Here is a 57,671-nt window from a genome sequence, read left to right as displayed (position 1 = left end):
CCTGACAAGTTTAAATTCTATCAGAAATATAAAAGTCTGTAAAGTGTTTTTCCATTACAAGGTTATTTTAGTATATAACCGTCTATAAATCAAGAGTTACATGAAAGGAAAATTAAATCCGCCTTTTCCTTTTTTCCCTTTTTGCATATTGGTCATTTGTTTCATCATTTTTTTCATCTCATTGAATTGCTTGAGTAAACGATTCACTTGTGCAACGGATGTACCTGAACCTTTTGCGATACGCTTACGGCGACTCCCGTTAATAATACTTGGTTCTTGACGTTCTTTTTTTGTCATCGATTGAATAATTGCTTCTACCTGCCCAAGTTGTTTTTCATCAAATTGTGCATTCTTTAATCCTTTCATTTTTCCTGCTCCAGGAATCATGTCCATCAATTCATCCAGTGGACCCATTTGCTTTACTTGTCCCATCTGTTCTAGGAAATCATCAAATGTAAAGGACATGGTACGCATTTTTTCTTCAAGTTCTTTTGCTTGCTTCTCATCCACATTTGTTTGTGCTTTTTCAATTAACGATAATACGTCTCCCATACCTAAAATACGGGAAGCCATTCGTTCAGGGTGGAAAGCTTCTAATTGATCTAGTTTCTCTCCCATACCGGCAAATTTAATTGGTTTATCCGTAACCGACTTAATAGATAGCGCAGCCCCTCCACGAGTATCGCCATCAAGTTTTGTTAACACTACTCCAGTAATATCAAGTTGTTCATTAAAACTTTCAGCTACATTTACTGCATCTTGACCTGTCATCGAGTCGACAACAAGAAATATTTCATCAGGTTTCACATCATTTTTAATCGACTGTAACTCATCCATTAAATTTTCATCTACATGCAATCGTCCAGCTGTATCAATAATCACATAGTCACGATGGTCTTCCTTTGCTTGCTCAATCGCTTTATGTGCAATATCAACAGGATTCACTTCCGTTCCCATTGAGAACACAGGCATATCTAGCTGAGTACCTAATGTTTCTAATTGCTTAATTGCAGCAGGTCGGTAAACATCACACGCGACTAGAAGTGGATTACGATTGTGTTTTTTACGTAGGTGATTTGCAAGCTTTCCAGTTGTTGTTGTTTTACCTGCACCTTGCAAACCAACCATCATGATAACTGTAGGAGAACGATCAGCAACAGCAATTTTACTTTGCTCGCCACCCATTAATTGGGTTAGTTCATCTTTTACTACTTTTATAACTTGTTGGCCAGGAGTTAAACTTTCCATTACCTCTTGTCCAATTGCACGCTCTTTAATTCGTGCTATAAGTTGTTTAACTACCTTAAAGTTTACATCTGCTTCCAATAAAGCTAGACGAACTTCTCTTGTCATTTCTTTTACATCTTGCTCAGATACTTTCCCTTTACCTGTTATCTTCTTAATCGTACTCTGCAGGCGGTCAGCCAATCCTTCAAACGCCATAGAAGGTGTCCCCCTAATCTAAGTCTTTTAGTTTTTGAATATATTCATGTACATGGTTATCTGTTGTCAGTAATTTCAACTTGTCTAACAGCTTAACACGTTGTTCAAACTTTGAATACAAATGAAGTTTTTCTTCATATGATTCAAGCATTGCTTCTGTTCGCTTTATATTATCATAAACCGCTTGTCTTGATACTTGAAACAACTCGGAAATTTCTCCTAAGGAATAGTCCTCTAGATAATACATTTCCATATAATTTCGTTGTTTTGGTGTCAATAGTTCTTGATAAAAATCAAATAAATAATTAATACGTGTCGTTTTATCTAACAATGGAAACACCTCTTGTTAAGTGATTTTCCTTTACGAACATCATAGCGAACAGAATGTTTTATTGTCAAGGAAATAATAGATTAATCTTCTTTTGCTTCAATATCCATATCTGAAAATAGACCATAGACAAATGCTGATGCATCAAATTGTTGCAGATCGTTTATTTTTTCTCCTAACCCTACAAATTTCACTGGTAATTGTAATTCATTTCGAATGGCTAATACAATTCCACCTTTTGCAGTTCCATCTAATTTGGTTAATACAATTCCTGAAACATCTGTAGCTTCAGAGAAGGTACGAGCTTGATTAAGTGCATTTTGACCAGTTGTTGCATCTAATACTAACAATACCTCATGAGGTGCATCTGGAATTTCTCGCTCGATCACACGTTTTACTTTTGACAATTCATTCATTAGATTAACTTTGTTTTGCAATCTACCTGCTGTATCGCAAATCAAGACATCTGCATTACGAGATTTGGCAGCTTGAATCCCATCATAAATTACAGCAGCAGGGTCACTACCTTCGTTTTGTTTAATTACAGGTACATCTGCGCGTTCTCCCCACACTTCTAATTGATCTATTGCACCTGCACGGAATGTGTCTCCTGCAGCTAGCACTACATTCTTACCTTCTTGCTTTAATTGATGAGCCAATTTCCCAATACTTGTTGTTTTACCAGCACCGTTTACTCCAACAACCAATATTACTTTTAAACCATCACCATCTATTTGAAGTTTTTCAATCGATTCATCTTCATCCCCATAATAAATCTCAACAAGTTTCTCAGATATAACGTCTTTCATTTGCTCTGAATCTTTTATATTTTGGCGCTTAACTTCCATCTTCAATTCTTCCACAAGATCCATGACAGTTGTCACACCAACGTCTGCTGTAATAAGCACTTCTTCCAATTCTTCAAAAAAGTCCTCATCTACTTTTCGATAACGAGCAATTAAATTATTGAGTTTTCCAGAGAGAGAGCTACGGGTTTTTTTCATTCCTTCTTGATACTTTTCTGTAACTTCTTTTGTTTCATTATCTTGCTTAAATTTTTGCTTAAACTTATCCATAAATCCCATCAGTACATTCCTCCTATGAACTAATTAATTCCTTTGTATCTTCAAGGCGAACAGAAACTAATCTTGATACTCCCGACTCTTGCATCGTAACCCCGTATAATACATCTGCCTCTTCCATTGTACCTTTACGATGAGTAATAACAATAAATTGGGTTTCTTTACTATATTGTTTTACATATTTAGCAAATCTAGCTACATTTGCTTCGTCTAATGCTGCTTCTACTTCATCTAAAATACAAAATGGTACTGGTCGAACTCTTAATATCGCAAATAGTAAAGCGATTGCTGTTAATGCCCGTTCACCGCCGGATAATAACCCAAGATGTTGTAGTTTCTTTCCAGGTGGTTGAGCTATAATGTCAATTCCGGTCTCTAATAAATTGGCTGGATCAGTTAGCTTTAGTTCTGCATGCCCACCGCCAAATAAATGTACAAATACCGTTGCGAATTCCTCTTTAATATTATTAAATGTTTCTTCAAAACGATTTTTCATTTCTGTATCCATTTCACTAATAACGGAGTATAATGTCTGTTTTCCTTCAACTAGATCATTTTTTTGTTCTGACAAGAAATTATATCGTTCGGAAATACGTTCAAATTCTTCAATCGCACCTAAATTAACAGTGCCAAGTCTTTCAATATCCGCTTTTAACTGGTCTACTTCCACTTGAGTTTGTTGTATATTTTCTACCTTGTCAAATTCTTCACACGCTCTCTCATACGTCGTGGTATAGTCTTTTTCTAATTGACTTAATCGGTTCTCTAATTCTACATCAAGTCGATTGGATTTCACTTCAGACTGCTGTTTTCTTTCATTTATTTCTTCAAGTTGTTGGTTTTCTTTTTTCAATTGTTCATCCAATTGATCTAAATACTGAACTTGCTGCATTCTTTTTTCTCGTTGCTCAGCTATTTTCGTTGAAGCTTCTTGTTTCTTCTTTCGATTTATTGCTATAATTTCGTCTATTTGTTCCTCCGACTCATCGGTGGCATGGATTTCATCTAGATTTATTAATTCAGCAACCTGATCATCTTTTCGCTCTATTGCTTCTGCATATTGATCTTGTAATTCTTTTGTTTTTAACTGTTGATGCTTTAGTCTCTCTTCTTGCTCTGCTAATAATACTTGTAAATGATGATATTCATCTTGAAGTTTTTCTCGATTTTCTTTCCAAAGAGATTCTTCTTTTGTTAACTTATCGATTTCTGATTGTATTTTTATCAACTGCTGTTTAATAGATTCTAACTCATTTGTTAATTTATTTCTCCTAGAAGATAATTGATCCACGTCTTGGGCATATTGTTGTTTATCCATATCATAAATAGATAAATTATCATTAACAGATGTCAATTTTATATCTAATTCATTCATCGTGTTTCTTTGGGATTGTAATCGTTCTTGCAATGAAGACTTGTCTTTGTCCCCTTCTGAAAGTTTGTTATCCAGTTGTTGCACAAGTTCTTTACGTTTCTTTACTGTATGTTCAAATTGTTGGGCTTTTTGTTGATATTCCTCTAATCGCTCAGCAATATCTTGTAAGTCTTTTTCTCTCGTAAATAAAGATTGATTGGATTTTTTTTGTGCTCCACCAGACATCGATCCTCCAGGGTTGACCACATCCCCTTCCAACGTAACAATTCGATAACGGCGTTGCACTTGTTTGGCAATTTCATTCGCGTCTTTTAATGTTTTCGTGATAATTACATGCCCCATTAAATGACTAAGTACTTTTTTATATTTGTCATCGATTTTAATTAATTCTGCAGCAACACCTACAAAACCTTCATGCTTTCTAATCTTCCCTAACCACTCATTTGCAATAAATCTTTCCTGAATAGAAGCTAGAGGAAGAAATGTCGCACGACCATTATTGGTTTGTTTTAACCAGCCAATTGCTTTTCTTGCTGCTTGATCATCCATAACTACAATATGCTGTGCTTGACCACCTAGTACAGTCTCCATTGCAGTCACATACTGTTTTGGGACTTCCATTAATTCGATAACTGCTCCTTCAATTCCTGTAAGTTTCTTGTCTTCTCTTGCTTTCAAAATGGATTTTACACCGTGAAAGAACCCTTGGTAATCTTCTTTCATTTCTTCAAGCATTTCTTTTTTAGATTTTAGTTTTTCGATGTATTGATAACCTTGGTACAATTTAGATTGTGCATCTTCGTAATTTCCTCGCTCTGACTGTAGTTCGAGTTTTAAAGTCATCATTTCTTTTTCTTTTGCTTTTAAATCTGTATCAATGGTTTCTAATACTTTTTCGACTTCTTCTTTCTCCGATTGTAATTGCTCTCTTTTTGCAATTAGATCCTTGAATTTTGATGATTGATGCTCATTTTTTTGTTCAATCTGTTCAGTTTGTTGTGATACGGATTGTAGTTCATTTCTTTTAGCAGCTTGTTGATTTAAAAGCTCAATATATTCGGATTTCAAGTCTTCAATTTGGTCTGCAATTTTTTCTTGACTGGTAGATAACTTTTGCTGAAGTAATTCCACATTGTCTTTGGTTTGTTTTTTAGACTGTTGAATATCCGTTAATTTACTTTGTTCGGTTTTTAAATCGTTAGCAAGTACTACTATTTGTTGTTCGATTTCTTGTAGTTGCTGCGTTAACTTTTCTCGATTTTCACCGAAATGCTTCGACCGTTCATCAAGTAACTGTTTTCTTCCTTCATACTTTTCTAATTGCTCAGTCGATTGTAATAGCGTAGATTGTAATTTCTCTAACGATTCATCAATGGTTGAAGAAACCTGTTTTTGTTCAAATAATCTATTTTCAATTATCTTCACTTGCTGCTGCTGCTTTACTTGATTATCTTTTTCTGACTCTAAATCTTGTAACACTATTTGCCAATCAGAATGAATTCGTTCTATTTCTGTTATTAATAGTGCTACTTCTGTATCTCTTAATTGTTCTTGTAATTGTTGATAGCGTTTTGCGCGATCAGCTTGTTCTTCCATAGGATCTATTTGTTGTTCAATCTCATAGATGATATCTTCCACACGATTTAAGTTTTCCTGTGTTTCTGCAAGTTTATATTCCGCTTTTTTCTTTCGTTGTTTATATTTTAAGACTCCAGCTGCTTCTTCAAATATTGTTCGACGTTCTTCCGCCTTAGAACTTAGTATCTCTTCCACTTTTCCTTGACTAATAATCGAGAAAGCTTCTCTCCCTAAGCCTGAGTCCATAAACAAGTCAATTATATCTTTTAAACGACATGGTTGTTTATTGATATAGAACTCACTTTCTCCAGATCGATAGACTCGTCTTGTTACACTAACTTCTTCATAATCTAGTGGAACACGCTGATCTTGATTATCTAGTACAAGTGTTACTTCAGCTACATTTAATGCTTTTCTCGTATCACTACCTTGAAATATAATATCTTCCATTTTAGAGCCACGTAATGATTTTGCAGATTGCTCGCCTAGCACCCAACGTATTGCATCTGTAATGTTACTCTTTCCACTTCCGTTTGGACCTACTACCGCTGTTACTCCGGAAACAAAATCAACACTTATTCGCTCTGCAAATGATTTAAATCCCTTACTTTCTAAACGTTTTAAATACATTATCATTCTCCTATTTTTAAACCAGCTGTACTCTCTTTAGGTTACCTTTTCAAAAAGGATTAGATTTGATTCTTTTATACTTTGTAATAGAATCAATTGTTTAAACTTTAAGATAACATCTCTGAGTCAGCAAAAATATCTATGTAAACGAGTTATTATATACCCAATTTATACGTTTTTAACTAATTTATTTTACCATATTATCATTATTTCGCATATGGTTGAGACCAATTGGTTCCTATATTTCACTAATTTCGACAGACATATAGAGCTTTTTAATATTTTCTTGAAAAATAGTAGTCTTGAATGGATCAACCTATGTTATGATATAGAACAAAAAGGTAAGTATTTGAAGGAGGAAGATGATGAATCTAGATCAACCTAGCACTGAAAATATGAAATATATATTGGATACACTATCAGAGGAACTTCAAATTGTTAATCGATCTATTATGGAAGTGGAAGATTACAACCTTGATAAATATGAAGATCTAAAGATGATGTATGAAATGGTTAAAAGCAAGGGACAATTAAGCGCATTTGAAAAACAAGCATTTATTCAAGAACTATCAAGTATACGTAAATAATATACATAAAAATCTCAAGGATAACTTTTACCTTGAGATTTTTTATTAACTGTTATTGATAGCATCAAGCGCATTTTTGGCAGCTCGTTGCTCCGCTTCTTTTTTGGTACGACCAGTACCATTTCCAGCAGCTTTTTCTTGAATAACAACTTCCGCAACAAACTCTTTATTATGAGATGGTCCCTTTTCTTCGATGATTCTGTATTCAATTTTTTGATCTTTATGTTGCTGAACAAATTCTTGTAACTGACTTTTATAATCCATCGCATGCGAAAAAGCACCCGTTGTTAATTTAGGAAACACATGAATATTTAAGAAATCTAACACGTTGTCAAAGCCTTGATCTAAATAGAGCGCCCCAAGAAATGCTTCAAAAGCATCTGCTAAAATAGCAGGTCTTTCTCTTCCTCCAGTTTGCTGCTCTCCTTTGCCTAACCGCAGAAATTTACCAAATTCCAACTCTTCTGCAAAGTTTTTTAAGGAAGGCTCACATACAATTGCCGCTCGAAGCTTAGTCATTTCTCCTTCTGGCATATCTTTGTTATTACGATATAAATACTGTGATACTGCTAATTCCAAAACTGCGTCTCCTAAAAATTCTAGACGCTCATTATCCGATAGTCGTTGTTTCCGATGCTCATTCACATACGATGAATGGGTAAAGGCTTCCTTTAACAATGCTTTTTGTTTAAAAGAGATACCTAAGTGCTCCTCTAATGGACGTATATCCATTTAGACACCTCCTAATTAATAAAATAAAACTTACATAAGTGACGAATTTGTTTTCTTCTAGTCGGAAACTTAGAGCTTTAGCTAGGTGGTCCCAAAAACTTTTACATTAAAAGATAAAAGGTTGAGACAACAAGAGAATTTAAATAAAGGTAAACTAAAACATAACTTTTAAAGAATACTTCGCTTTTCTTTAGAGAAGACATGTCCCTCCTCTAAGGATTAACGTATATTTCTTTCGTTATGCTATACGATTGTTCGCCTTTAAACTAAATCTCTTTATTATATCCCAACCTCTGAGTAAACAAATATTCACTTAAGCTTTGCTGTTTATGTAATCTACAGCATCACCTACTGTATTTATTTTTTCAGCATCCTCATCTGCGATTTCCATATCGAATTCATCTTCTAATTCCATAACAAGCTCCACCACATCTAGAGAATCTGCATCTAGATCTTCTTTAAAAGATGCTTCCATGGTTACTTTAGCTTCTTCCACATCAAGGCGATCAATTATAATTTCTTTTACTCGATCAAATACGTCTGCCACTTCCTTCACCCCCTTTCAAAGATTATACATATACCTCATACTATAGCTAAAACTTTAGCTATGTCATTGTATTACATCACCATACCACCGTCAATATGAATGGTTTGACCAGTAATATAATTGGCATCTTCTGTTGCTAAGAAACGAACAACTCTTGCTACATCTTCCGGTTTACCAAAGCGTTCTAATGGCACAAGATTTAAGAGTGAATCTTGTTGTTCTTCACTTAATCGATCAGTCATATCCGTAGAAATAAATCCTGGAGCTACTGCATTCACTAAAATATTTCGAGACGCTAATTCTTTTGCTGTTGTTTTTGTTAATCCAATTACTCCTGCTTTTGCAGCAACATAATTTGCTTGTCCTGGATTTCCACTCACTCCTACTATAGAAGCTACATTTATAATTCTGCCAGACTTTTGTTTCATCATTTGACGCGTTACTGCCTTTGTACATAAAAACGTACCTTTTAAGTTTGTTTGTACTACTTGATCGAATTCATCTTCTTTCATCCGCATCAAAAGATTATCTTTTGTGATTCCAGCATTGTTCACAAGAATATCAATAGAACCCAATTCGTTGGTAACAGACTTCATCATTTCCTTTACTTCTGATTCGTTTGAGATATCTGTCTGAACTTTGAAAGAACGGACACCAAAACTTATTGCTTCTTGAACTACCTCTTCTGCTTTAGCTTCACTTCCTGCATAATTCACCACTACATTTGCACCTTGTTTTGCAAGTTCCAGTGCAATAGATCTACCTATGCCTCGAGAAGCTCCTGTTACAATCGCATTTTTTCCTTGTAGCATTTATGCATCCTCCTCATACCATTCCATAAATTTATCGAGTGATGCCTGATCTTGAATTGCAAATGTAGGCATTCTACGATTAATTTTTTTCACTAAACCCGATAATACTTTCCCTGTCCCAACTTCTACAAAAGCATCTACACCGTTTTCAATCATTTGATTTATTGACTCTTCAAATCTAACTGGTGAATATAGTTGTTTTAACAGTAACCCTTTTAATTCTCCACTACTTGAAGTAGCACTTGCTGATACATTTGCATATACTGGTGGTTTTGCATCACTTATTTCCACTTTATCTAAATAAGTAGCAAATTCATCATTTGCTGCTTTCATTAGCTTAGAATGAAATGGTCCACTTACATTTAAGGGAAGTACTCGTTTTGCCCCTTTATCTTTTAAGAGAATAGTTGCCTGTTCTACACCTTCAATAGATCCAGAAATAACAACTTGTCCAGGACAATTTAAGTTAGCAATATCAACCACTTGATCTGTAATTTCTAATAAAGCAGCTTCAATTGTAGTTGCATCAAGACCTAGTACTGCAGCCATCGTTCCCTGTCCTTTTGGAAATGCTGCTTCCATTAAACGACCTCTAATTTGAACCAATGACAAGGCATCTTGCCAAGTAAATGCCCCTGAAGCAACTAGTGCACTATATTCTCCTAAACTATGCCCAACTGTCATTACAGGAGTTACACCGCGATCCTCAAGTAACTTTTGAATAGCTACACTCGTAAGTAATAGAGCTGGTTGTGCATTTTCTGTCTGAGTTAACTCATTTTCAGGACCTTCAAACATTAATTGTTGAATATCTTTACCTAATATTTGGTTTGCTTCTAAATAAAGTTCTTGGAGCTTTGGATTTGCATCGTATAATTCCTTACCCATCCCGACAGTTTGGGATCCTTGGCCAGGAAACATGAATGCTACTTTTTTCAAATTTATTCCTCCTCTACATTCCCAATAGATTCAATTGTAGTTGCTATCGTTGGTGTTACATTAAATTCCACCATATGTTTTGCTTGCTTAATAGCATTATAGATTGCTCTTGCATTGGAAGAACCATGTGCTTTAATTACCGGAGCAGCAAGTCCAAATAAGCCCGCGCCTCCATATTCAGAGTAATCAAGCTTATCTTTTAGTCCTCCCAAATCCTTCTTCACTAATGCGGCAGCTAATTTTGTTTTGGTAGAAGACATTAACGTTCCTTTTAAGAGGGTGAAAATTGTTTCCGCTGTTCCTTCAATCGTTTTTAGCGCAATATTTCCGCTAAATCCATCGGTTACTACTACATCAGCAACGCCGCTTAAAATATCTCTCGATTCTACATTCCCCACAAAATTAATTGGTGCAGATTGCAATAATTCAAATGCTTTCTTTGTAAGTTCATTACCTTTACCGTCTTCTGTTCCTACATTTAGAAGCCCTACTCTTGGCTGTTGGATCTTTCTTACCTTTTCAGAATAAATGGAGCCCATAATTGCGTATTGCAATAAGTGATCTGGTTTAGCTTCAACATTTGCTCCGACATCAAGCATTAAAAACCCTTTACCGTCAACCGTTGGTAATGTTGGACTAAGAGCTGGTCGATCGATACCAGGAATTCTTCCAACTACAAATAGCCCTGCGCTCATTAAGGCCCCAGTATTCCCAGCAGATATACACGCCTCAGCTTCTTTTTCTTTAACTGCATTTGCCATTAATACTAGCGAAGCATTTTTCTTTCTCCGAACTGCACGGACTGGCTCATCTTCACTCGTAATTACTTCTTCTGTATGTACAATTGTAATATTTTTATCATTTGTTAGATGGGGAGTAATTTGATCTTTATCACCATATAAAGTGATTTCAACATCTAATTCCTTTACAGCATCCATTGCACCAAGAACAATTTCTTTTGGCGCATGGTCTCCGCCCATCGCATCTATCGCTAAGCGCATGTTAAATTTCTCCTTTTTCATTACTAGAATGGAACATAAAAAATTCACCTGTAAATACAAGTTCATTTTCTACGTAGCTATTCACTTCTACAATTGTCCGATCTCGAGTGTCTTTTCCTTTTACGATAGCTTTTGCAATAACACGTTCACCTTCATTTACCTGTCTCGTAAATTTAAGATTTGATTTTGCTGTTAAAGCAAGTTCATCATTGATAACAGCGACTGCAAGTGAATTTGCTTGGGCAAATAAATGATGTCCACGAGCTATTTTATTTCTAGAAAATACTAAATCTGGCGTAATATCCATAATCGATATAGCACGTTCATCTAGCTCTAAATCAATCACTTCTCCAATGACTTCCTCTAAAGGCAAAGCCTTAACTGTTTCATTCCATTGATTGGTGGCCACGTGTTTTATTCTCTCTCTTAGCTCTGGAATAGCTAATTCCATCCGATCCAGACGAATCGTCTGAATGCTTACTTGGAATTCTTTTGCTAATTGCTCATCCGTTACAAAAGGAGTTAATTCTATTTTTTCTTTAAGCATATTCTGACGTTCAACTTTCGATCTTTTCATCTGCATCAACTATCTTTCATTCAAATTTAAGACTTGGTACTAATAGTAATATATAATAGCCAGCTTATTTATGCAAGCTATCTATTAATCCAATTTTTCCATTCGATCTATTTCTTCTTCTAAAAGGGAACGAATATCTTGATAACTTTTCTCCTCTAAAAGGTCATTTTCAATAATTATCGATGCATCCTCCCTCGCCGTCTCTAGCGCTCGATAATCGTGCACCATATCAGCTACTTTAAACTCCGGCATACCACTTTGTTTTTTCCCAAAAAAATCCCCAGGCCCTCGTAACTGTAAATCCTGTTCTGACAACTCGAATCCATCTGTAGTCTCTGTCATAATTCGCATACGTTCTTTTCCAATTTCTCCTTTTGGTTCAGCAATAAGAATACAATAACTTTGTTTCTCTCCACGGCCTACTCTTCCTCTTAATTGGTGTAGTTGCGACAATCCAAAACGCTCTGCATCATAAATAATCATTATTGTCGCATTCGGAACATTCACACCCACTTCGACTACCGTTGTAGAGACAAGTACTTGAGTTTTATTTTCCGCGAATTGACGCATAACTTCTTCTTTTTCATTTGTGGCTAATCGCCCATGCATTAATCCAATTTGAACATCTCCAGAGTAATAAGCTTCGAGCTGATGATATAATTCTACTGCGTTCTGTATATCTAGTTTATCTGATTCTTCAATGAGCGGACTTATTACATATGCTTGCTCGCCTTCATCCACACGCTTTCTCACAAAGTCTAATATACGATCAAAGGTATTGGCTTTAACCCATAACGTTTCTATTTCTTTTCGTCCTGAAGGAAGTTGATCAATTACTGATACATCCATATCACCAAAAGCTGTTATTGCGAGTGTTCTAGGAATTGGCGTGGCTGTCATAAATAAAACATCTGGGTATAAACCTTTGTCGCGTAACACCCGCCTTTGTTCTACACCGAAACGATGCTGCTCATCTACAATTACTAATCCTAAGTTTTTAAAAAAAACATCGTCTTGAATTAATGCATGTGTACCTATAACAATATCTATCTTTTGATTTTCAATTTTTTCAGTCAGTTCTTTTCTCTTTTTTCCTTTTACAGAACCAGTTAATAGAGCAATTTTAGCTCTAACTCCAAACATTTGCTGAAGGGATTGAAAATGTTGCTCTGCTAATATTTCTGTAGGCACCATCAACGCCCCTTGTTGACCAGATGTCACGGATGCGTACAAACAAATTGCAGCAACAGCCGTTTTTCCTGAACCAACATCCCCTTGAAGCAAACGATTCATCCGATATGGATCTTTCATATCATTTAATATTTGCTTAAGCGCTCGATTTTGTGCGTGGGTCAATTCGAACGGAAAGCTCTTTATAAAAGATATCAATTTCTCATGATCAAAATCTTGACGATTACCAGTTGTAGATTCACGCTGTTTCTTACGAAATAGTTGCATTTTTAATTGAAAAAGCAAAAATTCTTCATATATAAATCTCCTTCTGGCATGCTTCAACTCCACACGATTTTTTGGAAAATGCATTGTTTTAACCGCATTCTCACGACTGGGTAATTTGTATTGATCTAAATACTTAGCCGGGAGTATTTCTTTAATTTCTGTTAGAGAATCTTCTAATGTACGATGGATAAGTTTTTGAAGTTTATATGATGTAAAATCACCTTTAACGGAATAAATTGGTTTAATAGAGCTTTTTTCTTCCATTCTTCCTAATTGATAGTTACTGACCGTTATTTGCAGACGGTGCGCATCCCATTTCCCAGTTAAGGTAATCCAACTTTGCTGTGTTATTTGTTTTTTAGCAAATGAACGATTAAACATGACAGCTTTTACAGCTACACCATCAACTTCTACGTTAAAGTAAAGTCTAGATTTTTTTCTACCATAAAAAGTAAGGGAAGGGTCATGGACCACTTTCCCTTCTATCGTTACTTTATCATCATGAATTAACTCATGTAGCGGTTTTTTTTCGAAAATATCGTATCGATACGGAAAATATTCCAACATATCTTTTACAGTAAAAATATTCATCGTCGCTAATTGCTCGGCAACTTTTTCTCCAATTCCTTTTACTTCTGTTACAGGTTTTTGTACCACTTAAATCACACTCTCTTTACACGGATACCCCAAATATTTTCTCTTTTAATAAACGACCAGTTGGTGTATCAGCTAACCCACCTTCTCCCGTTTCACGTAAACTAGATGGCATTTGTTTTCCAATACGGTACATCGCTCCAATAACCTCATCACAAGGAATTCTACTTTCTACACCTGCTAAAGCTAAATCAGCAGATACTATTGCTAATGAAGATCCGCCTGCATTACGTTTAACACAAGGAACTTCTACCAGACCTGCTACAGGGTCGCAAACTAATCCCAGCATGTTTTTTAATGTCATTGCAAATGCATGTGAAGATTGTTCTGGTGTTCCTCCAGCCATTTCGACTATAGCAGCAGATGCCATCGCACCAGCTGAACCTACTTCTGCTTGACAGCCTCCAGCTGCGCCCGAAATAAATGCATTATTTGCTACAACAAAACCAAATGCTCCCGAGGTAAATAAATAACGGATCATTTCCTCGCGACTAGGATTGAGCTGTTCTTTTACCGCAAATAGTGTACCTGGCACACACCCTGCACTACCTGCAGTTGGTGTCGCACAAATTATTCCCATTGCCGCATTCACTTCATTGGTTCCCATTGCCTTACTTACCGCATCCATCATTAAATTTCCAGATAAAGGTGTTTTTTCTTTCATATATTTTTGTACTTTAACAGCGTCTCCACCTGTTAATCCTGTTACAGATTCTACACCTTTTAACGCATCATCAATCGCATTTTCCATAACTTGGAGATTCTTTTCCATTTCAGCCATGACTTGGTCTCTCGATTGTTCTTTTACTTCCATCTCTTGCAAAATCATTACTTCTGATATCGGTATTTGTTTTTCGTTTGCTATATCAACTAATTCTTTAACTGTTCGAAACATCGTCAAACCCTCCTTTGAAATCCATTCATCCAAACTTAACTTACAATTTTTGAAATTGAAATAATATGATCTGCTGCTTTTAATTCTTTTAGTATTGGATCTTCTATATTTTGATCGACTTCAATTACCATTAAAGCTTCTTTTCCAATATCTTTCCGGTTAACTTCCATATGTCCAATGTTTATTTCGTGTTTTGCAAGTATCCTTGTAACTGAAGCGATTGCACCAAATCGATCATTATGCATAATTAAAATTGCAGGATGATTTCCAGACAATCGCAATTCAAAACCATTTAATTCAGTAATTTCAACTTTTCCTCCACCAATTGAAATTCCCATTAGTTCTTGTTGGTCATTTTCATCACCAATTATAAGACGAGCAGTATTGGGATGATCTGCTGAAGCACTATCTTCTATAAATTCGATATCTAACCCTTGATCTTTTGCAATTTTTAACGCGTCATTCATACGAGGATCATCTGTTTCAAATCCTAATAATCCTCCGGCTAATGCAAAATCAGTTCCATGACCACGATACGTTTTTGCAAAAGATTCATATAGATGAATTTTCGCCCATTTTGGCTGTTTTCCAAAAAGGTTCCTCGCAGCTTTCCCTATTCGAGCAGCACCTGCCGTATGTGAACTAGATGGCCCAACCATAACCGGGCCGATTATATCAAACACTGAATTATATTTCATGTGTTGTCACCGCCTATTTTTACTTTATTAAGCTCTTCTTACATCAACATTATAACAAAAATCCCTATATTATTCATGAATCAAAACGAACATACTTTCTAATACTAAGGTAAATTTGACTTTCCTTCTTTCTGTCACTATAATATTTCTTTGTGGATAAAGCATATGGTCTTTATCGGGCGGGAGAGGGACAGCATGATTGCAGAGGTTTATTATGGAGCAACATGATTTATTAAGAAAGGAAATCATTGCTGGAGTAATTGGCTTTTTTACAACTGTTTATATCGTTATTGTGAATGGGTCTATCTTAAGTGAGGCAGGAGTTTCTTTAGAAACTGGAATGATTGCTACAATCATGGCCAGTTTTGTTGGAACGATGATAATGGGGATATTTGGTAAACTTCCTCTTATACTTATTCCTGGAATGGGTATAAATGCATTATTTGCATATTCTATTATCGGTAATAACAACTTCTCATTTCAAGAAGGCTTAGCCGTTGTTTGGATTGCCGGTCTTATATTTGTCATTACCGCATTTACTCGTTTAGGGAGTATCCTAAAGGAAGCAATTCCCGACTCATTAAAACATGCTATTACTGTCGGATTAGGATTTTTCTTAATTCTTATCGGTTTAGAAAAAAGCGGGATTGTCATTAGTGGAGATAGCACCGTAATTGCGATTGGAGATTTTACATCACCTACAGTGATTACTGGTTTAGTTACCTTATTTATTGCTATTTTCCTGTTTGTTAAAAATGTTCCAGCTAATTTTTTAATAACAATGGTAATCGGTACTGTGATTGCGTTAGTAACTGGCGTTGAAACGAGACAGGCTAGTTCGATTAATTTCCAACTAAGCGAATTGGTGTTTATACCTTCTTTTCAAGCTATTGGAGATATATCCTTCTGGCTGGCTATATTTACGCTATCACTAATTCTTATATTTGAGAATATGGGGATATTAAACGGTCAACTCGATATGTTGGATAAACAAAAAGGGTATAAAAAAGCATTTCGAATTACAGCAACATCTTCACTGACATCTGCTTTGTTTGGAACATCTCCAACGGTCTCGAGTGCTGAGAATGCTGCGGTAATTGCATCAGGAGGAAAAACAGGGAAAGCGGCAATCACTGCAGGAATATTGTTCCTGGCTACGATTATATTCATCCCTTGGATATCTTTAGTTCCTAATACAGCAATTAGTCCTATTTTGATTATTGTCGGCTTTCTTATGGCACAGAATATAAAGCATTTACCTTTACAGCAACTTGCAGATTGTATTCCAGCTCTGTTAATTGTTGTCATGATACCTTTTACTTATAGTATTGGGGATGGAATGGCTTTTGGGTTTATTGCTTACCCGATTGTAAAATGGGCTTTAGGTAAAAAAGAAGAAATTTCAAAACCATTGCTAATTATTTCAGGATTATTTTTCTTGGAGTTTGCATTAAAAGTAATAGGTATTTAATTATAAAAATAAGCTGCTGTATGTATCAGCAGCTTATTTTATTATTAACACAAATTCATAATAAAAACAGGTGAAGGATATTTCCCATCGCCTGTTTTTAAATATTATTCTACAGAAAAGATATAAGAGTATATAGGTTGTTTTCCATCATGAATCTCTACTTCAAGATCGTAGGTATCTTCAATGAAAGCTGTTAATTTCTCAACTTCTGCTTCATCAACATCTTCTCCATAAAGAATAGTTAATAATTCATCTTCTTCTGTTACCAATTTTTCTATTAATGATTTTGCTGACTCTAACTGATCTTTGTTTGTGTTCACAATTTTTCCTTCATTAAGCCCCATGAAGCTACCTTTTTCTATCGTCAAACCATCAATTTTTGTATCTCTAACTGCATACGTAATTTGCCCTGTTTTTACTTGTAGACTAGCTTCTTCCATCACTGCTTTGTTTTCATCAATATCTACTTCCGGATGGAATGATAATACCGCACTAATTCCTTGAGGAATTGTTTTTGTTGGGACTACACGGACATTTACATCAGCAATTTCTGCTGCTTGTTCTGCTGCCATTAATATATTTTTATTATTTGGTAAAACAATTACATTTTTAGCATTAGTTTGATTAATTGCCTCATTTATATCTTGCGTACTTGGGTTCATCGTTTGTCCACCTTCAATAACTACCGCTACACCAAGACTCTCAAATAATGTTTTTAACCCACTACCCATTGCGACCGTTACAATAGCAAATTCTATTTTTTCTTTTGGCTTTTCTTTTTTCTTATCACCAACAATGGCAGTATGCTGTTCACGCATGTTTTCAATTTTCATATTGATCAAACTACCATATCGTTGCCCTAAGTTCATACAAGTCCCTGGTGTTTCAGAGTGAACGTGTACCTTTACGATTTCATCATCTGAAACAACGAGTAATGAATCACCTAACTCACTAAGTTCATTACGGAAGTCATCTTCGTTAAATGGATTTTGCTTTAGTTTATCGTCTTCAAACTTAACCATAAACTCTGTACAATATCCATAAATTATTTCAGACGTATCCATAAAGTCTTGTGTGACTTTATGATGTTCCGCATTTACCATTTCATCCATATTCACATTAGAAGCATCATCTTCTGGAAGTTCCTCACCCTTTAATGAAGCTAAGAACCCTTCATAAATCGTTACTAGTCCTTGTCCACCTGAATCTACGACACCAACTTCTTTTAAAACAGGTAATAAATCTGGTGTACGTTTTAATGACGCTTTAGCTTCTTTTAATACTTCTTCCATAAACTCGATGATATCCGTATATTGATCTGCAATATCCATTGCTTTCTTTCCAGAATCTTTTGCTACTGTTAGAATCGTACCTTCTACCGGTTTCATAACTGCTTTATACGCAGTTGCAACTCCACCGTCAAACGCTTTCGCTAAATCTTTAACAGATAATGTTTCTTTGGTTTCCATTCCTTTCGCAAAGCCACGAAAAATTTGCGATAATATAACTCCAGAATTTCCGCGCGCACCCATCAGTAATCCTTTTGCAAATGCATTAGCAATATCAGATGCATGATTGGTTTCTTGTTTTTTTACTTCATTAGCGCCAGAAGTTATCGACAAATTCATATTCGTGCCCGTATCTCCATCTGGTACAGGAAATACATTTAAAGCATCTATTTTCTTAGCGTTATTTGAAAGATGATGTGCTCCGGAAAGCACCATTTGTGATAACATTGTGCCATCTATTTTTTCAATCGCCACTCTATTTCCTCCTCATAAACTGTAGCAATTAATCTTTCGCTACACGAACTCCTTGAATAAAAATATTGACAGAGTCAATTGATAATCCCAATGATTGGCTTAATGTATATTTCACCTGTGACTGCACATTATTAGCAACTTCAGAAATTTTTGTTCCATAACTCACAATTATATACATGTCAATATGTAACTTATCTTCTTCTTGACGGACAACTATTCCACGTGAATAATTTTCTTTACGTAACATTTCAGCAATTCCGTCTTTTATTTGACTTTTTGAAGCCATTCCTACGATTCCATAACATTCAACTGCCGTTCCCCCAGCAATTGTTGCTATTACATCAGTTGTAATCGTTACTTGGCCGTCATTTGTGTTTAATTCAATGGACATTGATAGTTCCTCCTTTATAGTTATCTATAAATCCGTGCTTTCATATAGAAGTTGGTAGTCTACACCCTATAAATGGTTAAGCTAAAAATCAATTAATTTTAGTTGTTTACTTGTTATTTCTTCATTGTCTTAACTAGAATTGGAGGCAATTTATACCTATTCTCTAGCGATATATTTCGATTTTTCTTATCATTCGACATTATTAAAGATAAATACATATAATAACGATAGACAGTTGAATAAATTATACTACAACGTTAATAAATTTAAAAGCAAGTACTAAGATTAAGTATAAGTGCTTACAAAATTTCCCCTTTATACAATGGACGAAATACCTTAATCTGTCAAGTCTTTTTTCTTTATCCCATAATTTGGTTACCCCATATTCCGGATAACTAGAGTAAGTTAAATCCCTATCTGTGAAAGATTCAATTGCATTATTAGGTTACATATGGTAAATTAAATTAGTAATACTGAGACAGTTATAGAGTAAGGAGGGAATAACATGGCTAGAAAATGTGTTGTAACTGGACGTCAAACTCGTAGTGGTAACCAACGCTCTCACGCTATGAATTCCAACAAGCGTAATTGGAAAGCTAATGTACAAAAAGTACGTATCATGGTAGACGGTAAACCGAAAAAAGTTTATGTATCCGCTCGCGCCCTAAAATCAGGTAAGGTTGAGCGCGTCTAATATACAATGATAATCGTATGATCAAAAAACCTTATGCCCCAAAGGCATAAGGTTTTTTATGTGGATTTCTTGAAGTACGTTCAACTAATATTCCTTAGAGGTAGAACACCCACACGGAATGAAGTTGCACTTTTATGAAAAAAAATGCTTCTGCCATCAATGACAAAAGCCTGTTTACTTATCACTTATCTTTTTTAAAAATACCTATGACAACCTTCACAAATCCACCAACAAACTTAGGAAGCTTAATCGTATAAAATTTCATGAATAAGGACCCCTCCTGTTTTACCATCCAGTATCTATAAGGTTACTGGATCGTATCACAACTCTTTATTAGTAATAGTATGCCTGCCCGAAAAGAAAAAGTACCTTTTTTTTGACTAAGCTTGTTTGAAATACATAAAGAGGATCCCCATTCAATTGTTTGTTCTGTTAAAGGATATTCAAAACCTTCTAAAGTCAATCCTTCTACTTTATTTGTAAAAGCAATAAAAGATATGTAGGTATAGCCATGACTTTCGATAGTATATTCTCCTGATTCTATCATTTGAATCTGGTTGGTTTTATCAACAATTCTTCCCTCAACATCGTTTTGAAGCAACTGATATAATAATTGAATATTCATCAGCTCATGATCGAGTCTGCCACCAGTAACACCAAATAGTAATATACGATCCACCTGCTGTTCACTAGCTATTTGAATGGCAATTTCTAGATCAGTATAGTTTTTTTCGGGAGAATAAGTCAATACGTCCTTGGCATGTTTATTTATCGTTTGTCTTTCTTCGTTAGAAACTGAGTCAAAATCGCCAAGTGCAATATCCATATGAATATTAGACTGCGCCAAATAAAGTGCTCCACGATCTGCACCTATCCATGAATCTATTTCATGATTATATTGAGTTAGATCGGGAAGCATATTTTTTGGGCCATTACCAATTATGCCAATGGTTTTCATTAACCTCTAGCCTTTTCTCTTAACGTTTCGATTGCTTTTTGTCGATCTTCCTTATTAAATATTGCACTCCCAGCTACTAATACATCTGCACCACTAGCTGTACATATCCCAGCTGTTTTTTCATTCACTCCACCATCCACTTCGATTTCATAGGATAGTTTATACTCTTTTCGCCAATCTGCTAATTGTTTTATTTTTGAAGTTGTCTCTTGTATAAATGATTGCCCACCAAAACCAGGATTAACTGTCATTATTAATATAAGATCTACTTCTGTAAGAATCGGTTTAATCGTTTCTACTGGTGTTGCTGGATTAATAACCACCCCTGGTTTTACACCGTATGAACGAATTAATTGTAGAGTGCGATGTAGATGCAGGCATGCTTCCTGATGTACAGTAATAATAGATGCACCTGCTTCTGCAAACGCAGAAATATATGCGTCTGGATTTTTAATCATTAGGTGGACATCTAAAGGTAAGTTCGTGATTGGTCTGATTGCTTCTACAACTAAAGGACCAATTGTTATATTAGGAACGAAATGTCCATCCATCACATCAACATGGATGTAATCTGCACCTGCATCTTCCACTTCCTTAATTTCTTCTCCTAGTTTTGCAAAATCCGCTGATAATATTGATGGTGCTATTTTTGTCATACTAATACCTCGGCTTTCTTGTCTGTATTTCTTCTAAGAAACGTAAATAATGTTTGTAACGGAAAACGGCTATTTCCTCATTTTCTACAGCTTCTTTCACCGCACACTTCGGCTCTTTATCATGCATACACCCTCTAAATTTACATAAATGCATTCGTGCACTGAATTCAGGAAAACTATCAGCTAATTCCTCGGCTTCAATCTCGCGAAACTCTAATACGCTAAAACCTGGTGTGTCAGCAATTAGACCATTCCCTATCTTCATTAATTCGACATGTCGAGTAGTGTGTTTACCTCTACCTAGACTTTTAGAGATTTCAGCAGTTTCTAATAATAAAGAAGGATCTAACACATTGATTAAGGATGATTTTCCTACTCCTGATTGTCCTGCAAAAACAGATACTTTTCCATCAAAATAAGGTTCTAATTCAGGCAATAGATCCTGATTCTTAGAAGAAACTAATTCTACTCGATATCCAATTTGTTCATATTGGTGTTTATATGCCTTGATGTTTTCAAGCTGATCTTCGTTTAATAAATCTACTTTTGTGATTAATATTATCGGTTCAATGTGTTTGGATTCAATTAATACTAGAAATCGATCCAGCAGTAACGTACTAAAATCAGGATCAACCGCAGAACTTACAATAATTGCTTGATCGATATTAGCAATTGGAGGTCGAATTAATTCATTCGACCTCTCTTTGATTTCCATTATATACCCTTCATTACCATCTTTTGGCTCAAATTCAACATAATCACCAACTAAAGGGGTTATTTTTTTATTTCGAAATAGCCCTCTCCCTTTACACACGTATTGTTGATTATCTGATTGTACATAATAAAAGCCACTCAGTGCTTTTATAATCCTTCCTTCAGCCATCTAATCTTCTTCTCCTTCATAAGAAACACTTCTTTCTCTTATTACCTCGTCATCCCTTGTAACTTTATACTCTGCCTCTGAATCTGGCGGAACCATTAAGGTAAAGGTGAATTCTTCCTCCTCTGTAATCGATCTTTCTTCGTAAACATCCGAAATGTCATTATTGGCATCCCCAATATACACTCGAACTATTTGTTCTACTGGCGGCTCTCCCTCATTACCTTCTTCATTCTCCGAACCTCCATCTTCCTGAGGCTCATAATTTACTGTGAAAGAAACCGTATGCGAACGAGGAGGTATTTCTTCTGGACCCATTGAAAAATATACATCAACGCTTGAGCCCTTCTCTAAATCCGTTCCAGAAGGTGGATCTTGCCTTATTACTCTACCTTCATCCACGTTGTCAGAGTATTCTTCATGAGAATTCATCGTTAATTCATTGCGATCGATATAATCCTGTACTTCTTCTTTTGTCATACCAGTTAAATTATTTAAACTAACCAGTTCTGGTCCAGAGCTAATCTCAAAAATTACCTTTGTTTCTCCAGGAACTACTTCACTACCCGCTTCTGGTTGTATTTGAGAAATAATTTCACCTACTGGCTCATCAGATGTTTTTTCATAAGAGGTAATATCGGTAAATCCTTCTTCTTCTAGTAGCTCTTTTACTTGCTCAAAATCTTGCCCTTCATAATCTTCAAATTCCACTCTTTCTTGCCCTTGACTTACAAAGATGGTAACGGATGAGCCTTCTTTGACTGTTCTTCCGGCATTCGGGTCAGTACGTACAACAAGTCCATTTTCAATTTCATCTGAGAATACTTCCTCTTCTTCTACTTCTAAATTGTTCTCTTCAAGTATCTGTTTTGCCTCTTCAGAATCCATCTCAATTACGTCCGGCATAGGAATATCCTTCGGTTGTGTTGCAAATACAGTAATACCAGTTATCAATAGTGCTAGAAGTAGAATCGAAAATACAATCCAAAATACTTTTTTCTTTTTTGATTTTGGTTTTTTATTCTTGGATTTCGCCTTTTCTTTTTTCACTTTTCCTTTTTTCTTCTTTTTATTATCTTTAGAGTGAGTTTCTTCTGGATAATTTTTCGTACTCTGATTTGCCGAATGGATAATGGTATCCTCATTATTATCGACTACACTATCTTGATCAGTAATGATTGGAATCGCTTTTGTTTCATCACCAACTTCATCTGGTAATGTAAATGGTTCCTCATCCAATCGACTTGGATCCAACGCAGTTTCTAATGCTTCTTCTAATTCATAAATACTATTATATCGATGAAATGGATCTTTTGCCGTTGCCTGTAGCACAATATTTTCCACACTTTGTGGGATAGAAGGATTCGCTTTTTTCACAGACGGTGTATTATTCTGCAAATGTTTAAGTGCGATAGACACAGGTGATTGTCCCGAAAAAGGTAACTTTCCCGTTAATAATTCATATAAAACAATCCCCATTGAATAAATATCAGATTTTTTCGTTGCCATTCCCCCGCGTGCTTGTTCAGGAGAAAGGTAATGTACAGAACCTAAAATAGAATTAGTTTGGGTCAAAGCAGTAGCACTTAACGCCATTGCAATGCCAAAATCGGTAACTTTGGCTTGTCCAATACTGTTAATTAAGATATTTTGTGGTTTTATATCACGATGAACAATTTCATTTGCATGTGCATGAGCTATTGCTGATGTTAATTGCTTCATAATATCTAATGCCTCTGGCACATCAATTGGCCCATGTTGATGTATGTATTCTTTTAACGTCATTCCATCTACATATTCCATCACCATATACAATAGTTGATCTTCTTCGCCAACATCAAATATATTTACTATATTAGGATGAGATAAGCTCGTTGCTGATTGCGCTTCACGATCAAATCGAGCGATAAACTCTTGATCATGTATATATTCCATGCGAAGGGCTTTCACAGCAACATCGCGTTCTAAAATCGTATCTCTAGCAAGATAGACATTAGCCATGCCGCCTCCGCCAATTTTCTTTATTATCTTATACCGTTCATTTAGCAGTTCTCCTTTATTCAACAGGATCACCTGCCTCCACAGAATTATCAGCATGGACAATTAATATCAGAGAAATATTATCTTCTCCTCCCCGATTATTTGCTAACTGAATCAGTTCACTACCAATTGCTTCAATATCCTTAGTAGAATCTGTAAAGTCCGCAAGTTCGTGTTCAGTTACCTTATCCGATAACCCATCCGAGCATAATAATAATCGATCATTTTTTTGCCATGTTAACGTTTTTAAATCTACATTAACCTGATTATCCGTTCCTAACGCACGCAAAATCACATTTTTACGAGGGTGTATTTCAGCATCATCTTCAGATATTTGTCCGATACGAACTAATTCATTTACAAAAGAATGATCCTCAGTTACTTGTTGGAAGCCATCTTCGTTTAGTAGATAACAGCGACTATCTCCAACATGAGCAATTGTTACGTATTCCTCTAAAGCAACAGCAATGACTACTGTCGTCCCCATTCCTTCACAACGCTTATCTTCCTGTGACTTTTGAAAGATATGTTGGTTTGATTGTTGAACTGCTTCTTTTAACCAAGCTTCCACTTGTTCTGGTCCTTCCAAGCGGTCGGTATCTAACCATTTTTGTTTAATACTTTCGGTTGCTAACTTACTAGCTACATCACCTGCTTGGTGACCGCCCATACCATCAGCAATAATTGCAATTAGTTGGTTACTCTTATTGTAAAATAATCCACCAGCATCTTCATTATGATTTCGTACCTTACCGCGATCCGTTAGAAAATGTCCTTCCACTTGTTCCCCCCCTATCTCCGATTTTATTTCATTATAATCATAATTAACTACCTTTACATCAAGTATTGCACAATTTTACCAATAACAAAACGAAATTATCGGATTTTTTTTAATCTCGTTAAGAAGAAACCATCTGTATGAAAATCTTGAGGGAATAATTGCAAGCCTTCTCCTGACCATCCAGGAGCATCTTGTAATTCTTTAGGTAATTCATCACGAAAGCTGAAATCAATGTAGATATCTTGGTGATTCTCAATGACTTGACGAACGACTTGATTATTTTCCTCTTTATCAACCGTACATGTACTATAAATTAATAGTCCATTTTCTTTTAATAATGGAATCACTTCGTTTAAGATATCTTGTTGAATTTTTGCTAAGCGTTGTATATCTTCTTTGGATTTCTCATATTTAATTTCAGGTTTTCCATTAATTACTCCTAACCCAGAACAAGGTGCATCGACAACAATGCGATCAAATGATTCCTTCTCATATTTACTTGCTAGTTTCCTTGCATCTCCTTTTTGTGCATGGATAGAAGTGAGATGCAACGTAGATGCTTTTTCATCAATTAATTTAATTTTTTTGACATGTAAATCAAAAGCATGGATAATACCCTGATCTTGCATCTTCTCAGCTACATGTGTCACTTTTCCTCCAGGGGCACTACAACTATCCAATACATGCATTCCTGATTCCACTGCTAACATTTCCCCAACAAGCATAGAACTTTGATCTTGTATAGTGATTTTTCCTTCTTTTAAAAGGTTTGTTCTAAAAATATTACCTTTTTCAATAATAATCCCTTGGTTAGAAAATATAGAGGGACGAGACTCAATACCTGATTCTTTCAACTCTTGCATTACTTCTTCTCTACAAGTTCGCAAAGGTTGGATACGGATGGAAAGTGGATGATGTTCTAAATTATTTCTACACATCTTCGCAGTAGTTTCCATACCATACATTTCCGCCCACCGTTTTACTAACCATTCTGGATGACTCGTCTCAATCGCTATACGTTCTATTGGATCTTTAATATCTGTTAACGATGGTACTCCCTGGCGTTGTAAACTACGTAATACTCCGTTCACAAAAGATGCTATTCCTTGATGACCACGCTGTTTTGCAATTTCCACAGACTCATGAATTACCGCATGGTCAGGAACTTTTTCTAAATAAATCATTTGATAAAATGACATTCTTAATAAGGGTTGAACCCAAACATCTAACTTTTTCTTTGATTTAACAAATTTAGATAAATAATAATCCAATGTCATCTGATGCTGTAAACTTCCATACACTACTTCTGTAAGTAAACGTTCATCCTTTTCATTAAATTGTCGTTGTTTTAATTCATGGTTTAGAAGTAAATTACTAAAACCATGATCTTTTTCAATACGAATTAATATATCGAGCATCGTATTACGTAGTTGATACTTCATCTTTAATCACCTAATTTAACTCCTAATTTTATTCGATCTTGAGAACCTTTTAAATAATCTTCAACCAACATACGTTTTTTTCCAGCAGGTTGGATTTCACTGATTTTTACGATTGACTTATTACCACATTGTACATAAAACCCATTTGAATCTTTTTCAATAATCTCACCAATATTACCAGATTTGTTTAATGGGGACGTTTCTTCTCCCCACCATATTTTCATTACTTGCCCTTCATAGGTTGTAAACGCTACTGGCCATGGATGTAAGCCTCTGATATGATTTACGATTTCTTTAGCTGATTTTGACCAATCAATCCGTTCTTCTTCTCTTTTAATATTAGAAGCAAAAGTAACTAAGCTTTCATCCTGCTTCCTTGGTGTTATTTCATTATTAAATAATGAAGGAAGTGTTTCGATAAGTAGGTTAGCACCAGCTTGCGATAATTTATCATGCATCGTTCCGACATGATCATCTTGTTCAATCGGAACTTCAACCTGCGTCAAAATATCTCCTGCATCTAATTTTTCTGCCATATACATAATCGTAACGCCTGTCACGTCTTTCCCTTGCATAATTGCGTAATGGATTGGTGCACCGCCGCGTAATTCTGGGAGAAGTGAAGCATGTACATTAATACAACCATATGATGGACTTTCTAATATCTCTCTTGGCAATATTTGTCCATATGCTGCTGTTACTATTAAATCAGGTTTTAAATCTATAATCATTTTGAAATCGTCTCGTAGTTTTTCTGGTTGAAATACTTCTAAATTGTGTTTGATCGCTTCTTCTTTGACTGGTGGTGGTGTGATTACTTTTTTTCTACCTTTGGGACGATCGGGTTGGGTAACCACTAACACAATGTCATAATTTAATTCTAGTAACTTCTGCAATACTGGTACAGCAAAATCTGGGGTACCCATAAATACAATTCGTTTCATTACTTATACCTTCTTTCATTGTACGCTTTATTTACATCATATAATAAGGTTGCATATCAATTGTTAATTGTAATTGCTGTTTTCTAATTTCATCAGAAAAATGATCCTGTATATGACCAAGATATTCATGCAGATTTGGCTCATTTTTGTATTTTATCATGCATTGATAACGATATCTATCTTTGATCCTAGGTACAGGAGATGGGGTTGGCCCTAATACGGTTGTTCTTCTCTCCACAATATTGGAGAGCATCTGTACAATTTCCTGGGTAACTTGAATTGCTCTCGCATGATTTTCGTGGGCTACTGTAATTAGCCCTAAAAATACATAAGGTGGATATTGAAACGCCTTTCTCATCGCCATTTCTTTCCGATAAAAGTTATCATAATCATACTCAGATGCAAACTCAATACTATAATGTTCTGGAGTATACGTTTGAACTATTACTTCCCCTGGAAGTTCATGTCTCCCAGCTCTTCCACTAACCTGTGTTAGTAATTGGAAGGTTCGTTCAGATGATCGAAAGTCTGGGATATGCAACATAGAGTCTGCAGAAAGTACACCCACTAATGTTACATTAGCAAAATCAAGACCTTTAGCAATCATTTGTGTTCCTAATAATATATCTGCCTTTTTTTCGAAAAACTGTTTCAAGAGATTTTCGTGGGAACCTTTTCTTCTTGTAGTATCGACATCCATCCTAATTACTCTAGCATCAGGTATCTGTTTTGCTAATTCTTCTTCTACTTTCTGTGTACCTGTACCAAAATATCGTATCAAATCACTTTCACACTCAGGGCAAATTTGTGGCACCGCTTGTTCATAAGAACAATAATGACATTTTAAACGTTGTGCATTTTTGTGGTATGTTAATGCGATATCGCAATGGGGACATTCACATACATGACCACAGTCTCTGCACATGACAAATGTAGAATATCCACGTCGATTTAATAGAAGTACAATTTGTTCTCCGCGACGTAACCTTTCATCTATTTGTTCCATTAATGGACGAGAAAACATGGATCGATTACCCGCATGTAATTCATTACGCATATCTACAATATCAACCTTGGGCATGGTTTGACGGTTGGTTCGTTCCTGTAATGTTAATAATGTGTATACATTTTTGGATGCTCTAGCAAAGGATTCAAGGGATGGAGTGGCACTCCCAAGTACAACCGGACATTGATGATACTCTGCCCTCTCTATCGCGACATCTCTTGCATGATAACGCGGTTGATCCTCTTGTTTATATGTTGTTTCATGCTCTTCATCTATAATAATAATTCCTAGATTTTCAAAAGGTGCAAATATCGCTGATCGAGCGCCTACTACTACTTGAACTTCTTGACGATGAATTTTTCTCCATTCATCGTACTTCTCTCCGGAAGATAATCCACTATGCATGACCGCTACTTTACTACCGAATCTCCCTTTAAATCTTTTTACCATTTGAGGGGTAAGAGAAATTTCCGGTACAAGCACAATAGCTTCTTTACCTTCTTCAATGACTTGTTGAATTGCTTGTAAATAGATCTCTGTTTTCCCACTACCAGTTACCCCATGTAATAAGAAAGTTTCACTGGTATGGTTTTCCATACTCTTTTTTATTGGTTCAATGGCTTGAGTTTGCTCCATTGTTAAAGATAGAGGAGAAGTAGCTTCGATAAATTGATCTTTGTATGGATCACGAAAAACTTCTTTTTGATAGGTTTGAACAATTCCCTTTTCTTCAATTGCCTTTAGTGTTTGTGCAGAAGCATTGGTTATTTGTAATAGATGTTTCTTTTCTATTTCACTTTGATGATCTGCAAGATAAGATAATAATTGCTTTTGTTTACTCGCATTCTTCGATAAACTCATTATCTCTTCTTCTAGCTGAATTGGAGGTTTTGAAGGGATTACCATCGTTTGATATTTCTTCGTGATTCTAGATTGTACATGATATGACACGGATAAATCACCAGAATCAATATGATTTTTAATTATTCTATATGAGATAGTTGATTTTCCAATCTCATCAAAGTCAATGGATTCACGTCCAGCAAATAATGCCTCAAGTTCATCTGGCAATTGCGCCTCTGTCTCTCTTACTAAATCTTTACTATACTGAGATTTTAAAACTTGTGGAAGCATCGTTTGTAGAACAGTAATGGATAGACTTAATGTTTTTTCAGAAACCCATTTACCTAAACTTAATAACTCTTCTGTTAAAACTGGACTTATATCCAAGACATCTATAATTTCTTTTACCTTTGATAACGAAGTATCATCTTTAACTCCTGTCACAAATCCCATAATTTTTCTTGGTCCAAAGGGTACAATTACCCTCATACCTTTTTGAATAACTCCCTGAAACTGCTCAGGAATAAGATAATCAAATGTCTGATTTGTTGAACTAGATGGTACATCCACGATAACACTAGCTATATTCAACGGTCATCATCCTTTAAGTCTCGGATAATCCATTCAAATAGTTTATAAGCTATATCTGTCTTTGTTGCTTGATGAATTGATTCTTGTTGTTTTTTCTTATTTATATACGTAACGATATTCGTGTCTCCCTCAAAGCCTGCACCATCTGAACTAATATCATTTACAACAATTGCATCTAGATTTTTATGATCTAATTTTCCTAATCCGTATTCAATCGGAGTATCTGTTTCAGCTGCAAATCCCACTAAAAATTGATGTTTCTTCTTTTCACCTAGTGTTGCTAATATATCTTTTGTTCTTTCCATTTCAATTGTGTAATTTCCGTCCTTTTTCTTCATTTTTCCTTGATGAATGAATTTAGGACGATAATCAGCAACTGCTGCAGATTTAATCACTATATCCTGTTGATCAAAATGATCTGTGATCACATCAAACATCTCTTCAGCAGAGGTTATATCGATTCGTCTAATATTGGGATGATTTATTTGTAAATTAACCGGACCTGAAACAAGTGTAACTTCCGCTCCTAGATTTGCCGCTGCCTCTGCCAAGGCGAATCCCATTTTTCCTGATGAACGATTAGAGAAAAAGCGAACAGGATCTACGATTTCTCGAGTAGGACCTGCAGAAATCAGGATTTTTTTCCCATGTAAATATTGTTGTTGTGAAACATGTCTTTGGATGACGGAAACAATCTCTTCAGGTTCTTCCAGTCTTCCTTTTCCGACATAACCACATGCTAAATAACCTGCACCAGGTTCAATAAAGTGATAACCCCAAGATTCAAGTTGTTTCATATTTTTAATCACGGCTGGATGAGCATACATATGTACATTCATTGCAGGCGCTATATAGACTTCCGCTTGTGTCGCTAACATCGTAGTTGAGAGCATATCATCTGCTTGTCCACTAGCCAGTTTACCAATAATATTTGCTGTAGCAGGAGCAATAATGGCAATATCTGCCCAATCTGCTATATCAATATGCGCTATTTTCTTTGGGTTTTTTTCATCAAATGTATCTGTATATACTGGATTTCTAGTTAATGCTTGAAAAGTAAGTGGTGAAACAAATTCACGAGCACTTTCTGTCATTATTACTCTGACCTCTGCACCTACTTGAGTTAGTTTACTTGCCAGACCACATGCTTTATATACAGCTATTCCACCAGAAACACCAAGTAAAATTTTCTTGTTTTTTAGCATGATTCTACCCCCTTCAACTATCCGATCATTCTAACTTATTTATAACATATTATGAGAACAATCGCTTTTGAAAAGTATTAACGATCTATCAGAACAAAGGCGAAGCGCCGGACGTGGCTGGTTCAGTTATTTAATTATCCACCACACACTAATTTTATAATTCCTATACAACAACGAAAAACCCTCCGCAGTGTGGCAGAGGGTTCATATTAATTCTCGATATATAATTTTCCTGCTTCAATCTCTTCAAGAGCCATACCAACAAACTTATGAGATTTTGACTTTTCAACCAATGGTTGTTTAGATTCACTCAGTTGTCTCGCTCTTCTTGCAGATAGTGTTACTAGGCTGTACTTGGATTTAATTCGTTTTTGTAAAGCATCAATAGAAGGTTCTAACATCATGATAACTCATCCTCCAATATCTTTTTATATTGTTTTGCAATTCGCTCTCGTTTCAAATGCTCACTTTTAATTATTGTTTTTACTTTATCTACCGCATGCTGTACTTCATCATTAACCACTACATAATCATAAGCATCCATCATCTCGATTTCGTTACGCGCTTCCTTTAATCGATTTAAAACCAATTCTTGAGACTCTGTTCCTCGACTTACAATGCGGTTTTTTAACTCATCAAGACTTGGTGGAAACAAGAATATAAACACGCCTTCTGGGAAATTTTCTTTTACTTGTAATGCACCTTGCACTTCTATTTCTAAGAATACATCTTGTCCTTTTTCTAACGTTTCTTCCACATAGTTACGAGGTGTTCCATAATAATTATTGACATATTGAGCATATTCTAAAAGCTGGCCATCCTTAATTAATTGCTCAAATTCTTCTTTTGTTTTATAAAAATAATCAACACCGTCTACTTCACCAGGTCGTCTATCTCTAGTTGTCATAGAAATAGAGTATTGTAAATCCGTTTCTTCTTCAAATAGTTTTTTTCTTACCGTCCCTTTTCCAACTCCGGATGGACCAGATAGAATAAATAAAATGCCTTTCTCTTTTATCAACTTATTTCCTCCTACTATGTGATTCTACTCATCTGAAATTTCATCATTACTAATTACTCGCTGACCAACAGTTTCTGGCTGAACAGCAGAAAGAACAACATGGTCACTGTCTGTAATAATAACTGCTCTTGTACGTCTACCATATGTAGCATCCACTAGTTTATTATTATCTCTAGCAACGGTTATAATACGTTTAATAGGTGCAGACTCCGGTGAAACAATTGAAATTATTCGATTGGCAGAAACAACGTTACCGAAACCAATATTTATTAGACTTAAATTCAACTTACTTCCCCCTCAATCATATTACAACTACTTTTTTCTCTGATTATTCTTCTCTAATAGTAACATTATACTTTATCTTTATCGAATTTTATACCATAAATTTGCTAGACACAATACGTGTAGAAGAGTTAGAAGAGAAAAAAAATTTAGCAAACCAAATATAGAATCTATAGTAACTTTAGATAATGAGGAACAACTAACCTGATCAAGAGGGGTTTTTAGTTATAACAAAATACCCGAACTTTTACGGTACTTACTCTCAGACGCGTAAAAATCCGGGAAATTAATGATCTCATTTCTTAAAAGTTCGGTTATTTTTTTGAGTAACCGAAGAGTACAGTTGGTATTGCTCCTAATCCAACAACTAACAACCAATCTATTATGCTAAGAGAAGTTGTATGGAAGATCGGTTGAAGCGGTTCCCAATAAATTACAACAAATAACAATAGTAAGGAGGAAATTACCGCATAAACAAGGTACATATTTCCAAATGGATTTCTTGCAAAAACGGAATGTTCACTACGACAATCAAAAACATGAATCAACTGTGCAACTACTAATGTAGCAAAAGCAGTAGTCTGTGCATAAATTAGGTGTTCAGGATTATTTTGATACGTTACCATAAAAGCAATTAATGTAACAATACCTATCAATATTCCTCTTGATACAATTTTATATCCCAATCCTCTTGAAAAAATACCTTCTCTTGGATTCCTTGGTCCACGCTTCATTACATCGCTTTCTGCTTTATCCACACCAAGCGCCATTGCAGGTAATCCATCCGTCACTAAATTCACCCAAAGTATTTGTACCGGAACAAGTGGTAGCGGTAATGCTAGTAACATAGCAAATAACATAACTAATATTTCTCCAACATTAGAAGCTAGAAGATATCGTATAAATTTCCTTATATTTTCATAGATGTTTCTGCCTTCATTTATTGCTGATTTAATAGTTGCAAAATTATCATCCATTAATACGAGGGATGAAGCTTCTTTTGTTACATCTGTACCATTAATCCCCATACTTATTCCAATATCACTTGCTTTGATAGCTGGAGCGTCATTAACTCCATCTCCTGTCATAGCAACTATATGCCCCTTATTTTGAAAAGCTTTTACTATTCTCAATTTATGTTCAGGAGTAACTCTAGCAAAAACATATGCGTCTTCAATTACATTTTCCAATTCCTGATCTGACATGTTGTTTAATTGTTTTCCTTCAAATAGTAATCCGTTTTCAGGTAACAATTGTAAATGACTTGCAATTGCTCGAGCAGTATGTGCATGATCTCCTGTTATCATTACTGTTTTAATTCCTGCTTCTTTACATTCCCGTATCGCTGACTTCACTTCTTTCCTAGGTGGATCCATTAATCCATACAATCCGATAAATGTAAGTTCATTTTCGATTATTGTACTATCTATATCCATATTATTTGGTAAAATACGAACTCCAATCGCAATCGTACGGAGAGCTTTTCCAGCCATATGATACACTGCATTTTCAATCTCTTTAGTATCTTCTTTTTTTAATAGTGACCTTCCATTTTCATCTAAATAATAGGTGGATCGAGGTAATAAAACATCAGGAGCACCTTTAGTAATAATCATCTTCATTCCATTCTTGTCTTCAACAATTATGCTCATTCGTTTGCGATCAGAATCAAATGGTAATTCTTTAATAACATGATAATCTTCTTTCCTATCAGCATGTAAACCTAATTTTCGTGCCGCAACTAATAAAGCACCATCCGTTGGATCTCCGTCAATAAAGTTCTTTCCTTTTTTAACCATCAACTGAGAATGATTACATATCATCCCATATAGAAGCATCGTTTCCAAATTAGGATGCGTTCGTTCTACTTTATTTTTGTTTAAAAAGAAATCACCTTGTGTTTGGTATCCATCTCCAGTTACATATAAATATTCACCATTCAAATACATTTCTTTAACGGTCATTTGATTTTCTGTCATGGTTCCTGTTTTGTCAGAACAAACAACTGATGCGCATCCTAATGTTTCTACGGCAGATAATTTGCGTACAATTGCTTTCTTTCGTATCATTCGTTGTACTCCAAGAGACAATGCAACTGTCACGATTGCGGGTAGTCCTTCAGGAATAGCTGCTACTGCTAGTGAGACACCTGCAAGAAACATTTCGTACATAGGATGGCCTTGTACTACCCCTACTCCAACTACAAGAACCGTCAATAAGAGAGCAACTACAATTAAGATTTTCCCTAATTCTGCCAATTTCATTTCAAGTGGAGTTACGGTTTTTTTCGTTCCTTCAATGAGAGATGCTATCTGGCCCATCACTGTCTTCATGCCTGTACCAACAACAACACCAGTTCCAGAACCACGAGTGACCATTGTCCCCATAAACCCCATATTCGTTTGATCTTGAACATCTAAGTTCTCAGCAGTTATTGCTGTAGCATGCTTACTTACGGGTAGTGACTCTCCAGTTAATGCAGATTCCTCGGTCTCCAAACCATTAGACTTAATAATACGAATATCAGCTGGAATGCGATCTCCACTATTAATGCGTACTACATCTCCGACAACAATATCCCGAGAAGATATTTTTTCCCATTGTTTTTCACGTAATACACTAGCAATTGGTGCAGAAAGCTCTTTTAATTTTTCTAGTGAATTTTCTGCTTTTTGTTCTTGAAAAAAACCAATGCATCCATTTATTAATACAATCACCATAATTGCGATTGCATCAATATATTCTCCAAGTAAACCAGCGATTAATGTTGCGGCTAACAAAACCAACACCATAAAATCTTGAAATTGCTTGAAAAATAGAATCCAGTTTGAAACTTGCTTTTTAGATTCTAATATGTTTTCACCATGTTGTTTTCTTCTCTCCACTGCTTGTTTGTTATTTAGACCGCGATTTGAAATTACTTGGAGCTTCTGCTCTACTTTTTCTACATCTAATTGATACCATTTCATCAGCATTCCTCCGACAATGTATAGATTGTACAAGCTCTTAATCCATATCTATGCCGTTCTTAACAAAAAAATGCTATAATGTCGCAAGAGGTGATTTATTATGCCATTTGATGGTATTGTTACTAGAGCCATAACCGAAGAATTAGAAAATAAAATAGTTCGTGGTAAAATTGCAAAAATCTATCAACCAACTGATAGTGAAATTGTCATGACAGTAAGGAACAACTCTGTTAATCAGTCTTTGTTATTTTCGATACATCCAACATATGCTAGATTCCATATAACAAATGATACTTATATGAATCCAAAAGAGCCTCCGATGTTTTGTATGGTATTACGAAAGCATTTATCTGGAGCTATTGTTGAAAAAATCGAACAAAAAGGTATGGAACGAATTGTAATATTTTCAATACGTACAAGGAATGAAATTGGTGATATAAGCTATAAACAATTAATAATGGAACTAATGGGAAAACATAGTAACCTTATTTTAGTCGATCAAGAAAAAGGTGTAATCATTGATAGCTTAAAACATATTTCTTATTCACAAAATAGACATCGTTCCATACTTCCTGGACAATCATATCAATCTCCACCAGATCAACAAAAGTTTCATCCATTAGAACTTTCAAGTGACCAATTTATTCAAAAGCTTGATTTTAATTCCGGCAAAATTGATCAGCAGATGCTACAAATACTGGAAGGTTTTTCACCATTGATTACGAAAGATTTTGCATCAAAAGTAGCTTTAGGTACAAATGAACAATATCAATCCATGTTTGAAAAAGTTCAACGTCGATTAGATGCACATGAATATACTCCAACAATCTACCGAAATGGAAAAGAAGATTTTCACGTACTTCCATTAACATCAAAAAGCAATGCTGAGAAAGAACCATTTGAATCAGTAAATCAAATGTTAGATACGTTCTACTCAGGAAAAGCGGAACGTGATAGAGTAAAGCAACAAGCAAAAGATTTATATCGATTTATAAAAAATGAAAAGCAGAAAAATGAACGAAAACTAAAAAAACATCAACAAACCATACAAAAATCAGAACACGCCGATGAATACCAGCGATTAGGAGAACTCTTAACTGCTCATATGCATGAAGTTCAATTTGGTGATAAGCAGGTAGAGGTTGTTGATTATTATGATCCTGACCAAAAAAAAGTATTAATCAAACTAAACCCTCAAAAATCACCAAGTGAAAATGCACAAAGTTATTTTAAAACTTATGCTAAATTAAAAAAATCAAGGCAAATTATGCAATCAGAAATTAAACGTACAGACTTGGAAATTCAATATTTAGATCAGTTATTACAACAATTAGATGTTGCTAGTACAGAGGATATCGAGGAAATACGTGAAGAGTTAAGAGAAGAAGGTTATTTAAAAAAACAACGACAGACGAAGAAGAAAAAAAAGCCGCAACAACCAGCACCTGAAGAGTACATTTCTTCCGAAGGTACTACGATCCTTGTCGGCAAAAACAATAAACAAAATGAATATGCAACGATGCGTTTAGCAAATCGAGATGATATTTGGTTGCACACAAAAGATATCCCCGGATCTCATGTGATTATCCGAGATAAACAAGCTAGTGAACTAACGATAAAAGAAGCTGCTCAATTAGCTGCTTATTTTAGCAAATCTCAGCAATCGTCCTCGGTTCCGGTGGATTATACTTCCATTCGTCATGTCAGAAAACCAAACGGCGCCAAACCAGGTTATGTCATTTATGATAATCAAAAAACTATTTATGTAACGCCGTCTAAAGAAATTGTCGATCGATTAAGGAAAGGATAAAGTGAAATTTTGCTTATAAAAAAGGTTCAAACCTGAATTGGTTTGAACCTTTTATTGTTTAGATGTTAAACAGCTTCTGGTTTTAAAGTTACTTCGATATTGCCTCGCGTTGCCTTTGAATAAGGACAGAAGTCGTGTGCTGCTTCTGCTAATTCTTGCGCTTCATCTTGGCTAACGCCTTCTATTTTAATATGGAGTGTAGCTCCAATCTTAAAGCCGCCATCAGAAGTATCTTTCATAAAATGGACATCTGCAGTTGTCTCAGAACTTATTTTCTTCCCTTTTTCAGATGCAACATGATTTAGAGCACCATCGTAACAAGCAGAATATCCTGCAGCAAATAGTTGCTCTGGATTAGATCCTTTTTTATCGGATTTACCTCCAGCTGGGTTAACTAAATCTACATCAATAATCCCATCATCTGATTTCACATGTCCGTCTCTACCATTTTTTGCTGTAGCTGTTGAAGTAAATAGAATATCACTCATACGATCACTACTCCTTATTAATTTAACGTATAGTTCTTATATTTCCGTTAAATATAATTTGTAAACATAAAAATTTTAAAAAGTAGTTTTCTGTAATAATTCTAGAAAATGATCTACCTGTGGTAATTTGCGGATGCCTTCTTGATAACATACCCACGTATCGCGTGTTACCGGCTTTCCATTAATTTCAAGCGCAATATGAGGATATTCTTCTTTTAGATGATCAGAAACACTTTCAGGTAAAACTGCCATTCCAATTCCTTGTTTCATAAATTGTTTACAAGTTTCGATTTGATCTACGGTTAATGTTTTTACGGGATTAATAGATTCTTGTTGATGATATAACCAGTTATCAACAAGTTCATGCATACTATCATCACTTTTAAAAGAAATTAACGGCCTTTCCTTTACTTGATTAGATGGAAAATGTTCTGTATCAAACATATACAGTGGATCATCAAATAAATGAACAGAAGTCGTTTCCTTTAATTTCTCGCCTCTTATGATACAAATATGATATTTTTTGTGGTTTCGTCTAATATCTTCACTAATACCTGTAACTAAATCAATTGTTACTTTCGGATAATTAGCTGTAAATTCACCTAAGATACTCGGTAAAAATCGCTGGCTAATTAAAGTAGAGCAAGCAATAGAGAGGGTTCCTTGGATTTCTTCACCGGTCTCTGCTAATCGGTTCTTTAAGACTTTTTCTTGATAAATGACTCGCTTTGCATGTTGAATAATAATCTCACCAGCAGGAGTTGGTAGTAGACGTTTAGAAGTTCGAATAAATATTGCTTCACCAAAATAGTCTTCCATATATTTTAAACGTTGAGTAACAGCTGGTTGGGAAATTAAAACAGCCTTTGCCGTTCCACGAATGGTACCAATTTCATTTAAACGTATTAATAATTCATAATCATCCATCCTCAATTAAAACACCTCATATAAGTATATGTTATCAATACCAATCAATTTATTGTATTTTACTTATTACATCATACCACATAAACTAATAGTAAATGAAATTCTAAAATTAAATGGAAAAGGAAGATGTTGATGGATGAAAAATCGTTAGTAAAGAAGGCATTCGCTAAGAATAGTAATGCGTATATAACAAGTAAAACTCACGCGAATGAAAAAGAATTGGAAAAGATGATCGCATGGACAGCACCGAATAAGGAAATGGTTATGTTAGATATTGCAACAGGTGGTGGACATGTAGCGAAGCAATTTTCTCCCCATGTAAAAAATGTGATAGCAACTGATTTAACTCCTGAAATGCTTCAAGAAACACGTTATCATTTAATAAACTATACAAATATCCAATATGTCGTTGTTGATGCAGAGAACTTGCCGTTTTTAGATCAAACTTTTGATATCGTAAGTTGCCGAATTGCAGCTCATCATTTCCCAAATCCTACAAAATTTATAGAAGAAACAAATCGAGTACTAAAACCAAAAGGTACATTTATTTTCGTTGATAATATTTCCAGTGAGGACAACGAACTTGACCTCTATGTAAACGAATTAGAAAAATTACGTGATCCTAGTCATATGCGATCGTTAAAGGTTTCTGAATGGAAACAAATTATTTCTACCTACCCTTTATCTATTAGAAAAGAGCAACTTCAAAAGAAAATACTCCCCTTCCAAGATTGGGTTAATCGTACTGTTGAAGATCCAAAACAGAAAAATGCTGTGGAATCTTATCTTTTAGATGCTAATACTAGAGTAAAAGCTTATTTTGATGTTAAGCAACAAAAAGAGCAACTTCTATCATTTTCAATTGATGAATGGATGGTAATGTATCAGAAAGGAGATTAATTAAATCGAAAAACACTTTAAAAGTTTAACGCTAGAAATAAATTTAAGGTTTTTCGTTTTACAAGGCAGCTGGTGAGTCCTCTGTATCTTTATCATTGGAAACTCACCTAGCCCTTTTTTTATTATATTTCTGGACGGATGTTTTTTTCTAACCTCAACTCATAACTTATGTTTTAACACCTTTACAAACTATCTCTAAAAGTCAATAATTCAATTTTTTCTTCTTCTAATAACTCACCAGAACTAATTAGTTCTTGAATTAAATCATCAAAACCTGTAATGGATTTGTAAGCGATATTTGCTTGAGAAAAAGCTTCTTTTGATTTATTCAGCCCATATGTAAAAATTGAATAGACGGCTAAAATATTTGCTCCTGCTTGTTGTAGTGCCTTTGCTGCTTCAATAGACGAACCACCAGTAGAGATTAAATCCTCAATTACTAGTACTGTTTTTCCTTCTACACTAGCACCTTCTATTTGATTTCCTTTTCCATGTACTTTCGGTTTTGATCTTACATATACCATAGGTAAATTCAAAAGATCAGATAACCATGCTGCATGTGGTATGCCAGCTGTAGCACATCCTGCTATCACATCAGGTTTAATGCTCTCTTCTTCTAACATATGAATAAATGCTTGAGCAATTTTTTTTCGCACTTTGGGATAACTCATTGTTAAACGATTATCACAATAGATGGGGGATTTTAATCCTGATGTCCAAGTAAAATATGTATCTAAATTTATTTGTACTGCTCCTATATCCAATAGTTCCTTTGTAATTTGTTTTTTCATACTATTCTTCCTCCCATCGTTTCTTTACTTCCATATATGTTTCGTATGGATGATCAGATTGCGTTATCGCTCTACCTACTACAATAAAGTCACTTCCGACTTGATTTGCCAGTTCTGGTGTTGCAACACGTTTTTGATCATGAACATGTGAACTGTCAAGCCTTATTCCTGGAGTTAGTGTTAAAAAAGATGTATCACATACTTTTTTGATAGATGCTACTTCATGGACAGAGCTAACTACCCCATCCGCTCCAGCATCTTTTGCTATTCTAGCTAAGTGATTAACATTAGCCGGTACATTACCAGGTAATCGTAATTGTTGTTGAACAACTTCTTCATCTACTGATGTTAATAGAGTTACTGCAATCAGTTTTGTATGTGATTGTTCAAGTCCAAGCTTTGCTTGAGCAATCATTTCACTTCCGCCAAGTGTATGTGTTGTAACTAAATCAACACCTAGAGAAGCTATATTTTTCATTGCTCGATGAACTGTATTTGGTATGTCATGTAATTTCAGATCCAAAAATATCGAATGATTATTCTTTTTTAATTTTTCGATTACCTTAGGACCTTCTTTATAGAATAGTTCCATACCAACTTTAACAGGAACTCCTTGTAACGCATTGTTATTTAAAAATGCTTCTGTTTGTTTCCAATTAGGAAAATCAAGTGCTACAAACATCGTCATACCGTTATCCCCCTTGTCTCAATAACATCTTCAATTGAGTGAAACCCATACCGCTCCAATACTACTGGTAACTCGTTTATGATATCTACACAAGCAAATGGATTTTGAAAATTCGCAGTGCCAACTGCGACAGCATCTGCACCAGCTATTAGAAACTCCAAAACATCTTCTGCGTTAGAGATTCCTCCCATCCCAATAATTGGAATCGAAACTTGTTGTCTTACTTCATAAATCATACGAATAGCAACAGGCTTTATTGCAGGACCAGACAGCCCCCCGGTTTTATTGGCGATTAACGGTTTTCGTGATGGCAGATGAATCTTCATTCCAGTTAATGTGTTGATCATCGATAACCCATCTGCACCAGCTTCTTCCACTGCTTTTGCCATCTGAACAATGTTATGCACATTCGGCGAAAGTTTTACATAAACAGGTTTGTTACTCACTTTCTTTACTACACCCGTTACTTTTTTTGCCATGGTAGGGTCAGTACCAAATTGGATTCCACCTTGTTTAACATTTGGACAAGAAATATTTAATTCGAGTGCATGTACATCTTCTGTTTGATTAAACGAAGCCGCTACAAACTCATATTCTTCGATAGAACTACCTGCAATATTTGCAATAATAGATGTATCATATTTTGCAAGTCGAGGAACTTCTTGGTCAATTATTTGTTGGACTCCCGGATTCTGAAGACCAATTGCATTTAACATTCCTGCACTAGTTTCTGCTACACGCGGAGTTGGATTACCTAATCTTTCAAATTGAGTGGCTGCTTTCATCATTACTCCACCTAAAAGGCTTAAGTCATAATACTCACTGTACTCTTTCCCAAACCCAAAGCAACCAGATGCTGGCATGATGGGATTTTTTAAGTTTAATCCTGGTAATTTTACTGATAGATTCATAGGACAACCTCCTCAGCAACAAATACTGGTCCTTCACTACAGATTTTCTTATAATGATTATCCACGGTAGGCAGCACACAGGCCATACATGCACCTACTCCACATCCCATTCTTTCCTCTAAAGAAACCTTTCCAGGGATATGACTGAGCTTACTTTTCACCGCTCTTAACATTGGTAATGGACCACAGCTAAAGTATTGTGTACGATCTTTAAATTGTCCTACTATATCCGTAACAACACCATGTGTCCCATAAGAACCGTCATCGGTTACAATATACGTTTCACCGATCCGGTTAAATTCTTCCTCGTAAAAAACAGCATTTTTTGTCTGAAAGCCAAGTACCGAGACAATATCTATAGAAGTTTCTTCCGATAACCGTTTTGCCAAGTGATACATAGGCGGAACACCTACCCCTCCACCAATTAACAGTACCCGTTCATCTTCAGAAATATCTATAGAAAAACCATTCCCATTCGGTCCTAACACATCAATTTGCATTCCCGATTGATAGTTTGATAATTGTTTGGTTCCTTCTCCAATTGCTTTAAATACAAGCGATACGCTAGCAGTGGAAGGATCCACTGCTGCAATAGAGATCGGACGTCTTAACGTATGTCCAGGAATGTAAATGTGTACAAATTGTCCTGGTTTTGCCTGTTCACTAATTCTACTATTTTCCGCTATCATCTCAAAGGTGTCTGTAGCAATTTGTGTTACTGATAGAACAGACATTGTCTCACGCTTTCTCATGACATGACCACCTTTTCTAATCCAATCGGTTTCGCACTAAATGTTGTGGCATCTATAACACGTAATATGGCGTTTACTGTATCCATATTTGTCAAACAAGCAATTCCATGTTCTACTGCTTCTCTTCGGATTAAAAATCCATCAGAACGAGGTTTTTGGCCAGAATTTAAGGTGTTAATTACAAACTGGACTTGCCCCGATTCTATTATTGAGAGTACATTTGGTTCTTCTGCTCCAATCTTAGCAACAGGAACTACCGGTAAATTCCCTTCATGTTTTACATATTCTGCTGTACCTTCTGTTGCATATAGTACAAAACCTAGTTGGTGAAAATGTTCCGCTACTTCTAACATCTCTGATTTATCTTTATCAGCTACAGTGAGAAGTACTCCTCCTTCTTGAGGTACAGTCAGACCTGCAGCAATCAATCCTTTATAAAGTGCTTTTTCTAACGTTCTGTCATAGCCTATCGCTTCACCAGTCGATTTCATTTCTGGTCCAAGAATGGTGTCTACGCTACGTAATTTTTCAAAAGAAAATACGGGTATCTTTACTGATACTTGATCCTGTTCTGGTAGAATTCCAGTTTCATAACCTTGTTCTGCTAGTTTCTCACCAAGAATACATCTTGTTGCGATATTTGCCATTGTAACCCCCGTAATCTTACTTAAGAAAGGAATCGTTCGACTTGCCCGAGGGTTTACTTCCAGAACATACACGTCTTCTTCGCGGATAATAAATTGAATATTTATTAAGCCTTTCACTTGAAGCGCTTTTGAAATTTTTATCGCAGCATCTAAGCATTTTTCTTTAACAGTAGTTGATAACCGTTGTGGTGGGTAGACCGCCATCGAATCTCCGGAATGGACACCTGCACGTTCGATATGCTCCATGATGCCTGGAATAATCGTTGTTTCACCATCACTAATCGCATCAACTTCTACTTCCATACCCGTTAAATATTTATCAATTAAAATTGGGTGTGCAGAATCGATATGACTGGATTTTTTTAGATAATTTTCTAATTCTTGTTCATTATATACAATTTCCATTCTGCTTCCACCGATTACGTAGGAAGGTCGAACAAGTACCGGGTAGCCAATTGCATTTGCTGTGTCAATTGCTTGATCTAATCGAGGTACAGCCTTCCCTTTTGGTCGAAGTATATCTAATTCATCTAATAAAACTTCAAATTTATCACGATCCTCTGCACGATCAATAGCGTCTAATCCTGTTCCAAGGATGCGAACACCTCTTCTTTCTAACCCTTCTGCCAGATTTATTGCTGTCTGTCCTCCAAATTGAACAATAACTCCCTCTGGTTGTTCTAAATCGACAACATGCATAACATCTTCTAAAGTTAATGGTTCAAAGTATAGTTTATCGGAAATTGTAAAATCAGTAGATACAGTTTCTGGATTATTGTTCATAATGATCGCTTCGTAACCCATTTCCTTAATCGCATAAACAGAATGTACGGTTGCATAATCAAATTCAATTCCCTGACCTATTCGAATCGGTCCTGAACCTAAAACTAATATTTTCTTTCGATCCGTAACAATCGATTCATTTTCTTCTTCATAAGTACTATAGAAATATGGTGTTTCTGATGCAAATTCTGCTGCACAGGTGTCTACCATCTTAAACACGGGCACAATTTGATTTTCTTTGCGAATCTGATAAATATCATCGACAGCCATTTCCCATAGTCGTGCAATTTCAGAATCGGACAGTCCCCATTGCTTTGCTTTTGTTAATTTTTCTAAATTACCAACATCGTTTTTCAATTCGTTTTCCATATTTACAACTCGTTCAATGGCATGTAAGAAGAAAGGATCGATTTTCGTATGGTTGAAAATCCACTCAACAGAATATCCTTGACGGAGCGCTTCTGCAACTAGGAAGATGCGTTCATCATCTGCTCGAGTTAATCGTTTTACTAACTCGTCTTCCGTGATATTTACTGCTTTTTTCAAAAATAGCTCTTCTGTACCTATTTCTAACGATCGTACCCCTTTTAATAGAGATTCTTCCAGATTCCTCCCTATTGCCATCACTTCTCCGGTTGCTTTCATTTGTGTTCCAAGGCGGCGATCTCCTGCCGTAAACTTATCAAATGGAAAGCGTGGAAACTTTGTAACCACATAATCTAGCGCAGGCTCAAACATTGAATAAGTTTTACCTGTAATTGGATTAATAATTTCATCCAAGGAATAGCCGACTGCAATTTTTGCAGCAATTTTTGCAATGGGATATCCAGTTGCCTTGGATGCAAGGGCAGACGATCTACTCACTCGCGGGTTAACTTCGATTATATAATAATGAAAACTATTCGGGTCTAGAGCTAACTGTACGTTACATCCACCTTCAATTTCTAATGCTCGAATAATTTTTAACGAAGCATTCCTCAGCAGATGATACTCACGATCACTCAAAGTTTGCGATGGAGCTACTACAATTGAATCACCGGTATGAATTCCAACTGGATCAATATTCTCCATATTACACACTACAATAGCTTGGTCATTCTTATCCCGCATTACTTCATATTCAATTTCTTTAAATCCCGCAATGTTTCGTTCGATCAAACACTGATTCACTGGAGATAAGGATAAGCCATTTTTCGTAATTTCTTTTAAATCTTCCTCGTTATAACACATTCCACCACCAGTTCCCCCCAGTGTGTAAGCAGGACGTACAATTAGTGGGAAGCCGATAGTATGAGCAAAATCGAACGCTTCTTCTACCGTATGTACAATCTCACTTTCCGGAACTGGCTCGCCTAACTCATTCATTAATTTACGGAATAGCTCCCGGTCTTCTGCTTTTTCAATCGAAGCTGGTGCTGATCCCAACAGTTGAACTTGATGGTCTTCCAAGATTCCTTTGTGAAACAGTTCCATTGCTAAATTCAGACCTGTTTGTCCTCCTAATGTAGGTAAAATGGCATCAGGATGTTCTTTACGAATAATTTTAGTCAAGAACTCTTCTGTTAATGGCTCCATATACACTTTATCTGCTACAGTATGATCGGTCATAATGGTCGCAGGATTAGAGTTAGCTAAAATTACAGTATATCCTTCCTCTTTCAAAGCCTGACAAGCTTGCGTGCCTGAGTAATCAAATTCCGCAGCTTGACCAATAATGATTGGTCCTGATCCGATTACAAGAATTTTGTTGATGTCTGTACGTTTAGGCATATACTTCTCCTCCTTGTTTCACTGTGCTGGTCTTAATCAGGTTTAAAAACTCGTCAAATAAGTAATTGGTATCCTCTGGTCCTGGTGAAGCTTCTGGATGATATTGAACAGAAAAGGCAGGAAATGTAGTATGGCGAATCCCTTCTACCGTTTCATCATTTAATGCAATCTGAGTTAGTTCGAGTTCTGTTTCTAATAGTGATGAGGCATTAACTGCATAGCTATGGTTTTGTGATGTTAAATAGGTTTTTCCAGCTATTAAATCTTTTACTGGATGATTCGCTCCCCGGTGTCCGAATTTCATTTTTTCCGTATTTGCTCCACAAGCAAGTGCCAGTAATTGATGTCCAAGGCAAATACCAAAGATAGGGATTTGGCCAAGAAGTTGTTTTATCATGTCAATTGCTTCTGGAACATCCTTTGGATCCCCAGGTCCATTCGTCAACATTATTCCATCTGGTTTTAATCGTAAAATTGCTTCCGCACTATAGTTATGAGGGACAACAGTGATATGACAATCTCGCTTTGTTAATTCTCTCAAGATTCCGTGCTTTGCACCGAAGTCTACCATTACCACTCGTAGCCCTCTTCCTGGTACAACATATGGTTTACTTGTTGATGTTCGTTTCACTTGGTCTCGAGGCATTTCAGCATGTCTTAATTGATCTATAACCTTATACTCATTTTTCTCCTCATCGACCATGACGGCTCGCATTGTACCATGCTTTCGAATGATTCGAGTAAGCTTCCGAGTATCGATATTTGCAATCCCAGGAATATTATGCGCCTTTAAAAAAGTATCTAAAGTCTCCTCATTTCGGAAATTAGATGGAGATTCACAAAACTCTTTTACAACAAGACCATGAATAAATGGTGTCACTGTTTCAAAGTCATCTCGATTAATACCATAATTTCCAATTAGAGGATAGGTTAATGTAACGAATTGACCACAATAACTAGGGTCGGTTATGACTTCTTGATAACCTGTCATTCCTGTATTAAATACAATCTCTCCACTAGATTCGGAATCACTGCCAAAAGCTGTTCCATTAAAAACTGTTCCATCTTCAAGAATTAATTTACGCTTTTTCATGTTGTTTAGCCTCCTCATATACGACTATTCCATCTACCATTGTAAGTACAGGAATTCCTTTTACTGTCCAATTATCGAAAGGTGTGTTTTTACCTTTTGAATAAAAAGTTTCACGATGAATTGTTTCTTCTTTTTCTAAATCAATGACAGTAACATCAGCTACACTACCTTCTTCTAATTTTCCATAAGGAAGTTGAAACGTCGCTGCTGGTTTTTCGGTCATTTTTTCTACTAACTGATATAGCGTCATTTTTCCTTTTAAAACCAGATGTGTATATAGAAGCGGGAATGCTGTTTCTAATCCTACGATGCCAAAAGGTGCTTCTTTGAATCCAAGCGCTTTCTCTTCCGCTGCATGAGGCGCATGATCGGTTGCAATTAAATCAAGGGTTCCATCCATTAACCCTTCGAATAGTGCTTCTTGATCTTCCTTTGAACGCAATGGAGGGTTCATCTTCCAGTCTGCATTATCTTCTGGAATATTCGTTTCATTAAGTAATAGATGATGCGGGGAAACCTCTGCTGTTACATGAATGCCTGCTCTCTTCGCATCGCGAATCACACGTACCGATTCTTTTGTACTAACATGACAGACATGATAGTGACAACCTGTCGCTTCTGCTAATAATACATCTCTCGCAATCTGTACCGACTCGCTTAAAGAAGGAATTCCTGGTAAGTTTAAACGTTCACTTACTTCTCCTTCATGCAACACGCCGCCATATACAAGACTATTATCTTCACAATGTGCCACAATGGTAGTGTTATGACGTGCTGCATCTTTCATTGCTTGATACATTTGATCTGCCGTCTGTATACCCACGCCATCATCTGTAAATGCAAATGCACCAGCATCGAGCAATGATTGAATATCCGTTCTTTCTTTTCCATTCAAACCCTTGGTAATTGATGCATATGGTAATACACGTATATGTGCAACATCTGCTATTTTGGAAAGTAAACTCGTTAAAGCGTCTTGATGATCAGGAACTGGATTCGTATTTGGCATTGCACATACGGTTGTAAATCCACCCCTTGCAGCTGCCATCGTTCCCGTTTCTATTGTTTCCTTATGTTCTCCACCAGGTTCACGTAAATGAATATGGACATCAATTAGTCCAGGAAGTAGCAACTTTCCTTCTATATCAATATAGTTTTCTGCCTCATCAGGAATCTGCGATGCAATTTTTGTTATTTTATTGTCTTCAATAAGTACTTCTACTTTCTCTAATTCATTAGATGGCAGTAAGCGAGTTGCGTTTAATAAGATTGTTTTCATGAATAATCCCCCATTCTGATAATACGTGCATGATAATTGCCATTCGTACGTAGACCCCATTGTCCATTTGTTTAAAAATTCTTGATTTCTCACTTTCTACTAAACTTGTATCTATTTCTACCCCACGATTTATTGGAGCAGGATGCATAATAATTGCACGGTCTTGTAATTTTTTATATCTTTCTTTCGTTAATCCATACAGTGATAGATAATCAGAAGTCTCTGCTTTATGAAGATGTCTTTCATGTTGGATTCTCAGTAACATTAAGACGTCAGCTTCTTCTATGGCTTCATCCATGGTCAGATATGGATACTCTAACGAACGGTCTTCAAATCCTGGTGCGGCACTAAAGATTACTTTTGCGCCTAACTTAGTAAGCGCCTTTGCATTCGATCTAGCTACCCGACTATGTTTTATATCTCCAGCAATCACAACCTTTAATCCTTTAATGGAACCAAACTCTTGATACATCGTTAGTAAATCGAGCATGCATTGAGTTGGATGTTCTTCTTTGCCAGAACCAGCATTAATGACTGGAATGTTTAATTTTCCTTCCTGTTCCAATTCACTTATCCATTGATCTGAAGGATGTCTAATTACTAAAAAATTAGCACCGATGGCTTCAAATGTTTTTGCTGTGTCATATAACGATTCACCTTTTGCCAAACTCGATGCTTCTATATGGAAATCCAATATCTCCACACCTAATTTTCGTTCTGCAACTGTAAAACTCATTTTTGTTCGAGTACTCGGTTCAAAAAATAGATTGCCAGCAAATAATTGGCGATTTAATTGGTTTGGTCGATCTCTTAACTCATTTGCTTTTCGTATTATTTGATACATTTCATCGGCTTCCAATTGATTAACAGAAATAAAATGTCTCATCGATTTCCTCCTTCATGTATCCGCAATTACGAAGATTTAGTTATAAAAAAAACTCTCTGCAAGAAGGTTGCAGAGAGCTATACGTATCCTGGAATATATAGGTATCCAAAGTATACGTAGTCAAAAAACAACCTTTCAAACCTCACGGGATTTGATTAAAAGCTGAACATATTTATTTTTCATATAAGGATACAAGATCTTCTTGATCTTGCTCACTTAATTGGACAACAACAATTTCTCGATCCGATGTCGGAATATTTTTACCAACATAATCAGCACGAATCGGTAATTCACGATGCCCTCTATCCACGAGTGAACCAAGCTGTATTGTAGATGGGCGACCGACGTCCATAACAGCATCCATTGCTGCTCGAACTGTTCTTCCAGTAAATAATACATCATCAATCAAAATGACATTCTTATCAGTTATATCCATTCCAATCGAAACAGAGTTAATCTTCGGTCCCTCTTGTTCAGATACTTTATCAAGATCATCTCGATACATGGTAATATCTAGTTCACCTAATGGAACTTCAATAGATTCGATTTGCTTAATTTTCTGCTGGATACGCTTTGCTAGTGGGACACCTCTTGTTTTTATTCCAATCAAGACAAGATTTTCTCCACCTTTATTTTTTTCCAATATTTCATGAGACATTCTTGTTAATGCTCGTTGTATGGATGCTGCATCCAGTATTTCCGTTTTCTTTTTCATCTGCATATCTCACCTCAATCTAAAAATGCCCTTTTCCAAGAAAGGAAAAAGGGCATACTTATACAAGTAATATACGTTCCCTTTTTAGCCTCTCTGGACTATTTTTTAAAGGTTCTATTCAACTATTCTTCTTGTATTATTCCAAAAGATTCTCGAACTGTCAATACATTTTACGAATAAAGCTGAGCGCATCTGTAAATATTTCTGGTGGATTTGCGTCAAACTCAAGCCACTCACCTGTTTGTGGATGATAAAAACCAATTTCTTTTGCATGTAATGCTTGACCATCTACATTCATTGTTTTACGTTGACCATATTTTGGGTCTCCTACTAACGGAAAACCGATATACTGCATATGCACACGAATTTGATGGGTTCTTCCAGTTTCTAGCTGACACTCCACAATCGTGTAGTCAGGAAATCGTTCTATTACACGAAAATGTGTAACAGCAGATTTCCCATTATCTACAACTGCCATTTTTTGCCTATCTTTAGGATCACGACCGATTGGAGCATCAATCAAGCCTGTATCATGTCCAATTTCACCGTGAACAATAGCCACATATTTACGCTTCAATTGTTTTTGTTGTAATTGTTCAGATAGTTTTTGATGTGCTATATCATTTTTTGCAACCACTAATAACCCACTTGTATCTTTGTCTATTCGGTGTACAATACCAGGGCGTTCTATACCATTAATCCCAGATAAATCATCACAATGATACAACAAAGCATGTACAAGTGTACCAGATTGATGCCCGGCAGAAGGGTGTACCACCATCCCTTTTGGTTTATTGATAACAATGACATCTGAATCTTCATAAATAACATCTAATGGAATATTTTCCGGTTCTAATATTAATGGTTTCGTTTCAGGTATTTCCCATGTAAGTGTATCACCTTCTACACACTTATAATTTGCTTTTACAGAAACACCATTTACTTCCACTAATCCTTCATCAATCCATCCTTGGATTTGTGAACGTGATTGATCCGTAAGCAATTGCGTTAATAGTTTATCTACTCTAGTTTTTCCTTGTTGTTCTGTCACGATGTGTTGACTCTTTGTCATGATTTTGATTTTCCTTTCTGACGCTTTTCTTCCAGAATTGTAGCTATGATAAATATAATTACACCGATGGTTAATGACGAGTCTGCAACATTAAAAATCGGAAAATTATAATCAAAGATGTAAAAGTTTGCAAAATCAACTACTTCTTGTCTAAATATACGATCAATAAAATTACCTATCGCTCCACCTAAGATTACCACAAGCGCAACGGATAATATTCGATCACCTTTCGCATGTGTATGTAACAAATAAATAATCCCAACAATGACTATAGTAGTAATTATATAAAATAAGAGCATTTGTCCTTCTAATATTCCCCAGGCTGCTCCTGTGTTTCGATGTGAAGTTATATAGAAGAAATTATCAATAACAGGTATTGATTCCCCTAACTCCATACGTGAAACTACCAACCATTTCGTTAGCTGGTCAATAATAACGAGCACAATAGCAATTAAATAATACATAATCATTTATTTTATCCCTCGATTCTAATCGAACTCTTTCTATCTTATACCGGTGCTCAAACATTTTCAAGAACAAACGTAGTTCAAAATCATACAAGTTATCAAAAAGCATAGGTAGAATATTGAGAAAAAATCTTTAGGATGAATGATTTCCTTCAACCCCAAAATCACATTAAAGTAAGTGAAGAAAAACATATGAAATGGATGGGACTGTAGAAATAATTTTGAGGGAAAAATACAAAGATATTCATCAAGGCAGTGGGCTTTTCTTACTTAACAGAAATACATTGTTTTAATTTTAAAAGGCAGCGATTCCTGGGTAACAGCTGGTGCTGAACAACGTTAACTTAGAAATATTATTGTTTCTCCAAGTTATACATTCGTTCCCACAGAAATCATCTGCCTTAATTTAAATTATATTATATGGTAATACATTTTCATTCAGCATAATGTTTGGTCACTACATCAGCACATCGGCTACATAAAGATGGGTGGTTTTTATTTTCACCTACTGTTTCTGAAGAGACCCAACAGCGTTCACACGTGTCTCCAGGGTGTACCTCAACCAATACATTTACATAGTTACCTTCTTTTGCATCTATTAACTTATCAACAACTACTGCTTCTGAGACAATAAAATATTGATGTAAGTGCTCCATTTGTTCTAATACTTTTTTAGTCTCTTCATCTTTAGCTGCAATAAATATCTTTGCTTCTAATGATTTACCAATAACTTTCTCACTCCGAGATTCTTCTAAAGCTTTTAATACATCATCTCGGATTTTCATAAAGTGATTCCATTTATCCACCGTTTGTCCATTAATTACAACTTGCCGTGCTTCTGGAATATCCGTTAAATGAACACTTTCTGCTTCCGCTCCTGGGATGTATTCCCAAACTTCTTCTGCAGTATGCGGAATAATTGGGGCAATTAGTTTCACTAAACTAGTTAGCACTTCATAATATCCCGTTTGAATACTACGTCTGCGAGGATGGTCTTTCGCTTCAATGTAAAGAATATCCTTCGCAAAATCAAGATAAAATGAACTTAAATCAACGGAACAAAAATGATGAATTTGTTGGAAGACAGGAGCAAATTCATACTGATTATAGTTTTTGTGTGCCTCCGCTAGTACATTCTGCAAACGGTGGATCATATAACGGTCTACTTCTTCCAGGTCCTCTTCTTTTACACGATCAGTTTTAGGATCAAAATCAGCAAGGTTTGCTAATAGGAATCGAAACGTATTTCTGATTTTACGATAGCTTTCCGACGTTTGCTTCAAAATATCATCAGAGATACGAACATCTGCCTGATAATCAACACTAGATACCCATAGTCTTAAAATATCAGAACCTAATTGTTTTTGTACTTTTGATGGTACGATGACATTTCCTAACGACTTACTCATCTTTCTACCATTACCATCTAAAACAAAACCATGGCTGATTACTGTTTTATATGGAGCTTTTCCAGTTACTGCAACTGAGGTAGATAAAGATGAGTTAAACCAGCCACGGTATTGATCACTTCCTTCGAGATATACATTAGCTGGACGTTGATGATCTTCTCTGTTTAGCAAAACACCTTCGTGCGAAGATCCAGAATCGAACCAAACATCCATAATATCTGTTTCTTTCGTAAAATTACCATTTGGACTATGCTCGGAAGTAAACCCTTCTGGTAATAAGTCTTTAGCTTCTTTTTCAAACCAAATATTTGAACCGTGTTCACGGAATAATTCCGAGACGTGATTGATCGTTTCATCTGTAATAATTGGTGTGCCATCTTCTTCGTAAAACACTGGAATAGGGACACCCCAAGCACGTTGTCTAGAGATACACCAATCTTCTCGGTCTCGAACCATGTTATATAATCGCGTTTCGCCCCAATGAGGATACCAATTCACTTGTTTAATTTCCTCCAGAATATCTACTCTAAAATCTTTAATCGAGGCAAACCATTGTGCTGTTGCACGAAAAATAGTCGGTTTTTTCGTTCGCCAGTCATGCGGATAGGAGTGTGTAATAAATTCTAACTTGAGCAAAGCACCGCTTGCATCTAATTTCTCTGTGATTATTTTATTAGCCTCATCATAGAATAAACCTTCAAATCCTGGTGCTTCCTGGGTAAACACACCTTTCTCATCTACCGGGCAGAAAGCATCTATTCCATAGCTACGGGAGACATAAAAGTCATCTTCCCCATGTCCAGGTGCTGTATGAACGCATCCTGTACCAGCGTCTGTTGTAACATGCTCTCCTAACATTACTAGTGATGTTCGATCGTAAAATGGATGTTTTGCTTCTACTCTTTCTGCTTCTTTACCTTTAAAGCTTTGTAACACCTGAGGGTTCTCCCAACCCAGTGATTCTCTTACATCATCAAACAAAGCTTCTGCAATAATATACTTTTCATCTTCTACTTGGACAACGATATATGTTAAATCAGCATGTAGACTGATTCCTAAGTTTGCAGGTAATGTCCACGGTGTCGTAGTCCAAATAATAAATTTCTCTCCACCGGATAATAAAGCTTGCCCATCTTTCACTTCAAAGGCTACATAAATCGATGGTGAGCGCTTATCTTGATACTCAATCTCCGCTTCTGCCAATGCAGACTCAGATGAAGGAGACCAATAGACTGGTTTTAAGCCTTTATAAATATATCCTTTTCTCGCCATATCTCCAAAAACCTTAATTTGTGATGCCTCATAATCTTTTGTCAGTGTGATATAAGGATTATCCCAATCACCTCGAACTCCTAATTGTTTAAATTGTTGGCGTTGATTATCAATTTGTCCAAGTGCATATTCTTCACATAACTTACGAAAAGCAGCTACATCCATTTCTTTACGTTTCACTTTTTTCTTCTTTGTTAATGCCGTCTCAATTGGTAAACCATGTGTATCCCATCCAGGAATATATGGTGCATGATATCCGGTCATTGATTTATATCGAACAATAAAGTCCTTTAACACTTTATTTAACGCATGCCCAATATGGATATCTCCATTAGCATAAGGAGGACCGTCATGTAAAATAAATAAAGGTCGACCTTTTGTACGTTCTAAATTTTTTCCGTACTGATTCGTTTCTTCCCACTGTTTTTGTCGTTCTGGTTCTTTGTTTGGTAGATTTCCACGCATCGGAAATGCAGTTTTTGGCATTAATAATGTCTGTTTGTAATCCATTACAATAAAACCTCCTATTTATAACAAAAAAAGCCTTCTAATCCCAAAAGGGACGAGAAGACTCGCGGTACCACCCTTATAAATCTAATGTTGATACATTACATTCACTTTAAAACCGATAACGGAGATGAACCGTTCATTACTACTTATTTCGTAATGAAAACTCAAGAGTGATCTTCTAAAAGCTTACCATACTGAGCTCACACCATCCTCAATTCGCTGTATCGGTTCTACTTCTATACTGTCTCTTTCATTGCTTTTACCTGTTCATATTTCTATATATTTTATAGAATTATATGTAATTTTCACATAAACGTCAAGTCACTATGATTGTTGTTCTAAAAGCTCTAATTCTTCATCGATCTCTGTATCAAACAACTCTTCCCAATCATCCGTACCCAACATTTCTAATTGCGCTTGTACTAACATACGCATTCGAGTGCGGAATACTTTCGCTTGCTTTTTCAACTCTTCCACATCTAAAGAAATTTTACGCGCTTTGCTAAGTGCCTCATTTACAATACGGTCAGCATTCTTTTCTGCTTCTTTTATAATTAGTTTCGATTCTTTTGAAGCATTTCCTTTTACTTCTTCTGCTGTTTCTTGTGCAACGAGAATAGACTTGTTTAATGTTTCTTCAATATTAGTAAAATGGCCTAAACGCTCACGTAATTGTCTAACTTCCTCTTCTAACTCTTTCTTTTCACGAATAACTAGCTCATAATCTTTAATAATTTGATCTAAAAATTCATTTACATCATCTTCATCATATCCGCGAAATCCTTTTGCAAACTCTTTATTATGAATGTCCAATGGTGATAATGCCACCATCGTCACCTCCTTAAGCGATATAAATACTTAAAAATCCTTATTACACATTAATTCGACAAATAAATAATTATTCCTGCATTAATTATACCATTATTTCAGTGTAGCAATTGTAATTTTCACTTTATCTTTTTTTGATTTTCCTCTTATAGTAGTAAGCCTACTTCTTCCATGACCTCGAATCGAAATCATGTCCTTTTCCTGCAATTGAAATTTATTGTCATCAACTATTTTATAATTTACTTTTACTAATCCTTTTTGGATAAAAGTAGTGGCTTCTTTTCTTGAAATTGGATAAATTTCTTTAATTATCGTATCCAAACGCAGTGAGGACACGGTTCGATCATGCTCAATCCAGCTTTCATTCTTTTTTATCAGTAATTGTAAATCCTGCTGTTCAAAATGAACAGATGATTTTTTAATCGATGTTAGATTCATTTGTACAAATGGAGAAATTTCTGAGGCCGCAATAATTTGTATCTTCCCATCCGAAATGATAATATCACCCAGTTTTTTCCGCTTAATTCCTTGTGATAAAAAAGCTCCCATTACATCTGGATGGTCTATCGTTACAAATTTTGGTTGGAAATTTGCTTCGAGTAGTTCAATTTGAAACATATCCTCTGTTATTCCTTCATATTTTGGAGCTAATAGCATTCTCCTTCTCTCACTATTATTATCACCGCCAAAACTTTTTACCTGAAGCTCCTCATTTTGTTCCCCCATCAACATTATGACTATTTCTTGCTCACGAGGGTCGAGAAAATCCGTTAGCTTCGGAATAAAAGAACGTTCTACTTGTTCTTTCCACGAAAGTACTTGATCAATAAAAGGCTGTTCTTCTTTTCGAAAATGTTGATAAACTTCCATGATAATTCCTTTCTTTAATACATAAACATTCGGAAAAACTCAAAAATTCCTGCACGTGCAAGATTAAGTACTATAATAGCTACGATTGGAGATAAATCAATCATACCTAGTGGTGGGATGAACTTACGAAATATTTCTAAATAAGGTTCACAAATTTTTGTAAGCAGTTCTCCAAATGAGGATTCTCTTGCTCCTGGAAACCAAGACATCATAATATAAACAAATAGAGCAAAGCTATATATTGTGATACCCATACTAATAAGATTTAAAATTTGCATCATACGCTGTTACCATCCTTTATCATATTCTTCCTGTTCGTACAACATCTCAGAGATTGTACCTGATACCTCTACATTATCTGGTGTGCATAAAAATGTTTCTGCTCCTAATTTCTGGATATCACCATTGACAGCATATACAGTACCACTTAAGAAATCAACAATTCGTTTTGCTTGTTGATGATCTACCCTTTGCAGATTAATAATTACCGCACGGCGATTAACAATATTGTCCGCAATTTCTTGTGCTTCATTGTAATTACGTGGTTCAATTAACACTACTCGAGAGTTACTATGCTGCACGCTAGATAAATTAACTACATTTTTTGTGCTCGCTTTAGAATCTTTCTGTTTTGGTTCTTGAGTCTTATCATCATCATCATCAACATATTCATACTCATATTCTTCACCCATGAAGTAATCTTTTAATTTATTTTTAAAGCTCATCTCCCTCACCTCTCTTGTTAAAAATTCTATCCAACGAGTTTTGACCCAATACGTACATGTGTGGCTCCTTCTTCAATCGCAATGTGATAATCATTACTCATTCCCATTGAAAGCCATTTACAAGGTGCGTGTGGTAAACTTTTTTTTGTTACATCATCACGGAGATTTTTCAATTTTTTAAATACAGGTCTCACATTTTCTGGATCATCCACATGTGGTGCCATTGTCATTAGACCAACTACTTTAATATTTTCGTATATCGATAACTGCTCGATAAATGTAATTACTTCTTCTGGAGAAATGCCATGTTTCGACTCTTCCCCACTCACATTTACTTGAATAAAACAGTTAACTGGATGAGCAGCTCGTTTATTTATTTCTTTAGCCAATGATAATCGATCCAAAGAATGTATAAAATCTACTTGATTAATGATATCCTTAACTTTACGTGATTGTAGAGATCCAATGAAATGCCACTGGACTTGATTTTGAATTTCATTATATTTTTCTAAAAAACCTTCGTTTCGATTTTCACCGAGATTGTTAATTCCTGCATTGATTGCTTCCTTGGTTCGTTCAATTGTAACATATTTTGTCACAGCAATAAGATGAATATCTTCAGGATCACGGTTTACATTTTCACAAGCTTGTCTAATGTTCTCTTCTATATTAGATAAATTCGTTGCTACATCTACCATTTTGTCGTTCTCCACCCTTTTTACACATTATATCCTATAAATCCCAGCATTCTACCTGTTTTCCCTTTATCGCGACGATGAGAGAAAAATAGCGTTTCGTCTCGATA

At 35.6% G+C, this 57,671-nt stretch carries 54 protein-coding genes and 1 other annotated feature (1 of these 55 running past the window's edge); of the genes, 5 read left to right on the top strand and 49 right to left on the bottom strand.

Annotation, left to right across the window (positions count from 1 at the left end):
• Positions 1-96: 96 nt before the first annotated feature.
• From ffh to smc, 4 genes are all read right to left on the bottom strand, one after another.
• Entirely contained in the window at positions 97-1,443 is a 1,347-nt protein-coding gene (gene ffh, locus AQ616_RS12985) for a signal recognition particle protein (protein WP_017796645.1), read from the bottom strand.
• Between the two features lie 13 nt (positions 1,444-1,456).
• Positions 1,457-1,774, bottom strand: a complete 318-nt coding sequence (locus AQ616_RS12980; protein ID WP_017796644.1) for a putative DNA-binding protein — start codon at positions 1,772-1,774, stop codon at positions 1,457-1,459.
• An 80-nt stretch (positions 1,775-1,854) separates the two neighbouring features.
• A complete protein-coding gene (gene ftsY / locus AQ616_RS12975) occupies positions 1,855-2,856 on the bottom strand; it encodes a signal recognition particle-docking protein FtsY (RefSeq protein ID WP_017796643.1) in 1,002 nt (333 codons plus the stop codon).
• Between the two features lie 13 nt (positions 2,857-2,869).
• On the bottom strand, positions 2,870-6,436 hold the full coding sequence (gene smc, locus AQ616_RS12970; protein WP_069685955.1) for a chromosome segregation protein SMC: 3,567 nt from the start codon (positions 6,434-6,436) through the stop codon (positions 2,870-2,872).
• 365 nt (positions 6,437-6,801) lie between these two features.
• Between smc and AQ616_RS12965 the strand changes: the two genes are divergently transcribed.
• Positions 6,802-7,023: a DUF1128 domain-containing protein gene (locus AQ616_RS12965; RefSeq protein WP_017796641.1), complete on the top strand. Its 222-nt coding sequence runs from the start codon at positions 6,802-6,804 to the stop codon at positions 7,021-7,023.
• A gap of 45 nt (positions 7,024-7,068) precedes the next feature.
• Here AQ616_RS12965 and rnc read toward each other — a convergent pair whose 3' ends face one another.
• The 9 genes from rnc to sdaAB all read right to left on the bottom strand — a co-directional run bounded on the left by rnc (position 7,069) and on the right by sdaAB (position 15,336).
• Positions 7,069-7,755: a ribonuclease III gene (gene rnc / locus AQ616_RS12960; protein WP_017796640.1), complete on the bottom strand. Its 687-nt coding sequence runs from the start codon at positions 7,753-7,755 to the stop codon at positions 7,069-7,071.
• Positions 7,756-8,068: 313 nt separating this feature from the next.
• Positions 8,069-8,302, bottom strand: coding sequence for an acyl carrier protein (gene acpP / locus AQ616_RS12955; RefSeq protein WP_017796639.1), 234 nt, complete (start codon positions 8,300-8,302; stop codon positions 8,069-8,071).
• 71 nt (positions 8,303-8,373) lie between these two features.
• On the bottom strand, positions 8,374-9,114 hold the full coding sequence (fabG, locus tag AQ616_RS12950; protein WP_017796638.1) for a 3-oxoacyl-[acyl-carrier-protein] reductase: 741 nt from the start codon (positions 9,112-9,114) through the stop codon (positions 8,374-8,376).
• The gene (gene fabD, locus AQ616_RS12945) at positions 9,115-10,053 is read right to left on the bottom strand and encodes an ACP S-malonyltransferase (protein WP_017796637.1); all 939 of its coding nucleotides are present in this window, start codon (positions 10,051-10,053) and stop codon (positions 9,115-9,117) included. It abuts the gene before it with no gap.
• A 2-nt stretch (positions 10,054-10,055) separates the two neighbouring features.
• On the bottom strand, positions 10,056-11,054 hold the full coding sequence (gene plsX / locus AQ616_RS12940) for a phosphate acyltransferase PlsX (protein WP_017796636.1): 999 nt from the start codon (positions 11,052-11,054) through the stop codon (positions 10,056-10,058).
• A gap of 1 nt (position 11,055) precedes the next feature.
• Positions 11,056-11,631 carry a transcription factor FapR gene (fapR, locus tag AQ616_RS12935; RefSeq protein WP_026133763.1) on the bottom strand — a complete coding sequence of 192 codons (576 nt, stop codon included), beginning with the start codon at positions 11,629-11,631 and terminating at the stop codon, positions 11,056-11,058.
• A gap of 84 nt (positions 11,632-11,715) precedes the next feature.
• On the bottom strand, positions 11,716-13,746 hold the full coding sequence (gene recG, locus AQ616_RS12930; RefSeq protein ID WP_069685954.1) for an ATP-dependent DNA helicase RecG: 2,031 nt from the start codon (positions 13,744-13,746) through the stop codon (positions 11,716-11,718).
• 16 nt (positions 13,747-13,762) lie between these two features.
• Positions 13,763-14,638, bottom strand: coding sequence for an L-serine ammonia-lyase, iron-sulfur-dependent, subunit alpha (gene sdaAA / locus AQ616_RS12925; protein WP_017796633.1), 876 nt, complete (start codon positions 14,636-14,638; stop codon positions 13,763-13,765).
• Positions 14,639-14,673: 35 nt separating this feature from the next.
• Positions 14,674-15,336, bottom strand: a complete 663-nt coding sequence (gene sdaAB, locus AQ616_RS12920; RefSeq protein ID WP_017796632.1) for an L-serine ammonia-lyase, iron-sulfur-dependent subunit beta — start codon at positions 15,334-15,336, stop codon at positions 14,674-14,676.
• Between the two features lie 214 nt (positions 15,337-15,550).
• On the opposite strand from sdaAB, the gene AQ616_RS12915 reads away from it, so the two are divergent.
• Positions 15,551-16,807: an NCS2 family permease gene (locus AQ616_RS12915; protein ID WP_069685953.1), complete on the top strand. Its 1,257-nt coding sequence runs from the start codon at positions 15,551-15,553 to the stop codon at positions 16,805-16,807.
• Positions 16,808-16,911: 104 nt separating this feature from the next.
• Here AQ616_RS12915 and AQ616_RS12910 read toward each other — a convergent pair whose 3' ends face one another.
• Both AQ616_RS12910 and AQ616_RS12905 read right to left on the bottom strand, forming a co-directional pair.
• The gene (locus tag AQ616_RS12910) at positions 16,912-18,570 is read right to left on the bottom strand and encodes a DAK2 domain-containing protein (protein ID WP_069685952.1); all 1,659 of its coding nucleotides are present in this window, start codon (positions 18,568-18,570) and stop codon (positions 16,912-16,914) included.
• Positions 18,571-18,598: 28 nt separating this feature from the next.
• On the bottom strand, positions 18,599-18,961 hold the full coding sequence (locus AQ616_RS12905; protein ID WP_069685951.1) for an Asp23/Gls24 family envelope stress response protein: 363 nt from the start codon (positions 18,959-18,961) through the stop codon (positions 18,599-18,601).
• A 505-nt stretch (positions 18,962-19,466) separates the two neighbouring features.
• On the opposite strand from AQ616_RS12905, the gene rpmB reads away from it, so the two are divergent.
• On the top strand, positions 19,467-19,655 hold the full coding sequence (gene rpmB / locus AQ616_RS12900; RefSeq protein WP_010649390.1) for a 50S ribosomal protein L28: 189 nt from the start codon (positions 19,467-19,469) through the stop codon (positions 19,653-19,655).
• A 181-nt stretch (positions 19,656-19,836) separates the two neighbouring features.
• Here rpmB and spoVM read toward each other — a convergent pair whose 3' ends face one another.
• The 14 genes from spoVM to AQ616_RS12830 form a co-directional block, all read right to left on the bottom strand.
• On the bottom strand, positions 19,837-19,920 hold the full coding sequence (gene spoVM, locus AQ616_RS12895; protein WP_011065914.1) for a stage V sporulation protein SpoVM: 84 nt from the start codon (positions 19,918-19,920) through the stop codon (positions 19,837-19,839).
• A 42-nt stretch (positions 19,921-19,962) separates the two neighbouring features.
• Positions 19,963-20,613, bottom strand: a complete 651-nt coding sequence (locus AQ616_RS12890; RefSeq protein WP_017796628.1) for a thiamine diphosphokinase — start codon at positions 20,611-20,613, stop codon at positions 19,963-19,965.
• Entirely contained in the window at positions 20,613-21,269 is a 657-nt protein-coding gene (rpe, locus tag AQ616_RS12885; RefSeq protein ID WP_069685950.1) for a ribulose-phosphate 3-epimerase, read from the bottom strand. Before rpe ends, AQ616_RS12890 begins: the two co-directional genes overlap by 1 nt.
• A 1-nt stretch (position 21,270) precedes the next feature.
• Positions 21,271-22,152, bottom strand: a complete 882-nt coding sequence (gene rsgA / locus AQ616_RS12880) for a ribosome small subunit-dependent GTPase A (protein WP_017796626.1) — start codon at positions 22,150-22,152, stop codon at positions 21,271-21,273.
• On the bottom strand, positions 22,153-24,213 hold the full coding sequence (pknB, locus tag AQ616_RS12875; RefSeq protein WP_069685949.1) for a Stk1 family PASTA domain-containing Ser/Thr kinase: 2,061 nt from the start codon (positions 24,211-24,213) through the stop codon (positions 22,153-22,155).
• Positions 24,206-24,970 (bottom strand): Stp1/IreP family PP2C-type Ser/Thr phosphatase, encoded by a 765-nt coding sequence (locus tag AQ616_RS12870; protein ID WP_017796624.1) that lies wholly within the window; start codon positions 24,968-24,970, stop codon positions 24,206-24,208. Before AQ616_RS12870 ends, pknB begins: the two co-directional genes overlap by 8 nt.
• A gap of 95 nt (positions 24,971-25,065) precedes the next feature.
• Positions 25,066-26,412 (bottom strand): 16S rRNA (cytosine(967)-C(5))-methyltransferase RsmB, encoded by a 1,347-nt coding sequence (rsmB, locus tag AQ616_RS12865; protein ID WP_069685948.1) that lies wholly within the window; start codon positions 26,410-26,412, stop codon positions 25,066-25,068.
• A gap of 2 nt (positions 26,413-26,414) precedes the next feature.
• A complete protein-coding gene (gene fmt, locus AQ616_RS12860; RefSeq protein ID WP_017796622.1) occupies positions 26,415-27,356 on the bottom strand; it encodes a methionyl-tRNA formyltransferase in 942 nt (313 codons plus the stop codon).
• Between the two features lie 31 nt (positions 27,357-27,387).
• Complete coding sequence (priA, locus tag AQ616_RS12855) at positions 27,388-29,796, bottom strand: primosomal protein N' (RefSeq protein WP_069685947.1); 2,409 nt, start codon at positions 29,794-29,796, stop codon at positions 27,388-27,390.
• Entirely contained in the window at positions 29,793-31,001 is a 1,209-nt protein-coding gene (coaBC, locus tag AQ616_RS12850; protein WP_017796620.1) for a bifunctional phosphopantothenoylcysteine decarboxylase/phosphopantothenate--cysteine ligase CoaBC, read from the bottom strand. The genes priA and coaBC overlap by 4 nt, the downstream gene beginning before the upstream one ends.
• Positions 31,002-31,210: 209 nt before the next feature.
• The gene (gene rpoZ, locus AQ616_RS12845; RefSeq protein ID WP_017796619.1) at positions 31,211-31,405 is read right to left on the bottom strand and encodes a DNA-directed RNA polymerase subunit omega; all 195 of its coding nucleotides are present in this window, start codon (positions 31,403-31,405) and stop codon (positions 31,211-31,213) included.
• Positions 31,402-32,022 carry a guanylate kinase gene (gene gmk / locus AQ616_RS12840; RefSeq protein ID WP_017796618.1) on the bottom strand — a complete coding sequence of 207 codons (621 nt, stop codon included), beginning with the start codon at positions 32,020-32,022 and terminating at the stop codon, positions 31,402-31,404. Before gmk ends, rpoZ begins: the two co-directional genes overlap by 4 nt.
• Positions 32,023-32,046: 24 nt before the next feature.
• Positions 32,047-32,307 carry an extracellular matrix/biofilm regulator RemA gene (gene remA / locus AQ616_RS12835; RefSeq protein ID WP_011065902.1) on the bottom strand — a complete coding sequence of 87 codons (261 nt, stop codon included), beginning with the start codon at positions 32,305-32,307 and terminating at the stop codon, positions 32,047-32,049.
• A 311-nt stretch (positions 32,308-32,618) separates the two neighbouring features.
• Positions 32,619-35,273, bottom strand: a complete 2,655-nt coding sequence (locus AQ616_RS12830) for a cation-translocating P-type ATPase (protein WP_069685946.1) — start codon at positions 35,271-35,273, stop codon at positions 32,619-32,621.
• 100 nt (positions 35,274-35,373) lie between these two features.
• Between AQ616_RS12830 and AQ616_RS12825 the strand changes: the two genes are divergently transcribed.
• Positions 35,374-37,083, top strand: a complete 1,710-nt coding sequence (locus AQ616_RS12825; protein ID WP_069685945.1) for an Rqc2 family fibronectin-binding protein — start codon at positions 35,374-35,376, stop codon at positions 37,081-37,083.
• 65 nt (positions 37,084-37,148) lie between these two features.
• On the opposite strand, the gene AQ616_RS12820 is transcribed toward AQ616_RS12825, so the two are convergent.
• Both AQ616_RS12820 and AQ616_RS12815 read right to left on the bottom strand, forming a co-directional pair.
• On the bottom strand, positions 37,149-37,571 hold the full coding sequence (locus AQ616_RS12820; RefSeq protein ID WP_017796615.1) for an organic hydroperoxide resistance protein: 423 nt from the start codon (positions 37,569-37,571) through the stop codon (positions 37,149-37,151).
• Positions 37,572-37,646: 75 nt separating this feature from the next.
• On the bottom strand, positions 37,647-38,504 hold the full coding sequence (locus AQ616_RS12815; protein WP_017796614.1) for a LysR family transcriptional regulator: 858 nt from the start codon (positions 38,502-38,504) through the stop codon (positions 37,647-37,649).
• 126 nt (positions 38,505-38,630) lie between these two features.
• Between AQ616_RS12815 and AQ616_RS12810 the strand changes: the two genes are divergently transcribed.
• A complete protein-coding gene (locus AQ616_RS12810) occupies positions 38,631-39,398 on the top strand; it encodes a class I SAM-dependent methyltransferase (protein ID WP_017796613.1) in 768 nt (255 codons plus the stop codon).
• Positions 39,399-39,580: 182 nt separating this feature from the next.
• Here AQ616_RS12810 and pyrE read toward each other — a convergent pair whose 3' ends face one another.
• From pyrE to pgeF, 18 genes are all read right to left on the bottom strand, one after another.
• Complete coding sequence (pyrE, locus tag AQ616_RS12805) at positions 39,581-40,189, bottom strand: orotate phosphoribosyltransferase (RefSeq protein ID WP_017796612.1); 609 nt, start codon at positions 40,187-40,189, stop codon at positions 39,581-39,583.
• Between the two features lies 1 nt (position 40,190).
• A complete protein-coding gene (gene pyrF, locus AQ616_RS12800; RefSeq protein ID WP_017796611.1) occupies positions 40,191-40,877 on the bottom strand; it encodes an orotidine-5'-phosphate decarboxylase in 687 nt (228 codons plus the stop codon).
• Positions 40,874-41,788: a dihydroorotate dehydrogenase gene (locus tag AQ616_RS12795; protein ID WP_017796610.1), complete on the bottom strand. Its 915-nt coding sequence runs from the start codon at positions 41,786-41,788 to the stop codon at positions 40,874-40,876. Before AQ616_RS12795 ends, pyrF begins: the two co-directional genes overlap by 4 nt.
• Positions 41,785-42,540: a dihydroorotate dehydrogenase electron transfer subunit gene (locus AQ616_RS12790; protein ID WP_069685944.1), complete on the bottom strand. Its 756-nt coding sequence runs from the start codon at positions 42,538-42,540 to the stop codon at positions 41,785-41,787. The genes AQ616_RS12795 and AQ616_RS12790 overlap by 4 nt, the downstream gene beginning before the upstream one ends.
• Positions 42,537-45,740, bottom strand: a complete 3,204-nt coding sequence (carB, locus tag AQ616_RS12785; protein ID WP_069685943.1) for a carbamoyl-phosphate synthase large subunit — start codon at positions 45,738-45,740, stop codon at positions 42,537-42,539. The genes AQ616_RS12790 and carB overlap by 4 nt, the downstream gene beginning before the upstream one ends.
• Positions 45,733-46,833 carry a carbamoyl phosphate synthase small subunit gene (locus AQ616_RS12780; RefSeq protein WP_017796607.1) on the bottom strand — a complete coding sequence of 367 codons (1,101 nt, stop codon included), beginning with the start codon at positions 46,831-46,833 and terminating at the stop codon, positions 45,733-45,735. The genes carB and AQ616_RS12780 overlap by 8 nt, the downstream gene beginning before the upstream one ends.
• Positions 46,820-48,112, bottom strand: a complete 1,293-nt coding sequence (locus AQ616_RS12775; protein ID WP_069685942.1) for a dihydroorotase — start codon at positions 48,110-48,112, stop codon at positions 46,820-46,822. Before AQ616_RS12775 ends, AQ616_RS12780 begins: the two co-directional genes overlap by 14 nt.
• Positions 48,069-48,998: an aspartate carbamoyltransferase catalytic subunit gene (locus tag AQ616_RS12770; protein WP_017796605.1), complete on the bottom strand. Its 930-nt coding sequence runs from the start codon at positions 48,996-48,998 to the stop codon at positions 48,069-48,071. Before AQ616_RS12770 ends, AQ616_RS12775 begins: the two co-directional genes overlap by 44 nt.
• Positions 48,999-49,170: 172 nt before the next feature.
• A complete protein-coding gene (pyrR, locus tag AQ616_RS12765; RefSeq protein WP_017796604.1) occupies positions 49,171-49,713 on the bottom strand; it encodes a bifunctional pyr operon transcriptional regulator/uracil phosphoribosyltransferase PyrR in 543 nt (180 codons plus the stop codon).
• A gap of 160 nt (positions 49,714-49,873) precedes the next feature.
• On the bottom strand, positions 49,874-50,785 hold the full coding sequence (locus AQ616_RS12760) for an RluA family pseudouridine synthase (RefSeq protein WP_069685941.1): 912 nt from the start codon (positions 50,783-50,785) through the stop codon (positions 49,874-49,876).
• Positions 50,782-51,255 (bottom strand): signal peptidase II, encoded by a 474-nt coding sequence (gene lspA / locus AQ616_RS12755; protein ID WP_017796602.1) that lies wholly within the window; start codon positions 51,253-51,255, stop codon positions 50,782-50,784. The genes AQ616_RS12760 and lspA overlap by 4 nt, the downstream gene beginning before the upstream one ends.
• Positions 51,256-51,686: 431 nt before the next feature.
• Complete coding sequence (gene ileS, locus AQ616_RS12750) at positions 51,687-54,443, bottom strand: isoleucine--tRNA ligase (RefSeq protein WP_069685940.1); 2,757 nt, start codon at positions 54,441-54,443, stop codon at positions 51,687-51,689.
• A 45-nt stretch (positions 54,444-54,488) separates the two neighbouring features.
• Positions 54,489-54,706, bottom strand: a binding site (T-box leader).
• A gap of 61 nt (positions 54,707-54,767) precedes the next feature.
• Positions 54,768-55,271 carry a DivIVA domain-containing protein gene (locus tag AQ616_RS12745; RefSeq protein ID WP_026133759.1) on the bottom strand — a complete coding sequence of 168 codons (504 nt, stop codon included), beginning with the start codon at positions 55,269-55,271 and terminating at the stop codon, positions 54,768-54,770.
• 93 nt (positions 55,272-55,364) lie between these two features.
• Positions 55,365-56,141: a YlmH family RNA-binding protein gene (locus tag AQ616_RS12740; protein ID WP_017796599.1), complete on the bottom strand. Its 777-nt coding sequence runs from the start codon at positions 56,139-56,141 to the stop codon at positions 55,365-55,367.
• Between the two features lie 14 nt (positions 56,142-56,155).
• Entirely contained in the window at positions 56,156-56,422 is a 267-nt protein-coding gene (locus tag AQ616_RS12735) for a YggT family protein (RefSeq protein WP_017796598.1), read from the bottom strand.
• Positions 56,423-56,428: 6 nt separating this feature from the next.
• Complete coding sequence (locus tag AQ616_RS12730) at positions 56,429-56,866, bottom strand: cell division protein SepF (protein ID WP_017796597.1); 438 nt, start codon at positions 56,864-56,866, stop codon at positions 56,429-56,431.
• Positions 56,867-56,892: 26 nt separating this feature from the next.
• Positions 56,893-57,564, bottom strand: a complete 672-nt coding sequence (locus AQ616_RS12725; protein ID WP_017796596.1) for a YggS family pyridoxal phosphate-dependent enzyme — start codon at positions 57,562-57,564, stop codon at positions 56,893-56,895.
• 20 nt (positions 57,565-57,584) lie between these two features.
• Positions 57,585-57,671: the 3' portion of a peptidoglycan editing factor PgeF gene (pgeF, locus tag AQ616_RS12720; RefSeq protein ID WP_069685939.1), read on the bottom strand. 732 nt of this gene lie beyond the right edge of the window; only the last 87 of its 819 coding nucleotides appear in the window; its start codon lies off the right edge, out of view; its stop codon occupies positions 57,585-57,587.

The organism is Oceanobacillus sp. E9, assembly GCF_001741975.1.
Classification (GTDB): Bacteria; Bacillota; Bacilli; order Bacillales; family Amphibacillaceae; genus Oceanobacillus; species Oceanobacillus kimchii.
The sequence above is the reverse complement of the archived record's forward strand: the minus strand, read 5'-3'. Positions and strand labels throughout refer to the sequence as shown.

Excerpts from the sequence above, each read along its gene's own strand:
- AQ616_RS12915 (WP_069685953.1), top strand. The coding sequence starts at position 15,551 with ATGGAGCAACATGATTTATTAAGAAAGGAAATCATTGCTGGAGTAATT.
- rpoZ (WP_017796619.1), bottom strand. The coding sequence starts at position 31,405 with ATGATGTTAGAACCTTCTATTGATGCTTTACAAAAACGAATTAAATCC.
- AQ616_RS12775 (WP_069685942.1), bottom strand. The coding sequence starts at position 48,112 with ATGAAAACAATCTTATTAAACGCAACTCGCTTACTGCCATCTAATGAA.
- coaBC (WP_017796620.1), bottom strand. The coding sequence starts at position 31,001 with ATGCTAAAAAACAAGAAAATTTTACTTGGTGTTTCTGGTGGAATAGCT.
- AQ616_RS12825 (WP_069685945.1), top strand. The coding sequence starts at position 35,374 with ATGCCATTTGATGGTATTGTTACTAGAGCCATAACCGAAGAATTAGAA.
- AQ616_RS12780 (WP_017796607.1), bottom strand. The coding sequence starts at position 46,833 with ATGAAAAAGCGTAAATTAATTCTTGAAGATGGAACAGTTTTTAATGGA.
- AQ616_RS12760 (WP_069685941.1), bottom strand. The coding sequence starts at position 50,785 with ATGACAAAGAGTCAACACATCGTGACAGAACAACAAGGAAAAACTAGA.
- AQ616_RS12725 (WP_017796596.1), bottom strand. The coding sequence starts at position 57,564 with ATGGTAGATGTAGCAACGAATTTATCTAATATAGAAGAGAACATTAGA.
- AQ616_RS12820 (WP_017796615.1), bottom strand. The coding sequence starts at position 37,571 with ATGAGTGATATTCTATTTACTTCAACAGCTACAGCAAAAAATGGTAGA.
- spoVM (WP_011065914.1), bottom strand. The coding sequence starts at position 19,920 with ATGAAATTTTATACGATTAAGCTTCCTAAGTTTGTTGGTGGATTTGTG.
- fapR (WP_026133763.1), bottom strand. The coding sequence starts at position 11,631 with ATGAAAAGATCGAAAGTTGAACGTCAGAATATGCTTAAAGAAAAAATA.
- AQ616_RS12890 (WP_017796628.1), bottom strand. The coding sequence starts at position 20,613 with ATGAAAACCATTGGCATAATTGGTAATGGCCCAAAAAATATGCTTCCC.
- pyrF (WP_017796611.1), bottom strand. The coding sequence starts at position 40,877 with ATGACGATGTTTGTAGCACTTGATTTTCCTAATTGGAAACAAACAGAA.
- ffh (WP_017796645.1), bottom strand. The coding sequence starts at position 1,443 with ATGGCGTTTGAAGGATTGGCTGACCGCCTGCAGAGTACGATTAAGAAG.
- AQ616_RS12790 (WP_069685944.1), bottom strand. The coding sequence starts at position 42,540 with ATGAGAAAGCGTGAGACAATGTCTGTTCTATCAGTAACACAAATTGCT.
- smc (WP_069685955.1), bottom strand. The coding sequence starts at position 6,436 with ATGTATTTAAAACGTTTAGAAAGTAAGGGATTTAAATCATTTGCAGAG.
- sdaAB (WP_017796632.1), bottom strand. The coding sequence starts at position 15,336 with ATGAAATATAATTCAGTGTTTGATATAATCGGCCCGGTTATGGTTGGG.
- rsmB (WP_069685948.1), bottom strand. The coding sequence starts at position 26,412 with ATGAAGTATCAACTACGTAATACGATGCTCGATATATTAATTCGTATT.
- rpe (WP_069685950.1), bottom strand. The coding sequence starts at position 21,269 with ATGACAAAAATAGCACCATCAATATTATCAGCGGATTTTGCAAAACTA.
- sdaAA (WP_017796633.1), bottom strand. The coding sequence starts at position 14,638 with ATGTTTCGAACAGTTAAAGAATTAGTTGATATAGCAAACGAAAAACAA.
- pyrR (WP_017796604.1), bottom strand. The coding sequence starts at position 49,713 with ATGAAAAAGAAAACGGAAATACTGGATGCAGCATCCATACAACGAGCA.
- AQ616_RS12810 (WP_017796613.1), top strand. The coding sequence starts at position 38,631 with ATGGATGAAAAATCGTTAGTAAAGAAGGCATTCGCTAAGAATAGTAAT.
- AQ616_RS12740 (WP_017796599.1), bottom strand. The coding sequence starts at position 56,141 with ATGGAAGTTTATCAACATTTTCGAAAAGAAGAACAGCCTTTTATTGAT.
- lspA (WP_017796602.1), bottom strand. The coding sequence starts at position 51,255 with ATGATTATGTATTATTTAATTGCTATTGTGCTCGTTATTATTGACCAG.
- AQ616_RS12770 (WP_017796605.1), bottom strand. The coding sequence starts at position 48,998 with ATGAGACATTTTATTTCTGTTAATCAATTGGAAGCCGATGAAATGTAT.
- AQ616_RS12795 (WP_017796610.1), bottom strand. The coding sequence starts at position 41,788 with ATGAATCTATCAGTAAAATTACCAGGATTAAACTTAAAAAATCCCATC.
- fmt (WP_017796622.1), bottom strand. The coding sequence starts at position 27,356 with ATGAAACGAATTGTATTTATGGGTACCCCAGATTTTGCTGTACCAGTA.
- AQ616_RS12830 (WP_069685946.1), bottom strand. The coding sequence starts at position 35,273 with ATGAAATGGTATCAATTAGATGTAGAAAAAGTAGAGCAGAAGCTCCAA.
- carB (WP_069685943.1), bottom strand. The coding sequence starts at position 45,740 with ATGCCTAAACGTACAGACATCAACAAAATTCTTGTAATCGGATCAGGA.
- rsgA (WP_017796626.1), bottom strand. The coding sequence starts at position 22,152 with ATGGCTGAAGGAAGGATTATAAAAGCACTGAGTGGCTTTTATTATGTA.
- rnc (WP_017796640.1), bottom strand. The coding sequence starts at position 7,755 with ATGGATATACGTCCATTAGAGGAGCACTTAGGTATCTCTTTTAAACAA.
- pyrE (WP_017796612.1), bottom strand. The coding sequence starts at position 40,189 with ATGAAAAAACAAATTACAAAGGAACTATTGGATATAGGAGCAGTACAA.
- ileS (WP_069685940.1), bottom strand. The coding sequence starts at position 54,443 with ATGGATTACAAACAGACATTATTAATGCCAAAAACTGCATTTCCGATG.
- plsX (WP_017796636.1), bottom strand. The coding sequence starts at position 11,054 with ATGCGCTTAGCGATAGATGCGATGGGCGGAGACCATGCGCCAAAAGAA.
- ftsY (WP_017796643.1), bottom strand. The coding sequence starts at position 2,856 with ATGGGATTTATGGATAAGTTTAAGCAAAAATTTAAGCAAGATAATGAA.
- AQ616_RS12965 (WP_017796641.1), top strand. The coding sequence starts at position 6,802 with ATGAATCTAGATCAACCTAGCACTGAAAATATGAAATATATATTGGAT.
- AQ616_RS12735 (WP_017796598.1), bottom strand. The coding sequence starts at position 56,422 with ATGATGCAAATTTTAAATCTTATTAGTATGGGTATCACAATATATAGC.
- AQ616_RS12730 (WP_017796597.1), bottom strand. The coding sequence starts at position 56,866 with ATGAGCTTTAAAAATAAATTAAAAGATTACTTCATGGGTGAAGAATAT.
- AQ616_RS12905 (WP_069685951.1), bottom strand. The coding sequence starts at position 18,961 with ATGTCCATTGAATTAAACACAAATGACGGCCAAGTAACGATTACAACT.
- fabG (WP_017796638.1), bottom strand. The coding sequence starts at position 9,114 with ATGCTACAAGGAAAAAATGCGATTGTAACAGGAGCTTCTCGAGGCATA.
- rpmB (WP_010649390.1), top strand. The coding sequence starts at position 19,467 with ATGGCTAGAAAATGTGTTGTAACTGGACGTCAAACTCGTAGTGGTAAC.